The 57,671-nt window shown below is 57.1% G+C and carries 55 protein-coding genes and 2 pseudogenes (2 of these 57 only partly in view); 1 reads left to right on the forward strand and 56 read right to left on the reverse strand.

The window, feature by feature from the left end; genetic code table 11:
* The 36 genes and pseudogenes from PM3016_RS25170 to PM3016_RS25345 all read right to left on the reverse strand — a co-directional run.
* On the reverse strand, positions 1-1,023 hold the 5' portion of the coding sequence (locus PM3016_RS25170; RefSeq protein ID WP_013919473.1) for a protein-glutamate methylesterase/protein-glutamine glutaminase. 135 nt of this gene lie to the left of the window's left edge; the window shows 1,023 of its 1,158 coding nt (coding positions 1-1,023); it begins with the start codon at positions 1,021-1,023; the stop codon falls past the left edge of the window.
* A gap of 50 nt (positions 1,024-1,073) precedes the next feature.
* The gene (locus PM3016_RS25175; protein ID WP_013919474.1) at positions 1,074-1,946 is read right to left on the reverse strand and encodes a MinD/ParA family protein; all 873 of its coding nucleotides are present in this window, start codon (positions 1,944-1,946) and stop codon (positions 1,074-1,076) included.
* Positions 1,939-3,266: pseudogene (flhF, locus tag PM3016_RS25180) on the reverse strand (flagellar biosynthesis protein FlhF). The gene PM3016_RS25175 and the pseudogene flhF overlap by 8 nt, the downstream one beginning before the upstream one ends.
* On the reverse strand, positions 3,263-5,296 hold the full coding sequence (gene flhA / locus PM3016_RS25185; RefSeq protein WP_013919476.1) for a flagellar biosynthesis protein FlhA: 2,034 nt from the start codon (positions 5,294-5,296) through the stop codon (positions 3,263-3,265). The pseudogene flhF and the gene flhA overlap by 4 nt, the downstream one beginning before the upstream one ends.
* 35 nt (positions 5,297-5,331) lie before the next feature.
* A complete protein-coding gene (gene flhB / locus PM3016_RS25190; RefSeq protein ID WP_014371413.1) occupies positions 5,332-6,426 on the reverse strand; it encodes a flagellar biosynthesis protein FlhB in 1,095 nt (364 codons plus the stop codon).
* 21 nt (positions 6,427-6,447) lie between these two features.
* Positions 6,448-7,242, reverse strand: a complete 795-nt coding sequence (fliR, locus tag PM3016_RS25195) for a flagellar biosynthetic protein FliR (protein ID WP_014371414.1) — start codon at positions 7,240-7,242, stop codon at positions 6,448-6,450.
* Positions 7,243-7,254: 12 nt separating this feature from the next.
* Positions 7,255-7,524, reverse strand: coding sequence for a flagellar biosynthesis protein FliQ (gene fliQ / locus PM3016_RS25200; protein WP_013919479.1), 270 nt, complete (start codon positions 7,522-7,524; stop codon positions 7,255-7,257).
* Between the two features lie 24 nt (positions 7,525-7,548).
* Positions 7,549-8,316, reverse strand: a complete 768-nt coding sequence (gene fliP / locus PM3016_RS25205) for a flagellar type III secretion system pore protein FliP (protein ID WP_013919480.1) — start codon at positions 8,314-8,316, stop codon at positions 7,549-7,551.
* Positions 8,309-8,803: a flagellar biosynthetic protein FliO gene (locus PM3016_RS25210; RefSeq protein ID WP_014652160.1), complete on the reverse strand. Its 495-nt coding sequence runs from the start codon at positions 8,801-8,803 to the stop codon at positions 8,309-8,311. The genes fliP and PM3016_RS25210 overlap by 8 nt, the downstream gene beginning before the upstream one ends.
* A 242-nt stretch (positions 8,804-9,045) precedes the next feature.
* Positions 9,046-9,408, reverse strand: a complete 363-nt coding sequence (locus tag PM3016_RS25215; protein WP_013919482.1) for a response regulator — start codon at positions 9,406-9,408, stop codon at positions 9,046-9,048.
* 37 nt (positions 9,409-9,445) lie between these two features.
* A complete protein-coding gene (fliY, locus tag PM3016_RS25220) occupies positions 9,446-10,783 on the reverse strand; it encodes a flagellar motor switch phosphatase FliY (protein ID WP_013919483.1) in 1,338 nt (445 codons plus the stop codon).
* Positions 10,773-11,771, reverse strand: coding sequence for a flagellar motor switch protein FliM (gene fliM / locus PM3016_RS25225; protein WP_013919484.1), 999 nt, complete (start codon positions 11,769-11,771; stop codon positions 10,773-10,775). The genes fliY and fliM overlap by 11 nt, the downstream gene beginning before the upstream one ends.
* Before the next feature lie 30 nt (positions 11,772-11,801).
* Complete coding sequence (locus PM3016_RS25230; protein ID WP_013919485.1) at positions 11,802-12,278, reverse strand: flagellar basal body-associated FliL family protein; 477 nt, start codon at positions 12,276-12,278, stop codon at positions 11,802-11,804.
* Positions 12,278-12,499, reverse strand: a complete 222-nt coding sequence (locus tag PM3016_RS25235; RefSeq protein WP_013919486.1) for a flagellar FlbD family protein — start codon at positions 12,497-12,499, stop codon at positions 12,278-12,280. Before PM3016_RS25235 ends, PM3016_RS25230 begins: the two co-directional genes overlap by 1 nt.
* A gap of 94 nt (positions 12,500-12,593) precedes the next feature.
* On the reverse strand, positions 12,594-13,412 hold the full coding sequence (gene flgG / locus PM3016_RS25240; RefSeq protein ID WP_013919487.1) for a flagellar basal body rod protein FlgG: 819 nt from the start codon (positions 13,410-13,412) through the stop codon (positions 12,594-12,596).
* A 135-nt stretch (positions 13,413-13,547) separates the two neighbouring features.
* A complete protein-coding gene (locus PM3016_RS25245; RefSeq protein ID WP_014371415.1) occupies positions 13,548-13,925 on the reverse strand; it encodes a TIGR02530 family flagellar biosynthesis protein in 378 nt (125 codons plus the stop codon).
* Positions 13,922-14,344 carry a flagellar hook capping FlgD N-terminal domain-containing protein gene (locus PM3016_RS25250; protein WP_014371416.1) on the reverse strand — a complete coding sequence of 141 codons (423 nt, stop codon included), beginning with the start codon at positions 14,342-14,344 and terminating at the stop codon, positions 13,922-13,924. The genes PM3016_RS25245 and PM3016_RS25250 overlap by 4 nt, the downstream gene beginning before the upstream one ends.
* Positions 14,345-14,387: 43 nt before the next feature.
* The gene (locus tag PM3016_RS25255) at positions 14,388-15,854 is read right to left on the reverse strand and encodes a flagellar hook-length control protein FliK (RefSeq protein ID WP_014371417.1); all 1,467 of its coding nucleotides are present in this window, start codon (positions 15,852-15,854) and stop codon (positions 14,388-14,390) included.
* 20 nt (positions 15,855-15,874) lie between these two features.
* Entirely contained in the window at positions 15,875-16,795 is a 921-nt protein-coding gene (locus PM3016_RS25260; protein ID WP_014371418.1) for a MotE family protein, read from the reverse strand.
* Between the two features lie 23 nt (positions 16,796-16,818).
* Complete coding sequence (gene fliJ / locus PM3016_RS25265; RefSeq protein ID WP_013919492.1) at positions 16,819-17,265, reverse strand: flagellar export protein FliJ; 447 nt, start codon at positions 17,263-17,265, stop codon at positions 16,819-16,821.
* Positions 17,266-17,275: 10 nt separating this feature from the next.
* Positions 17,276-18,598, reverse strand: a complete 1,323-nt coding sequence (fliI, locus tag PM3016_RS25270; protein ID WP_014371419.1) for a flagellar protein export ATPase FliI — start codon at positions 18,596-18,598, stop codon at positions 17,276-17,278.
* Positions 18,598-19,425, reverse strand: coding sequence for a FliH/SctL family protein (locus PM3016_RS25275; RefSeq protein WP_013919494.1), 828 nt, complete (start codon positions 19,423-19,425; stop codon positions 18,598-18,600). Before PM3016_RS25275 ends, fliI begins: the two co-directional genes overlap by 1 nt.
* Complete coding sequence (gene fliG / locus PM3016_RS25280; RefSeq protein WP_013919495.1) at positions 19,418-20,443, reverse strand: flagellar motor switch protein FliG; 1,026 nt, start codon at positions 20,441-20,443, stop codon at positions 19,418-19,420. Before fliG ends, PM3016_RS25275 begins: the two co-directional genes overlap by 8 nt.
* A 4-nt stretch (positions 20,444-20,447) precedes the next feature.
* The gene (gene fliF / locus PM3016_RS25285) at positions 20,448-22,082 is read right to left on the reverse strand and encodes a flagellar basal-body MS-ring/collar protein FliF (RefSeq protein WP_014371421.1); all 1,635 of its coding nucleotides are present in this window, start codon (positions 22,080-22,082) and stop codon (positions 20,448-20,450) included.
* 175 nt (positions 22,083-22,257) lie between these two features.
* On the reverse strand, positions 22,258-22,563 hold the full coding sequence (gene fliE / locus PM3016_RS25290) for a flagellar hook-basal body complex protein FliE (protein WP_013919497.1): 306 nt from the start codon (positions 22,561-22,563) through the stop codon (positions 22,258-22,260).
* Positions 22,564-22,591: 28 nt separating this feature from the next.
* Complete coding sequence (gene flgC / locus PM3016_RS25295) at positions 22,592-23,047, reverse strand: flagellar basal body rod protein FlgC (RefSeq protein ID WP_013919498.1); 456 nt, start codon at positions 23,045-23,047, stop codon at positions 22,592-22,594.
* Between the two features lie 6 nt (positions 23,048-23,053).
* A complete protein-coding gene (gene flgB, locus PM3016_RS25300) occupies positions 23,054-23,455 on the reverse strand; it encodes a flagellar basal body rod protein FlgB (RefSeq protein ID WP_013919499.1) in 402 nt (133 codons plus the stop codon).
* Between the two features lie 241 nt (positions 23,456-23,696).
* Positions 23,697-24,470 (reverse strand): GTP-sensing pleiotropic transcriptional regulator CodY, encoded by a 774-nt coding sequence (codY, locus tag PM3016_RS25305; RefSeq protein ID WP_013919500.1) that lies wholly within the window; start codon positions 24,468-24,470, stop codon positions 23,697-23,699.
* A 22-nt stretch (positions 24,471-24,492) separates the two neighbouring features.
* Positions 24,493-25,899 (reverse strand): ATP-dependent protease ATPase subunit HslU, encoded by a 1,407-nt coding sequence (gene hslU / locus PM3016_RS25310; RefSeq protein ID WP_014371422.1) that lies wholly within the window; start codon positions 25,897-25,899, stop codon positions 24,493-24,495.
* Between the two features lie 63 nt (positions 25,900-25,962).
* Positions 25,963-26,508 (reverse strand): ATP-dependent protease subunit HslV, encoded by a 546-nt coding sequence (gene hslV, locus PM3016_RS25315; protein ID WP_013919502.1) that lies wholly within the window; start codon positions 26,506-26,508, stop codon positions 25,963-25,965.
* Positions 26,509-26,829: 321 nt separating this feature from the next.
* A complete protein-coding gene (gene trmFO, locus PM3016_RS25320; RefSeq protein WP_013919503.1) occupies positions 26,830-28,158 on the reverse strand; it encodes an FADH(2)-oxidizing methylenetetrahydrofolate--tRNA-(uracil(54)-C(5))-methyltransferase TrmFO in 1,329 nt (442 codons plus the stop codon).
* A gap of 147 nt (positions 28,159-28,305) precedes the next feature.
* Positions 28,306-30,411 (reverse strand): type I DNA topoisomerase, encoded by a 2,106-nt coding sequence (gene topA, locus PM3016_RS25325; RefSeq protein WP_014371423.1) that lies wholly within the window; start codon positions 30,409-30,411, stop codon positions 28,306-28,308.
* A gap of 40 nt (positions 30,412-30,451) precedes the next feature.
* On the reverse strand, positions 30,452-31,555 hold the full coding sequence (dprA, locus tag PM3016_RS25330) for a DNA-processing protein DprA (protein ID WP_014371424.1): 1,104 nt from the start codon (positions 31,553-31,555) through the stop codon (positions 30,452-30,454).
* Positions 31,556-31,924: 369 nt separating this feature from the next.
* A complete protein-coding gene (gene sucD / locus PM3016_RS25335) occupies positions 31,925-32,857 on the reverse strand; it encodes a succinate--CoA ligase subunit alpha (RefSeq protein WP_013919506.1) in 933 nt (310 codons plus the stop codon).
* Positions 32,858-32,931: 74 nt separating this feature from the next.
* Positions 32,932-34,092, reverse strand: coding sequence for an ADP-forming succinate--CoA ligase subunit beta (sucC, locus tag PM3016_RS25340; protein WP_013919507.1), 1,161 nt, complete (start codon positions 34,090-34,092; stop codon positions 32,932-32,934).
* A gap of 295 nt (positions 34,093-34,387) precedes the next feature.
* Positions 34,388-34,648 (reverse strand): hypothetical protein, encoded by a 261-nt coding sequence (locus PM3016_RS25345; RefSeq protein WP_014371425.1) that lies wholly within the window; start codon positions 34,646-34,648, stop codon positions 34,388-34,390.
* A 194-nt stretch (positions 34,649-34,842) separates the two neighbouring features.
* Here PM3016_RS25345 and PM3016_RS25350 point away from each other — a divergent pair, with 194 nt between their 5' ends.
* Positions 34,843-36,441 (forward strand): YifB family Mg chelatase-like AAA ATPase, encoded by a 1,599-nt coding sequence (locus PM3016_RS25350; protein WP_041618738.1) that lies wholly within the window; start codon positions 34,843-34,845, stop codon positions 36,439-36,441.
* Positions 36,442-36,492: 51 nt separating this feature from the next.
* Here PM3016_RS25350 and PM3016_RS25355 read toward each other — a convergent pair whose 3' ends face one another.
* The 20 genes and pseudogenes from PM3016_RS25355 to smc all read right to left on the reverse strand — a co-directional run.
* Positions 36,493-36,891: a YraN family protein gene (locus PM3016_RS25355; RefSeq protein WP_014371427.1), complete on the reverse strand. Its 399-nt coding sequence runs from the start codon at positions 36,889-36,891 to the stop codon at positions 36,493-36,495.
* Positions 36,870-37,169, reverse strand: coding sequence for an EscU/YscU/HrcU family type III secretion system export apparatus switch protein (locus tag PM3016_RS25360; RefSeq protein WP_014371428.1), 300 nt, complete (start codon positions 37,167-37,169; stop codon positions 36,870-36,872). The genes PM3016_RS25355 and PM3016_RS25360 overlap by 22 nt, the downstream gene beginning before the upstream one ends.
* On the reverse strand, positions 37,166-38,800 hold the full coding sequence (locus PM3016_RS25365; protein WP_014371429.1) for a hypothetical protein: 1,635 nt from the start codon (positions 38,798-38,800) through the stop codon (positions 37,166-37,168). Before PM3016_RS25365 ends, PM3016_RS25360 begins: the two co-directional genes overlap by 4 nt.
* 148 nt (positions 38,801-38,948) lie before the next feature.
* A complete protein-coding gene (locus PM3016_RS25370; RefSeq protein WP_014371430.1) occupies positions 38,949-39,578 on the reverse strand; it encodes a ribonuclease HII in 630 nt (209 codons plus the stop codon).
* A gap of 87 nt (positions 39,579-39,665) precedes the next feature.
* Positions 39,666-40,307 carry a YdcF family protein gene (locus PM3016_RS25375; protein ID WP_014371431.1) on the reverse strand — a complete coding sequence of 214 codons (642 nt, stop codon included), beginning with the start codon at positions 40,305-40,307 and terminating at the stop codon, positions 39,666-39,668.
* A gap of 135 nt (positions 40,308-40,442) precedes the next feature.
* Positions 40,443-41,327 (reverse strand): ribosome biogenesis GTPase YlqF, encoded by an 885-nt coding sequence (ylqF, locus tag PM3016_RS25380; RefSeq protein WP_014371432.1) that lies wholly within the window; start codon positions 41,325-41,327, stop codon positions 40,443-40,445.
* Positions 41,328-41,368: 41 nt separating this feature from the next.
* Positions 41,369-41,950, reverse strand: coding sequence for a signal peptidase I (gene lepB, locus PM3016_RS25385; protein WP_013919516.1), 582 nt, complete (start codon positions 41,948-41,950; stop codon positions 41,369-41,371).
* Between the two features lie 96 nt (positions 41,951-42,046).
* Positions 42,047-42,388 carry a 50S ribosomal protein L19 gene (rplS, locus tag PM3016_RS25390; protein ID WP_013919517.1) on the reverse strand — a complete coding sequence of 114 codons (342 nt, stop codon included), beginning with the start codon at positions 42,386-42,388 and terminating at the stop codon, positions 42,047-42,049.
* Between the two features lie 236 nt (positions 42,389-42,624).
* Entirely contained in the window at positions 42,625-43,455 is an 831-nt protein-coding gene (locus PM3016_RS25395) for a PKD domain-containing protein (RefSeq protein WP_238540323.1), read from the reverse strand.
* Positions 43,456-44,151: 696 nt separating this feature from the next.
* Entirely contained in the window at positions 44,152-45,099 is a 948-nt protein-coding gene (locus PM3016_RS40235; RefSeq protein ID WP_238540324.1) for a hypothetical protein, read from the reverse strand.
* Positions 45,100-45,222: 123 nt separating this feature from the next.
* Complete coding sequence (locus tag PM3016_RS25400) at positions 45,223-49,041, reverse strand: CARDB domain-containing protein (protein WP_238540325.1); 3,819 nt, start codon at positions 49,039-49,041, stop codon at positions 45,223-45,225.
* Between the two features lie 996 nt (positions 49,042-50,037).
* The gene (locus tag PM3016_RS25405; RefSeq protein WP_014371434.1) at positions 50,038-51,120 is read right to left on the reverse strand and encodes an S-layer homology domain-containing protein; all 1,083 of its coding nucleotides are present in this window, start codon (positions 51,118-51,120) and stop codon (positions 50,038-50,040) included.
* Between the two features lie 213 nt (positions 51,121-51,333).
* Positions 51,334-52,110 (reverse strand): tRNA (guanosine(37)-N1)-methyltransferase TrmD, encoded by a 777-nt coding sequence (gene trmD / locus PM3016_RS25410; RefSeq protein ID WP_014371435.1) that lies wholly within the window; start codon positions 52,108-52,110, stop codon positions 51,334-51,336.
* Positions 52,107-52,631, reverse strand: a complete 525-nt coding sequence (gene rimM / locus PM3016_RS25415; RefSeq protein WP_013919523.1) for a ribosome maturation factor RimM — start codon at positions 52,629-52,631, stop codon at positions 52,107-52,109. The genes trmD and rimM overlap by 4 nt, the downstream gene beginning before the upstream one ends.
* A 69-nt stretch (positions 52,632-52,700) precedes the next feature.
* Positions 52,701-52,931: a KH domain-containing protein gene (locus PM3016_RS25420; protein WP_014371436.1), complete on the reverse strand. Its 231-nt coding sequence runs from the start codon at positions 52,929-52,931 to the stop codon at positions 52,701-52,703.
* A gap of 25 nt (positions 52,932-52,956) precedes the next feature.
* Positions 52,957-53,229, reverse strand: a complete 273-nt coding sequence (gene rpsP / locus PM3016_RS25425; RefSeq protein ID WP_013919525.1) for a 30S ribosomal protein S16 — start codon at positions 53,227-53,229, stop codon at positions 52,957-52,959.
* A gap of 5 nt (positions 53,230-53,234) precedes the next feature.
* Positions 53,235-54,647: a signal recognition particle protein gene (ffh, locus tag PM3016_RS25430; RefSeq protein ID WP_014371437.1), complete on the reverse strand. Its 1,413-nt coding sequence runs from the start codon at positions 54,645-54,647 to the stop codon at positions 53,235-53,237.
* A 34-nt stretch (positions 54,648-54,681) separates the two neighbouring features.
* Positions 54,682-55,032 (reverse strand): putative DNA-binding protein, encoded by a 351-nt coding sequence (locus PM3016_RS25435; protein ID WP_041619242.1) that lies wholly within the window; start codon positions 55,030-55,032, stop codon positions 54,682-54,684.
* A 144-nt stretch (positions 55,033-55,176) separates the two neighbouring features.
* Positions 55,177-56,175, reverse strand: coding sequence for a signal recognition particle-docking protein FtsY (ftsY, locus tag PM3016_RS25440; protein WP_013919528.1), 999 nt, complete (start codon positions 56,173-56,175; stop codon positions 55,177-55,179).
* A gap of 190 nt (positions 56,176-56,365) precedes the next feature.
* Positions 56,366-57,671, reverse strand: a pseudogene (smc, locus tag PM3016_RS25445) (chromosome segregation protein SMC) (it continues 2,273 nt past the right edge of the window).

A 57,671-nucleotide genomic window follows, 5' to 3' on the forward strand; every position in this document is an offset into this window, starting at 1 on the left:
GATTGCGCCGGCCTGCTTCAGCGCCTGCATTCCCTTGGCGCCGTCCGCCCCCATACCGGTCATGATCACGATATGGCGCTTCAGCTCCTTGAGCGGCAGAAGCGACTCGAACATCGTGTCGACCGAAGGACGGTGGCCGCCGCGGGGCTCGTCTTTGGAGAGGTGGATCTTGTAAGACTGGGTGCCGTTGCGGGCTACGGTCATATGGTAGCCGCCCGGGGCCACGTAAGCGGTCCCCCGTTCGAGCACCATGCCGTTCTCCGCTTCCACCACCGTCAGCTTCGAGATCGAATCGAGGCGCTGGGCCAGCGACTTGGTAAAATTCGGAGGCATATGCTGCACGATCAGCACCGGAGCCGGATAGTGATCCGGCATATCCGAGAGCACCTGGTGCAGCGCGCGCGGCCCGCCGGTGGACGTGCCGATCGCCACCAGGTGATCGAAGGTCTGCACGCCCGCTCCGGCGGAACGGATCCGCTCCGGCGGTTTGGCCGCCGGCGTCTCTGTCCGCATAGGCGGCACCGGAGGCGCGGCGGCGGCAGGCGTTCTGGATGCAGGCGGCGCGGCCTGGGCCGCAGAGGCCGTTCGCGAGCTCCAGGATATGCCGGTTACCGGCCTCACCTTGGCTTTAACGGCCGTATGCAGCTTCTCGAGCAGCAGCGCCTTCACTTTGTGCAGATCCAGCGAGATGGATCCCGAAGGCTTGCCGACGAAGTCGAAAGCCCCCCATTCCAGGGCCCGGATCGTCTCCGCCGCCCCTTCCTGGGTCAGGGAGCTCAGCATAATCACGGGAACCGGATGGTCCTTCATAATGGCCTTGAGCGCTTCCAGCCCGTTCATCTCCGGCATCTCTATATCGAGTGTGACGGCGTGCGGCTTCAGCTTTTTGACCATCTCCACGCCTTCCCTGCCGTTCTTGGCGGCTCCGACGACCCGGAACGCCGGGTCCTCGGAGATCAGGTCGGTGATGATCTTGCGCATGAATACCGAATCGTCCACAACCAATATGTCATACGGCGGCATATTTCCACTCCCTTTGGATTGGATGCTCTGACGGCTGCCTGAGGGCAGGCTTACTGCTTCAGCATCTTCATCATTTTGCTCAGGAAGCCCTTGATGGCTCCCCTCTCCTGCTGTGCCGGGATATGACCCGCAATGAAATCGTCCGCCAAATCGTTAATGGATTTGGATGCTGCACTGTCCGGGAAGGCCACGGTGAACGGCACCTGCTTCTTGACGGCTTTGGATACCGAACTGTCATCCACCACGTAGCCGAGCGTCGGAATGTCCAGACTTAAGAATTGTTTGGCTACCATGCTGATTTTATCCGCCGTCTGCCGGCCTTCCCGCCAATCGGTCACCCGGTTCACCACGAGCTTGAACGGGATCTGGTAATTCATCGAGTTCACCATCTTGATGATCGCATACGCATCGGTGATTGATGTCGGCTCCGGTGTCGTTACGACAATCGTCTCCTGGGCCGCCACGATGAACTTCAGGGTTTCCTTGGAAAGTCCGGCGCCCGTATCGAAGATAATGACGTCCACATGGCCGTTAAGCTGCTCCACCTGGGCGGCGAAATAATCGAGCTGCTCGTCCGAGAGACGGATCAGGTCATTGAAGCCCGAGCCTCCTGCAATAAACTGCAGGTCGTTATACCCCGTATGGATGATTTCCCAGATGGTCTTCTCTCTTTTGAGCAGATGATACAAGCTGTACTTAGGGGAAACCCCCATGAGCACATCAATGTTCGCAAGACCAATATCGGCATCGAAGACGAGAACCTTAAGTCCTTTTTTCTGAAGCGCGAGAGCGAAGTTCAGCGTAAAGTTCGATTTGCCCACGCCGCCCTTGCCGCTCGTTACGGTGATGATCCGCGTCGCTCTGTCATTCGCCGTCTCTTGGGTCTTAATGAGATTCCGCAGTCCTTGTGCCTGATCATTCATGGTTGTTATCCTCCAGAATCCTGTCGATCATGCGCAGCTCATCGAGTTCTTCAATATCGTCCGGTACGTTCTGTCCATTGGCGATATAGGAGGTCTGAAGGCCGAAATCCCGGATCAGATTGACGATGGCGCCGAAGGAGTCCGTTTCGTCCATTTTGGTGAAGAGCACCTTGTCCAGCTTGAATTTGCTGAAGTTGCTCGTGATGACTTTCATATCTTTATATTTGGTGGTCAGGCTGAGTACGAGGAAGGTCTCGCTTTGTCCGCCCGACTTCAGCAGCGCGTTCAGCTCGGACACATACATTTCGTTGCGGAAATTGCGGCCGGCCGTATCCATGAAGATCAGATCTCGGTCCTTGAGGTTCTCGAAAGCCTTGCTTAGATCCAGTGGCGAGAATACCACCTCCAGCGGCACGTTCAGGATCGTCGCGTACGTCTTCAGCTGCTCTACGGCGGCAATCCGGTACGTGTCGGAGGTGATAAAGCCGACTTTGCGGTGATGCTTCAGCACCTGCTCGGCCGCCAGCTTCGCGATCGTGGTCGTCTTGCCGACGCCGGTCGGGCCGACGAAATGCGCGATACGCGAGTCCCGGCGGATAGCTTTCGTCCCCTTGGGCTGCATGAACTCTATAAGCTGCCGGCGGACCGACGCCAGAACGAACGCTTCGGTCAGCGGCTTCGGCTCATCCGCAGCCTCGGCCTCTTCGAGAACCTGACCCATGAGCTGCTTCACGAGCAGCGGGTCCACTTCCTGCTCGAGCAGGCGCTGCTCGATCGTCTCCACTGCCGGATCCGACGGAATTTGCAGCGCCTGGTGCAGGGAGAGCTTCTTCATCATCTCTTTCATCTCGCGAAGCTCGCCCAGCATGTCCTCATCCGCCGGGGCCTTCTTCGGAGCCGCTTGCGTTGGTGCAGGTGCCTGGGCAGCCGGCCCCTGCGCCGCCCGCGGAGCAGGGGCTGGGGGAGCCGGAGGCAGGACATCCGGTACGTCGGGAAACGACAGCGCCGCTTCGTGCCGTTCAGCCTGCTGCGGTGCGCTGGCACCGTAGGCGGATGCGACACTCGATCTCGGAGCGGTCGCCACAGGGGCGGCCGGCTTCGGCATCGTAGCGACGCCGGAAGGTGCAGCGGACGGAGTACCGCCGGGGGAAGCGGTATCCGTCGCTGCGATGACTTCAATCTCTTTTTTGTGAACATCCCGAGGAACCCGCCGGAGCGGATCTCCTTGGTATTGATAATGACAGCGTCTTTGCCGAGATCCGTCCGGATCTTCTGAAGCGCATCCGGCATGGAATCCACTACATAACGTTTTACTCTCATAAGTTCACAACCCCCATGCTTTGGATTTCGACATTAGGCTCAAGCTCGCTGTAGGACAATACCGGAATATCCTGCATTGTGCGCTCCAGCAGCTGCCGCAGATACATCCGGATCGTAGGCGATGTCAGCACCACCGGCTGCTGTCCGGCTTGGAGAAGCTTCGTGACCTGATCGCTGATCCGCTGGTAAATCACCTGCGTGGACGCCGGGTCCAGCGCCAGGTAGCTGCCCTGATCGGACTGCTGCACGGACTCCGCAATCTTCTTCTCGAGGCTTGGGCCGACGGTGATGACTTTCAGGGAATCGCCGGCCGCCGCAAACTGCTGGGTGATCTGTCTCGAAAGGGCCTGTCTGACGTACTCGGCCAGGATCTCGTGATCTTTGGTGTATGTGCCATAATCGGCAAGTGTCTCTAATATGGTAACCAAATCCCGCACCGATATTTTTTCACGAAGCAGTTTGACCAAAACTTTCTGTACGTCGCCGATCGACAGGACGTTCGGAATGAGGTCGTCGACCAGTGCCGGGTACGTTTCGCGCACGTTCTCGATGAGCGCCTTCGTCTCCTGACGGCCGAGCAGCTCGTGGGCGTGCTTCTTGATGATCTCGGTGAGGTGGGTCGCCACCACGGACGGAGGATCGACCACCGTATAACCGGACAGCTCGGCGCGCTCCTTCGTGGCCTCGTCGATCCACAGGGCCGGAAGCCCGAATGCCGGCTCCAGCGTGTCGATTCCCGTGATCGAATCGTCGTCGTAACCCGGGCTCATCGCCAGGTAGTGGTTCAGCAGCAGATCGCCTCTGGCCACCATGTTGCCTTTGATCTTGATTACATACTCGTTAGGCCGCAGCTGGATGTTGTCGCGGATCCGGATGACCGGAACGACCACACCAAGCTCCAGGGCGCACTGGCGGCGGATCAGAATGATCCGGTCGAGCAGGTCGCCGCCCTGCTGGGTATCGGCCAGCGGAATGAGTCCGTAGCCGAATTCGAACTCGATCGGATCCACCTGCAGCAGCGAGATGACGCTCTCGGGGCTGCGCACTTCTTCGATCTGCTGTTCTTCCTCGAGCTGCACATCCGCCATTTCCTTCTTCGCCGCATTCTTCTGCAGCTTGTTCGCCGCGAAGGCAAGCAGAGCTGCGATCGGCAGCGTCACGGTCAGGTGGATCGGGGTAAAGATACCGAGCCCGGCCACCGTACCGGCGATGATGTAGAGCAGCTTCGGATAAGCCGTCATCTGCTTCGTCAGGTCATGCGCCAGGTTCCCTTCGGAGTTGGCACGGGTTACGATGATACCTGCAGCTGTCGAAATGAGGAGCGCCGGGATCTGCGATACGAGACCGTCACCGATCGTCATTAATGAATACAGTTTTCCCGCTTCGGACAGGGACATTCCTTTCATCGTCATCCCGATGACGAGACCGCCGAGGATGTTGATGAAGAGCATGATGATGCCTGCGATCGCGTCCCCTTTCACGAACTTACTCGCACCGTCCATCGCTCCGTAGAAATCTGCTTCACGCGAGATTTTCTCACGGCGTTCCTTCGCCTGGGTTTCGTTGATGAGACCCGCATTCAGGTCGGCATCGATCGCCATCTGCTTCCCCGGCATCGCATCGAGCGTAAATCTCGCCGCCACTTCCGCTACGCGCTCGGAGCCTTTGGTGATCACGATAAACTGCACAAGCACCAGAATGATAAAGATAACGAAACCGACGACGAGGTTGCCTCCCGCCACGAACGATCCGAACGTCATGACGACGTTACCGGCATCGGCATTGGCGAGAATATTACGCGTGGTGGACACGTTGAGAGCCAGCCGGAACAAGGTGGTGATGAGCAGAAGGGCCGGGAAAATGGAGAACTCCAGCGCTTCCTTCGTGTTCATCCCGATCAAAATAATTCCGAGCGCAATGGATATATTAATAATGAGAAGGACATCAAGCAGCCAGATCGGCAGCGGCACCACCATCATCAGGATAATGCCGATCACGCCGACCAGAACCACTAGGTCTTTGGGTTTCATGGCTTTGCCCCCTTCTATTCCTTACCCGGATCGGGTTAGTTCGCCTTGCCTTTCATCTTATACACGTAAGCGAGAACTTCGGCCACTGCCTGGAACATATCGCCCGGAATCGGTTCCCCGATCTCTACCTGCGCATAGAGCGCACGGGCCAGCGGACGGTTCTCCATGATCATCACGCCGTGCTCCTTGGCTTTCTCACGGATCTTGAGGGCCATGAAATCGGTACCTTTGGCAATCACCGAAGGAGCGCCCATCTTCGACGCGTCGTACTGGATCGCCACCGCGAAGTGGGTCGGGTTCGTGATGATGACGTCCGCTTTGGGCACGTCCTGCATCATCCGCTGCATCGCCATACGGCGCTGCTTCTCGCGGATCTTCCCTTTGATATGAGGGTCACCCTCGGTCTTCTTATATTCATCCTTGATATCCTGCTTTGACATCCGCAGGGTCTTGGCGTGGTCATAACGCTGATACATATAATCGAAGAGCGCCAGCCCGATGAGAATACCGCCGATCTTGATGCCGAGCATCATCGTAACGGAGGAAGAGTAGAGTACGATCTCCTCCATCGGCAGATGCGCCAGCTGCATAATATTCGAGCGCTCGTTCATGAGCGTGTTATAGACAACGATACCGATAATGGTCATCTTCAGAACCGACTTCAGAAAATCAACCGCGGCACGGGCCGAAAAGAGCTTTTTCACGCCTTCGATCGGGTTGATCTTATTAAACTGCATCTTGAGCCCTTCTCCCGTAACCAGAAAGCCGACCTGCATATAGTTGCTCGCCACAGCGATCAGCAGAGTCGCCCCCAGGATCGGCCCGAGAATGAACATCATTTCGACCATAACTTTCTCTACAAGAACCATAACATTGTCGAGTGACAAATTCATTAGGAGGTAATCGCTAAAGATGGTACGAAAAAGTCCGATTAGATGTTCTTTCATAAATCCGCCGAACAGATAAAAGGTCAAGAAGGAGAAGAACAAGATAAAGGCGGCCGAGAGGTCCATACTTTTGGCGACCTGCCCTTTCTTTCGGGCATCCTGCTTTTTCTTCGGAGTTGCAGCTTCGGTCTTCTCTCCGGAGAACAGCTGCAGATCCAGTCTCAATCGATGCGTTGCAGCCATGCGGGTTACCCCCTCCATTCCTCAGCTTTTACCTGGCGCGGCCGTGAACAGGCCGAAGAATTTGCCCATCGAATCCAGCATCTTGCTGAACAAATCCTTGAAGATCATTTCATACCCCGGGAACAACACCACCAGAAGAATGAATCCCAGAAGCATCTTGACCGGAAGCCCGATCACGAAAATGTTGAACTGCGGCGCCACACGTGCCAGCAGACCCAGCCCGACGTCGGTGAGGAACAGCGCCACAACCAAAGGGGCCGCCATCTGAAACGATAAGGCGAACACCGTAGTGAAGGTAGTCACCATGAACTCGGACAGCTGTCCGTTGTACGCTTTAGCGAACATGTCGTTGCTGAGAGGCACCCATTCGTAGCTTCTCATGATCGCTTCAAGCAGGTAATGATGTCCGTCGAATCCCAGAAACAGCAGCAGGGCGATCATATATTTCAGGTTGCCGATGAGCGGGCTCTGGGTCCCCGTCAGCGGGTCGATCACGTTCGACATCCCGAACCCGATCGAAATATCGATGAACGATCCTGCGATCTGCAGAACCGAGATGAACATGTAGGCGATAAAACCGAGGCACAATCCGACGAGCACCTCGCGGACCAGGGTCAGGACAAAAAGGGAATCCATCGCCACAGGCGATCCCGTACCCGTGCCGACGAAGGCGATGAAGGCCACGAAGAACGAGAGGCCGATCTTCATCTGTGCCGGAACGTTCTGTGCCGAGAAGATGGGTGCAATCACGAAGAAGGACGTCACCCGGCAGAAATACAGGAGAAACCCAGGGAGATTCGCTGCGAGCCAATCCATCCTACCCACAACCTATCCGACGTATTTGTGAAGGTTACTCATGAGGTTGTACGTAAAATCCACGAGCGTGGTCATGATCCACGGACCGAAGACCAGCATGGCAAGAAGTACGATGACGATCTTAGGAACGAACGCCAGCGTCTGCTCTTGGATCTGCGTGGTCGCTTGGAAGACCGAGATGACGAGGCCTACGACCAGAGCAAGCACGAGCATGGGGGCGCTGGCCTTCAAGGTAATGTATACCGCCTCACCAGCCAACCGAATAACGAATTCCGAACTCATGCGGCCACCTCCTTGAGCGTCTGTCTATGCATTATAACTGAGCAGAAGTGACCTTACAATGAGGTACCAACCATCCACCAGTATGAACAATAATATCTTAAATGGAAGCGAAATCATGACCGGCGGCAGCATCATCATCCCCATCGCCATGAGCGTACTTGCAATGACCATATCAATGACAAGAAAGGGAATGAAGATCATAAAACCCATCTGAAAAGCCGTCTTGAGCTCACTGATGGCATAAGCCGGCACGAGTGCCGTAAGCGGCGTATCCTCCACTCCGGTCGGCGGAGCCGCCTTGGAGTAATCGAGGAAAAGCTTCAAATCTTTCTCTCTCGTATGCTTGAACATGAACCTCTTCATGGACACGGCTGCTGTATTCAGCGCCTGCGTCTGGCTCAGCTCCCCGCGCATATACGGCTGCAGGGCCGTCTGGTTCACTTCACCGAACGTTGGAGCCATGATGAAGAAGGTCAGGAAGAGCGCGAGTCCGATCAGCACCTGGTTCGGCGGCATCGCCTGCGTCCCCAGCGAGGTGCGGACGAAGCTCAGTACGATGATGATCCGGGTGAAGCTTGTCATGAGGACCAGGATCGCCGGTGCGATGCTGAGGACCGAGATGAGCAGCAGGATCATGACCGTGTTGGAACCGCCCTGCGGCGTATTGGCCGCCCCGCCGATATCGATGTCGATGCCGGGGATCGGATCGGCCGCATAAGCCTGTCCGCCTGCCAGCGGAAGCAGGACTGCGAGCGCCAGAAGCATCAACAGCAGCTGTTTCTTGTTATTCATCTTGGTTTTTCCCATGTTTATCATTCAACCGTTCTGCATTGGAATCTTGGTTCATCATCTCTTCCATCATCTGCTTGCGGCCGGCCAATCCCTGCATCTTGCTGTGGAACACCTGCTGGAATGTGGCGGTCACATCAACCTCTTCCTCTTCCACCGGATCCTTGCGAAGCTTCTTGAGCCAGTTCAGCGCCGATTCGAAGCCCGGAGCCGCGAACGTTTGATTCGTGCTCATCATCTCTGTGATGGACGCGACCTCCGCCTCATCCACGATCTTCTCGAGCAGCTGGATGTTCTCGCCTACGCCAACGATGTAAAGCGAGCTGCCGATCTCGACGATCTGGATCGATTTGTTCTGTCCGAGCGGGAGTCCTCCGAGTGAGCGGAGCGCCCTTCCGGCCATCCATGTATTTCTTTTGGCGAGAACCTTCATGATCAAGAAAAAGATGCCGATAATAATGATAAGAAAGAAGATCACCTTGAGTATCATAACGAGGGTGTCCCCTCCGCCTCCGGCTGCCGGAGCGAAAGGGTCCGCAGCCTCCGGTGCCGAAGCATCGGGGGCCGTGGGCCCTATTTCCGCTGCTGCGGAACAAACAGCAGCGGTTGCTGCTGCTGTCTGTGCTCCGAGTGTCATGATCATCAGTAGCAGTTTGGCCGTGAGTCCTCTCAACATCCCCACATCCTTTTACCCGATTGTGCTTCTGCTTCGCAGGCTCTCCGCATGCCTCATTAGCCGAGTGTTTTCTTGATCGCTTCGATAACGCGGTCAGCCTGGAACGGCTTCACGATGAAGTCCTTCGCTCCCGCCTGGATCGCGTCGATAACCATCGCCTGCTGGCCCATGGCCGAACACATGATCACTTTGGCGCCGCCGTCGAGCTTCTTGATTTCCTTGAGTGCCTGGATGCCGTCCATCTCAGGCATGGTGATGTCCATCGTCACGAGGTCCGGCTTCAGCTCTTTGAACTTCTCAAGCGCCTGCGCACCGTCGTTGGCTTCCCCTACAACTTCATAACCGTTCTTGGAGAGGATATCGCGGATCATCATTCTCATAAAAGCTGCGTCGTCAACAATCAGAATTCGGTTTGCCATAGTATGCAGTCCTCCTAGGGGATCTTAATAATGTTTTTTAGAGATTCAGTTTTTGCAGGCGGTCCATTTGGTTCACAATGTCGGTGACACGGACACCGAAGTTCTCGTCGATTACGACAACCTCGCCTTTGGCAATCAATTTATTATTAACCAGAATATCAACCGGCTCACCCGCCAATTTATCCAGTTCAATAATCGAACCTTGGGACAGCTCCAGAATGTCCTTGATGACTTTGTTCGTACGGCCGAGCTCCACCGTAACCTTCAGCGGAATATCAAGCAGCAGATTCAGGTTCGTATCGTCGGCCTGCATCATGTTCGGCGCCTGGAAGGACGTGAACTGGGCCGGCTGGACATTCACATTGCGGCCTGCCGGCATGCCGTAAGCGGCCGGCTGCGGCGGATACATCGGTGCGCCCATCGGCGGGTACATCGGCGGCTGGCCGTAGCCCGGCTGGCCGTAAGGCTGCTGCGGCATCATCGGCGGCTGCATGGAGGCTGCCGGCTGGCCGTACGCGTCGTAGCCCGGATAAGCCGGCTGCGGAGGCGCTGCGTGCGCTGCCGCCGGTGCGGCTGCGGCCGGCGCATGTGCCGGTGCCGGTGCGGCCGCCGGTGCTGCATGGGCTGCTGCCGGTGCAGGAGCCGCTGCGGCTGCCACTTCCTCGGTGGAGCCCCCGCCCATCAGGATGTTGACCATATCCTTGGCGAACGCGACCGGGAGCAGCTGCATGATGTTCGAATCGATCAGGTCGCCGATTGTCAGGCGGAAAGAAATCTTGATGAAGACATCTTCCTGCGGGATCGTGGTCATGTCCTGACCTTCCGATAAGTTTATTATGTCGACACCCGGTGGAGAAATATTTACAAAGCGATTAAAAATCGTGGACATCGACGTCGCCGAGGAGCCCATCATCTGGTTCATCGCTTCCTGGACCGCACTGACGTGGATCTCGGTCAGCTCTTCCTCTGCCACATTTGTGCCGTCTCCGCCCATCATTAGGTTCGCAATGACCTGGGCGTCGATCTTTTTGATGACTAGCAGGTTAATGCCGTCAAACCCGTCGACATAATTGACGTTGATCGCCACGTGCGGCTTCGGAAACTCCATCATGAGGTCGTCGCGGGCAATCACGGAGACCTTCGGCGTCGTGATGTCGACTTTCTTGCCGAGCAGCGTGGACAGAGCGGTTGCGGCGCTGCCGAAGGTAATGTTCCCGATCTCGCCGAGGGCATCCTGCTCCAGGGAGGTCAGATATTCTTCGGTGATCGGCGCGAAGCCGGAACCGGAGGTGCCGCCTTCATCGGATCCATTATCCGAAGACTGTTTGAGCAGAGCGTCGATCTCTTCTTGGGACAAGTAATCTTTATTCGTCATTCTCTTCCACTCCTTCGTTTACAATTTCACTGATTTGCACGGCCAGCTTCCCTTTGGCGGTTCCCGGTGTCCCGTAGAACTTCAATTTCTCTCCGATGCGGATATCGAGCGGCTGATCTACGGACTTGGTAAGGGGGATAACATCTCCGGCATTCAGATTCAGAAATTCTCCGACGGATATGGTGGAGGTTCCCAGCTCTGCAATAATCGGCAGCTTCGCTTTATGAACCCTCGACTGCAAAGCGGCCTGTTCTTCCGGTGCGCTGGTCTTCTTCTGGGAGACGAACCAGTGGTGCACGGACAATCTCGGCATGATCGGCTCGATGACCACGTGCGGGATACACAGGTTAATCATCCCTGTTGTGTCGCCGATCTTCGTGCTGAGCGAGATCAGGGCGATCGTCTCGTTCGGGGAGACGATCTGCATGAACTGCGGGTTGGTCTCCAGCGCCTCAAGTCTAGGCTCCAGATCAATGACCGTCTTCCAGGCTTCCTGCAGGCTCTCGAACGCCCGGGCGAAGATCCGCTCCATGACGATCGTCTCAATCTCCGTCAGCGCGTTAATCTTGGACGGGCTTGTTCCCGCCCCGCCCAGAAGGCGGTCCAGCATCGCGAAGGCTACGTTCGGGTGAACCTCAAGCACCATCCGTCCTTCGAGCGGCTCGGCCTCGAAGATATTGAGGATCGTCATCTTCGGAATGGAGCGGATGAACTCGTCGTAAGGCAGCTGCTCGACCTGTACGACGTTAATCTGTACGAAGGTGCGAAGCTGTGCCGAAAAGTAAGTCGTCAAGTATCTTGCAAAGTTCTCGTGGATCCGCGTCAAGCTGCGGATATGGTCTTTGGAGAAGCGGACGGCTCTTTTGAAGTCATAGGCGCGAACCTTCTTCTGCGTCTCTTCCTTCTTGAGCTCCTCCGCATCCATCTCTCCAGAGGAAAGCGCCGCGAGCAGGGCGTCAATCTCATTCTGAGAAAGCACATCAACCATGAGCGTCACCTCCTGGTAAATCAGGGTTTATTATTGAAGCACAATATCGGTAACCATAATGCGCGAGACCTTGCTGCCTTCCTCGAGCATCGGGTTCATCTTGTTCATCAGTGCCGCTCCGAGGTTATCGAAGCCTTTGCTGCCCGTTACTTCCTCGGGCTTCATATCGGCGAGGGTCTGAATCACGATCGCCTTCATCTGCGAATCCATCAGATCGAAGGCCGCTTTGCCGTCCGCGCTCTCCAGCTCGAACGCCAGGCTGACCTTGATAAACTTGCTGCCGCCGGACAGGTTGGTCAGTACATCCTTCATGACCGCGGTGTTCGCTTTAATCTCTTCCGGCTTCAGCTTCTTCTTCGGCTTCACTTGCTCTGCCGTCTGCTGCGCCTGCGCCTGGGGATCGCTCGATTTGTCCATGTAGTTCCACAGCACGAAGGCCGCCGTCAGGATCAATGTTATCGCAATAAGGATGGCTACGACCATGATGAATATTTTACTTTTAAACACTATGAACCCTCCGTATCCAGAGTTTTGATCGTGCTGCCAACGACTCCAATGGTTTGCAAAAACTGCTGTATGGAGAGGACAACATCCGAGGCTGGCTCCAGCACCATGATCTTCTTCCCGTTCACGAGAGAAATCATGGTATCCGGCGTAGCTTCGATGCTCTCGATCAGAAAAGCATTGAGATAGAACGGGTTGCCGTTCAAGCGGGTAAGCAGTACCATCCGAATGCCTCCGTTCCCGGGTCAAGCCGGGGAAAGCATCCGCCCTCCCCGTCCGCCCGTGATTAACTTCTTATTAATGAAGGAATGCTATGGATTATCTCTTCAGGTTAACGACTTCCTGCAGAATTTCATCGGAGGTCGTGATGATCCGGGAGTTGGACTGGAAGCCGCGCTGGGCGACGATCATTTCCGTAAACTCACCCGTCAGATCGACGTTCGACATCTCGAGCTGGCCGGATACGATGGAGCCTGTTCCGGTTGCCGTGTCACCGGCAATCGCAGCACCCAGATCGATCGCTTCACCGGAGTTCGGCGTCTGGCGGTACAGGTTGCCCCCGATCTTCTCGAGACCGCCCGGGTTCGTTACCTTGCCTACCGCGATGAACTGGTCGGTGGAAGCGGCCGTACCGTCCGCACCGATGCCGATGATCTCACCGTTGCTCGCGATCGTGAAGGCCGTCACCTCTTCACCGAGGGTGATCGGCTCACCGCCCGTGCCGAGGACGAACATCCCGTTGGAGTTCACCATGCGGCGCTGGGCGTCCAGCTGGAAGCTGCCGTCGCGCGTCAGGTACATATTCTCAGGCGTACCGTCCTGGGATACGGCGAAGAATCCGTCACCGTTGATCCGCAGGTCCGTGACCACGTTCGTCGTCATCGCGCTGCCCGGCGTGTGGATCGTATCGATCGCACCAACCGTTACACCGAGACCGATTTGCTTGGAGTTCACACCGCCGGACGTATCCGTCGGAGCGCTCACGCCCGCCACCGTCTGGCTCAGAATATCCTTGAACATCACGCGTCCCGCTTTGAAGCCCGTCGTGTTGACGTTGGCGATGTTGTTGCCGATGACATCCAGCTTCGTCTGGAAACCGCGCATACCGGATACACCGGAATAAAGAGATCTTAACATAGATAGATATCCTCCCATATGACGACTGTCACACCGGTAATATTTCGGGTGCAGCGCCTGTTGTAGTTTGCTCTCATGGTTGTTTCAATCGGTCCACAACCTTGGCCTCCGTATACGGTCCGGCCTAACGTTTCATCAGGAAATAATCATGGCGCTGTCAATCTGGGTGAACAGGCTGTCTTTCATCGAAGCACTGTCTATGGCGGTGACCACGGTGCGGTTCTTGATGTTCACGATCAAGGCCGCATCGCCGATGAGCATCAGCGAATCTTTGGCGCCCTTGGCCGCCGCCTTGTCGATCGCCGATGACAGCTTTACGAGCTCCTCCGGAGCCAAGATGATGCCCCGCTGGATCAGGCGCTGCTCGGCATGATGGCTGAAGCGCACGAGCTGGTTCTGCAGGACGGATTGAAAGGAAGCTCCGGCACCCGCGCCTTCAGCCGGCAGACGCCGCTGGACTCCAGGGCCGGCGGGATTCGGATAAAGACGTCCTACAGTAAAGCGGTCGGTCATGACTCACTCACCGGATTCGAAATCTGGTTTACTTTATCGAGCGAGACTTCAAGCGCGCCTACTTTGGCGAACTGCCCGCCGTTCTTCACGATGATGGAATCGACGAGACCCGTCTTGGCTTCTCCTGCGTCATCGGTCCAGGTCACGTTCTTGCCGATGAGACCGGAAGCGAAGCCGAGGGACTGACGGAGCAGCTTCATTTCACTTCCCATATTGGTCAGCTGTTCTACCGATGTGAACTGGGCCATCTGGGCGATAAACTCTTTATCCTGCAGCGGCTGGGTCGGGTCCTGATTCTTCATCTGCGTGATCAGAATCTTCAGGAATTCGTCCTTGCCGAGCGTCTTGTTCGGTGTGGTAACCTTGCTGCCGGTATAAGTCATGGCGCTGTTGGTCGATGTAATCAGGGAGTCGGACATATTGGATCACCTCCTACAGGGTATACTATCTTGTGCGGCTCAATTAGGCTATGACATCAATCATACCGCTGCCGGTGCGTGCCGGCCGGGCCGGATTCGAAGCGGGATCTTCCGCGTAGCTCTCGCCTTCCAGAGCTGCGATCCGGGCGGATGCCGCTTTCTGGTTCTGGCGCGACTGCGGCTGCTGGCCCTGTCCTTTTTCCTGGAACATGCCGGACTGGAAGCCCTGTGCACTGGAGCTCTGCGTCACTTCCAGCTTCTCCACCTGGATGCCATGGCTCTGCAGGGATTGACGGAGCTGCGCAAGCTGGCTCTCGAGCATGTCCTTGCCGGCAGCATGATCAGCCGCAAACTGGGCGATGAGCTGCCCGTTCTGCATCGTCAGCTTCACTTCCACGTGGCCGAGATGCTGAGGATACAGCGAAAGCTTCGCTTCCGTGATCCCATCCGCGCCCGTGTCCATCAAGAACGAGCTGACGACGAACTGGGTCATATCGTCCGGGAAGGTCTCCGCCGGCATTTGAAGCACCGGCACCTTGCTGACCGGCTGGCCGGACTGAAGCTGCTTCATCAGATCCTGCACGGTCACCGGCGGCTGGGTGCCAAGCTCGGCTGAAGCCGTCTCCGGGTGAAGCGGGGCAAACAGCGGTTCCTCCGCCTGTGCGGATTCGCCCTGGGCTGCCGCCGTTACCGCTGCGGCAGCCGGATGCTTCACCGCCAGCGCCTCCAGCTTGTGCAGCGGGCTTGCGGCCGGTTCGGCGGACGCCGCTTTGGCGCTTGGCGCTTCTCCTGCCGTGAGCTCCCCGTTCAGCTTCTGAAGCAGCTGCTGAATCGGCGCCGTCGGCTTTTCAGCCGCCTGAGTCTCGGCCGCCTTCGTCACCGCTGCGCTTAAGGCGTCAAGCGCTGCTTTCAGCTTCGGGTCGCCCTCCTGCTTCAAGGCCTCCTGCAGCTGCTGGAGCATGCGTGCCGCTTCAGCGGCATCCACCGCCTCCAAGCCCGTTAAGGCGGCTGCGGCCTGTTCCTGCGCTGCCGGCTGGGTCAAAGGCACAAACAGCTGGGCGTCTGCGGCTTCCATCGCCGGCAGGACCGTCAGGGTGACGGCTTCCGGGGAAGCGTCCACCGTGTTGATAGCCGGGGCAGCGGTGTCATCCGGCAGAAGCAGCTGGATCTGCTGCAGCAGCGCCTGGATCTCCGGATCGGCCAGCAGTTCGGCCACGGCCTCCGTGTCTTCTTCCTTCACGAATACCTCCAGAGCTTCGATCTTCTCCTCGTCCGCCGGCGGTTTAGCCTGCGTGTCGTCTACAGCGTCAGCCTTCTTATTTATATCGGCAGAAGGCTGTGTTTCGTTTGAGACCGGCTTGTCTTTCGGACCGGTCTCACCAAGCTTCTCTTTCAGTGCGTTCGAGAAGCTCTCCCGTGATCTCACGGCCCCTTTGACGGAAGAGCTGGAAACGGGGGATCCTCCCTGGAGCAAGTTTCTGGATGCGGCTGTGGAAGCTCCGATTTCCATTCGTTCCTACACCTCCTTTATTATTGAGCCAGCCTGGCCGAGATCAGGGCGGCGGTTTCCTTCGACTGGTCCGAAATGGCGGACAAAATCTTGGAACGGCCTGCACTGTCCATCGAGCCGAGGATGGATAAAACCTTATCCGGGTTGGTGCGCTGCAGCTCCATCAGGACGGTAGCCGCACTTTTGGGGGTCATGCTGGAAAATGTCGATCCGAGATCGTCCTTGCTGAGTTTATCGGAAGCAGCCGCCGTGTTCTCCTGCGTCGTGCTGAGCGCCTTCACGCGCTCCTGCAGGGCGGCCATCTGGGTATCCTTCACGCTGACTTGATCCTTGAGCAGGATCGAAGCTTCCGCCGCAACCTTCGGGTCCATCTTCTCGAGAACCTTGACGCGCTCGTCGGTCTTCATCTTGCTCAGTACGAGCACGCGCTCCGCCGTCGTCAGGTTCTCCATGATCGGAGCCGCCTTGCTCGGAGACATCTTGGCATAGGTGCTCGCCAGCTGCTGAATTTGCTTTTCATACTCTTCTTCGGAGGAGGCAACCGCTTTGGCCTCTTCCTGTGCGGCTTTCTGGCTCTCCAGTTCCTTGATCGCCTTCTCTTTCTCCTCCAGAGCGGCCTTCGCTTCCTGCAGCTCCGCTTCTTTGGCCTGCAGGGCGGCATCCGCCGCCGCCTTCGCTTCCTCGGCCGCCTTTTCCTCGCTCGGCACTTCCTCCTGGGTCACCGTCGTCTCCGCGGCTTCTCCCTTCGGATCGGGCACCCAGGTGGACACCACGGGAATTTTGTTCGCCGTCTTGAGCACGCTGTTCATGACATTGTAGTCAAAGATGGTGAGAAGCACACCGAGCAGCACGGCCGTAAAGACGAAAGGAATGAGGAACCAGATTAAAAATCGTTCCAGGGCTCCGTAAGAACCGGTTTGTTCGGCATCCGCCTTAGCCATGGTTTCACCTCCGGGATTTGCTGTTAATAAGTAGATGGGGCTTTATAACGGTTCGTGGCCATCTCATCCAGGCCGTCCTGCTCTTTCTTCATAAGATCGAAGGAGAAGCGCTGGTAAGCCTTTTCTTTGGCCTTCGTCCACACTTTCTCCTGCAGCATCTTGCCGGTGAGATCATCCTGCTTCGACTGTACCACGGTCCGTGCCCGCTGGATGTCGGAGTGTTTCTCTTGAATCCGGGTATCGACGTAGTCCACGTAGCTCTGCATAAGCAGCAGGTCCGATACCGAGATGGAGCGGGTGGAAGCCTCCTGAAGCTCCTCCTGAAGGGATCGCTTGGAGTACTCCAGTTCAACCAGGGAGGACTCTTCCTGCTTCATCCGGCCAATGGCTTCCGAGAGCATCCACTCGGCCTGCGTTTTTTCGTTCATTTTGAGATCTACGATTTTCTGGAATGCGTATCGGAACCGCATAGCTCAACACCTATCCCTTAGTGAATTGTTGTAATAGCTGGTCTCTGGCCTGTTCGTAAGTCAGCTTGTCGTCCGTTCGCTGCTTCGTGTAATCCCAGATGGAATGGATAGATTCAAGCGCTTCGTCAATTTCCGGATTCGATCCTCTTTGGTACGCCCCTATATTGACGAGGTCCTCCGAATCCTTATAAGTGGCTAAGAGACGTTTGAGATTCTCTGAAGCGAGCTGCTGCTCTTTCGGGACAATTTCCTTCATGACACGCGATACGCTCGCCAGCACATCGATCGCCGGGTAGTGCCCCCGGTTCGCGATTGCACGGTTGAGCACGATGTGTCCGTCCAGGATCCCCCGTACGGCATCGGCAATCGGTTCGTTCATATCGTCACCGTCGACCAAGACGGTATAAAAAGCAGTGATGGAACCCTTCGGGCCGTTACCGGAGCGCTCCAAGAGCTTCGGCAGCATGGCGAACACCGAGGGCGTATAACCCCGTGTAGCCGGCGGTTCTCCGACCGCAAGGCCCACTTCACGCTGAGCCATGGCAAATCGTGTGACGGAGTCCATCATCATCATGACGTTGAGTCCGCGGTCGCGGAAATATTCGGCGATGCTTGTTGCAATAAGCGAGGCCTTAATCCGGATCAGCGCCGGCTGGTCCGAAGTGGCCACGATCACGACCGACCGGGCCAATCCTTCGGGTCCGAGATCGCGCTCGATAAAGTCAAGCACCTCTCTGCCCCGCTCCCCGATCAAGGCGATCACGTTCACGTCTGCCGACGTGTTCCGAGCGATCATCCCCATTAAGGTACTCTTACCTACACCGGAACCTGCAAAAATACCGACACGCTGACCTTTGCCGATCGTAAGTAAACCGTCGATACAACGAACACCGACGGAAATGGGCTCAAGCACCCGTGGCCGGGTCAAAGGATTGCTGGGCGCATTGTTCGTCGAATACTGGGCCATCCTCGAAGGCAGGAACGATCCGTCCATCGGCTGGCCGAGGCCGTCGAGCACCTTGCCGAGCAGCTCGTGACCGACCTGTACGCTGAGCGGTTTGCCGGTACCGACGACATCGCAGCCGGGACCGATCGAATCCAGTTCCCCGAGCGGCATCAGGATGACTTTGTTGTTCTTGAAGCCCACAACCTCCGCCTTGAGCGGTTTATTTGATTTGTGCGGATAAATGTAGCAGAGGTCCCCGATGCTGGCATCCGGCCCTTCCGACTCGACGGTAAGACCGATGACCTGGGTGACCTTGCCGTTGACTCTGACGGGATCCATTCCCTGAAGATGCTCAATATATTTCTGCGCATTAGGGGAAGCTATCATTAAGATTCCTCACCTCGGATCGCAATTTGGCGGAGCACATTCTTGATCTCGCTGAGCTGGGTGTCAATCCGGGAATCAATGCTGCCGAAAGCCGAGCGGACCACACAGCCGTGATCCTGTACCGAGCCGTCCGGGATGATCTGAAGCTCTGCCTGCGAATCGATATGAAGCAGAAGCTCTTCGCGGGCATCCTGGATCAGCGGGAACTGCGACGGCGATACGCAGAGCGCGATCACGCCGGTATCCTTGCGCCGGGTCAGTGTCCGGCGGATGAGATCGATGGTCCACTCGGGCTCGAGTGTCAGCTGGCGGGCAATGATCTTCTCGGCGATGGAAGTGCTCAGGTCGATCAGGAACGGTTCGGACTCCTGAATGATCTGCTGCTTCAAGGCATAAGCCTGCTCCAGGATGGAGGAAGCCTCCTGCAGCATCGCGTCGTACTTCTCGCGAAGCTCCGTTTCGGCACGGGTCAAGCCTTCTTCATAGCCCTGCGTGAAGCCCTGGTCCATGGCCGCTTCGACCGTGTCCTGGTCCAGCTGGCGACGCTCGTCCCACCAGGCCTCAATCTCGGCCTGTGCCTGTTCCTTGAGCGCGAGGGCCTCTTCCATAGCGGTGCGGACCTGCTCTTCAGCGAAGGATTCCGCATCCTGAAGGATCTGCTCCTTCATCTGGAGCGCTTCGATCACTTCAGGGCTTTCGGCAGGAGATGACTTCGGGATCTCCTCTTGTTCCTTATTAAGAACACTAAGCTGGGGGTGGGACACAACCACCTTCGTGCTGCTGTCGTCCACCGGCTTGTATTGAAAGAACTTGATGACATTAGACAATGATATCATCTCCTCCGCCGCGTGCGATGATGATTTCACCGGACTCTTCGAGTCTTCTGATCGTCGCTACAATGCGGGTCTGGGCTTCTTCCACGTCACGCAGACGGACAGGGCCCATAAATTCCATTTCTTCGCGGAACGTCTCGGCCATCCGCTTGGACATGTTCTTGAAGATCGACTCGCGTACTTCTTCGCTGGCCACTTTAAGCGCAAGCTGCAGGTCTGCATTCTCGATGTCGCGGATGATACGCTGGATGGAACGGTCGTCGATGTTGACGATGTCCTCGAATACGAACATGCGCTTCTTGATCTCTTCGGCCAGTTCCGGATCCTGAATCTCGAGCGAGTCGAGAATCGTACGCTCCGTACCGCGGTCTACCCCGTTCAGGATGGAGACCACCGAAGTGATACCGCCGGCATTCGTGTAGTCCTGCGTTACCGTTGCGGACAGCTTCTGCTCCAGCACACGCTCCACCTGGGAGATGACCTCCGGTGAAGTGCTGTCCATGAGGGCGATCCGCTTGGCCACATCGGCCTGCTTCTCCTGCGGGAGCGAGGACAGGATGATCGAAGCCTGCTCCGGCTGAAGATAAGCGAGAACGAGGGCGATCGTCTGCGAGTTCTCGTTCTGGATGAAGTTCAGGATCTGACCGGGATCGGCTTTGCGGGCAAAGTCGAACGGTCTCACCTGGAGTGTAGCCGTCAGGCGGTTGATGATATCGAACGCCTTGGCCGAGCCGAGCGCCTTCTCCAGGATGTCCTTCGCATACGAGATCCCGCCCTGGGAGATGAATTCCTGTGCCATACAGATCTGATGGAATTCAGACAGAATCGCTTCCTTCTCCGCTGCATCCACCTTGCGGACATTGGCTATTTCCAACGTGAGCTGCTCGATCTCCTCATCCCTGAGGTTTTTGAAGATCTGTGCCGACACTTCCGGTCCCAAGCTGATGAGCAGGATGGCGGCTTTCTGTCTGCCGGTCAAACCCGATGTTTGTACTTTAGCCAAATCTTCCACACCTCTATTCTTCTGCTAACCATGTGCGGAGCAGGTTCACGAACTCTTCCGGCTTCTTCTTCGCCAGCTGTTCGAGCTGCTTGCGCACCTGGTTCTCATTATTGGTTTCCATATCGATCGTCGGGAACTCTACGCGTGCTGCCGCTGCGTCGTTCACGATCATTTCTTCTTCAACTGCATCAGCCTTCTTGCGCTTGCGCATCAGGAAGAATGCACCGATGGCTGCCAGCGCCAGAGCCAGACCGCCAAGGCCGCCATAGAGCAGCATCGTGTTCGTATCCGTGCCTGCCGCATTGTTCGTATTAGCGAACGCGTGTTTAACTACCGTTACCTTCTTTGCCAGATCTTCATCTGTGATCGTCTGTCCGTTGTCGGCAAGCGCCGCACGCACCACGTTCTGCAGAATCGTTCTGACTTCGGCCATCGTCTCATCGCTGAGCGAGTTCGGATCGGCCGGATCCGGCGGTTCCACACCGACGTTGATCGTCAGGTCCTTCACCACATACGGAGTCGATACAATCTCTTCCGTAATGCGGTTCACTTCATAGTTCACCGTACGCTGGAGCTCTTCCGACTCTGCATTGCCACTGTTCGCCGTACCCGTGTAACCCGGAACATCCGTCTCACCCGTACCGGCTACGCCGCCTGCCGCACCGCCATTACTGCTGGAGCTCTTCTGAATCTCCTGCGTCGAAATCTCAAGACCTTTCTGGTCCGCCTGGTTCGGTGCGGTAACGAGCTGGTTGCGGGAGCTCTTCTGGTCAAAATTCATCGTCGAGAACACACTTACGATAACCTTGTCCTTACCGAAAATCGAACCGAGCATCTGCTGTACGTTCTTCTGTACGTCGTTCTTGAACTGGTTGTTGATCTCAAACTGCTGCAGCGCCAGATTCGAAGCGCCGGCCGTCTTGTTTTGGCCTTTGGAATACTCGAGCAGATCCCCGTTCTGATCCGAGATCGTAATATTCTCAACCGGCAGTCCCTTGATACTGTGGGACACCAGATTATACAGCGTATCGACTTTCGCCTGATCGAGCTGGTAACCCGGCTTCACGTCGAGCACGACGGAGGCTGTCGCCTTCTCCTGCTCTTCCCCTGCACGGAGGAATACTTCCTTCTCCGGCATCGAGATCAGGACCTTGGAATTCGCGATCGCCTGGTTCGAGTTGATGAGCTGCTGAAGCTCTCCCTGCACGGCGTTCACATACTTCACATTGAACTCTTGGTCGGTCGTACCGAATGTGGAGCTCTCGCTGAAGGCGCCGTAGCCCACATTTCCGTTCTTGTTGAGGCCCTGGGACTCGATCGCCAGCTTCACGCTCGCTACCTCGCTCCGGGGAACCCCTATACTCTTGCCGTCCTCACTCAGCTGGTACGGAATCTTGGCTCCGTCCAGGTAGCCTTTGATCGCGGCGGCATCGCTTGGCTGCAGATTCGTATAAGCCAGCGAATATTCCGTCTTCGAGAAGTTATAACTGATCAGCCCGAGGCTCAGCAGGACAATCATCGTGGTTGCAATGATGGTCGTCTTCTGCATCTTGCTGAACTGGCTCCAATACTGTTTCGTTCTGCTCCAAGCTTGGAGTAAATTCTCGTTCACCGTTTCACCCCATTTTCCCTTAAGGATCGTAATCATCTAACCTGCATCCGCATGATGTCCTGGAAGGCTTCAATGACCTGGTTCCCTGCTTGGAACGGACTCATTAACCGGGCGAAGCTTTCATAGAAACTATAACTGAAAAGTCCGGGCCGGCCCTATGACGATCATCACACTGGCGATAATTGCAACCAGAGCCGCCGCTGCCCGCTTATTATACCTGCATCCGCATGATTTCCTGGTAAGCTTCAATCATCTTGTTTCGGACTTGAACCGTGAGCTCAAGACCGAGGGATGCTTTCTCCGTTGCGATCATCACTTGATGCACATCGGTGATGTCACCCTTGATAAACTGCGTATTGAGCTTTTCCACATTCGCTTGACCCTGATTCAGGTTCTCGATCGCGCTGCTAAGGAACTTGCCGAACTGGTTTGACACTTCCGCGGCACTCGCTGTCGTGTTCTTCGGCTGTACGGCGTTCACGACGGCTTGAGGCTGCAGGCTCAATTTATTAATCATGGCTTAGAGCTCCTTTATACTAGGTTTTTTATCTTCCGATTTCAAGCGCTTTTCCAATTAAAGATTTGGATGCGTTGAGCGCAGTGACGTTCGCCTCATACGAGCGCGTGGCGGAGATCATATCGACCATCTCTTTGGCAATATCCACATTGGGAAGCATCACAAATCCGTTCTCGTCCGCATCGGGATGGGACGGGTTATACACCTGCTTGAACGGTGTCTGGTCTTCAAGGACTTTCGTGATCCGGACGCCTTCGCCGGTCCGTGCATTCTGCGTGCCGCCCATGGCTCCCTGGAGCGTCTGGGCGAAGCTCGTCTTCGGCTCCATCGTCACCATTTTGCGCTGGTAAGGAACCCACTTGCCGTCCACCATCCGTGCGCGGGTCGAATCCGCGTTGGCGATGTTGGAGGAGATCACATCCATCCGGAAGCGCTGTGCCGTAAGCGCCGAAGCGCTGATATCAAAGCCGTTCGTCAGTTTCATCTAGCATTACCTCCCGCCAATGGCTGTTCTGAGCTTCTTGATCTCGCCGTTCACCTGCTGGACCATCACATTGTAGCGGAGCTGGTTCTTCGCCATCAGCGCCATCTCATAGTCGATGTCCACGTTGTTCAGATTGTTGTTCATCATGGTCTGGCTATCCTGCACGATCTGAGGCGTTCCTGCCGAAGAAGCCTGGCCGATCGGTATATGCTTCGCATTGGTCCGTCGTCCTACAAGACCTCCGCCGTTCATTTCCTGCTGCAGCAGTTCTTCAAAACGAACATCCGAACGCTTGAAATTCGGTGTATCGACATTCGCCACGTTATCCGCAATCACTTTCTGCCGCAGAGCTGCCGCATCCAGCGAGCGCTCCAGCAGGTTGAATCCGGGTTTATTCAGAATGTTCATGGACGCACTCCCACTTTCTCTTACGTAGTCTCCCGTAGGTATTCAACGGAGCCATTCACTTATCCTCTTTTCATTCGACATTTTTTTCACTGAACTTAATAGCACTCAAGGGAGAATTTTGTAGAATTAAAGGACCAGCCTCTATATTGCGGATTTTTGGAAAAGTTTACAATAAGAAAAAAGCCCTATATTCGCATATAGGGCGTCGAAGGCTGTTTTCTTATGTCAAATCTCACACAAATTATGACTTTACGCTTTGAATTCCGGTCATCAGCTGATCGTTCAGGACCCGGATATAGGTCCCTTTCATGCCTAAAGACCTAGTTTCGATCACGCCGGCGCTTTCCAGCTTGCGAAGCGCATTGACGATGACCGAACGGGTGATGCCTACCCGGTCGGCAATTTTGCTTGCCACGAGCAGGCCTTCGTTGCCGTCCAGCTGTTCGAAGATATGCTCCACCGCCTCCAGCTCGCTGAAGGATAAGGAACCTACGGCTACCTGGACGACGGCTTTGCCGCGGGCTTCAATCTCAATCCGCTCCGCCTTCTCGCGGAGAATCTCCATGGCGACGACCGTTGAGCCGTATTCCGCCATAATCAGATCGTCGTCGATGAACTGGCTGCCACGTTTGGTCAGGACCAAAGTCCCAAGACGTTCGCCGCCGCCGATCACCGGCACGATGGTAATATAAAAAGGCTCATGGCCCGGATGCTCTCCGAACACGTCGTAGGGGCTCCCGGCCGCGAGATTGGACGAGGTCTCATCCACCTTCAGCAGCAGCTGGTTATACTCCGACGGAAACCGGTTCTCCTGCAGTACGGACGTATGGATCAACAAATCGCCATCCTGTGATGAAAACGCGCTCCCCAGCACCTTTCCTTTCCGGCTGATCACAAAGATGTCCGCTTGCGAAATATCGCTGAGCACCGAGGCCATATCCGTAAAGGAGACCGCGTGACCCGCTTCTTTTTGCAGCAGTTTGTTCAGCCTCCGGGTCTTCATCAATAATGTCATGTTCCTGCCTCCACAATTCCAATTACAAAATATACTGGCTTAAATCCCGGTTCTGCACGATGCCCGACAGCTTCTCACGGACATACTCCGGCGAGATAACGATCTCCTCCAGCGTTATGTCCGGCGCTTCGAAGGAAAGGTCCTCAAGCAGCTTCTCGAGGATCGTATGGAGCCTGCGGGCTCCGATATTGTCCGAATTGACATTCACCTCGGCGGCGATGCGTGCGATCTCCTGGATCGCGTCGTCCGAGAACACGACCCGTATGCCTTCGGTCTCCAGCAGGGCCGTATACTGCTTTGTCAGGGCATTTTTCGGCTCTTTGAGAATGAGCACGAAATCTTCCTGGGTCAGCGAGCTGAGCTCCACCCGGATCGGGAAGCGGCCCTGCAGCTCCGGAATCAGGTCGGAAGGCTTGGCGATATGGAAGGCGCCTGCCGCTACGAACAGCACGTAATCCGTCTTCACAGGCCCGTATTTGGTCATGATCGTCGACCCTTCGACGATCGGGAGAATGTCGCGCTGCACGCCTTCTCTCGATACATCGGGTCCGCTGCCGCGGGTGGAGCTGGCAATCTTGTCAATCTCGTCGATGAAAATGATCCCGTCCTGCTCGGCCCGGCGGACCGCCTCCTGGATCACTTCATCCATGTCGAGCAGCTTCTGAGCCTCTTCGGTCAGCAGCACTTTACGGGCTTCCTTGATCGGCAGCTTCCGCTTCTTCGTCCGCTTGGGCATGAGGGAGCCGAAGAGCTCCTGCATGTTCATCCCGGCCTGCTCGCCCCCCTGGCCGGCCAGCATATCGAGCATGGATGGGGTGCTGTCTTCGACTTCAATCTCGATGACTTCGGTTTCGAGTTCGCCGCGGAGCAGCTTCTCGCGGATCTCCTTGCGTCTTGCCGCAAGACCGGCGTCCACCGCATCATCCGGCTCGCTGTAGGCTGCGCTTCCGCCCTGCTGTTGGCCGAACAGCATCTCGAGCGGGTTGCGCTGGCCGCGGTTCTTCGATGGGCTCGGTGCGAGGATAACGACGAGCCGGTCGGTGACCATTTGCTCGGCGCGGTCCTTGAGCGCCTCGGTTTTCTCGGCTTTGACCATTCGGATGGACGTCTCCACCAGGTCGCGGACCATGGACTCCACGTCGCGGCCCACATAACCGACTTCGGTGAACTTCGTCGCTTCCACTTTGACGAACGGAGCGCCGACCAGTTTGGCCAGACGGCGTGCGATTTCGGTTTTGCCGACACCGGTCGGTCCGATCATCAGAATGTTCTTAGGCACGATCTCATCGCGGAGCGATTCCTCAAGGAGGCTGCGGCGGTGACGGTTGCGAAGAGCCACAGCCACGGATTTTTTGGCCGACTTCTGGCCTACGATATATTTGTCAAGCTCGGCTACGATTTGTCTGGGGGTTAAGGCTGATGGCTTCACTCGTATGAACCTCCCTGTATAGGATGGCCTTCTGCTACCAAAACTAACATGACCTGATCTCGATTACTCGATTTCTTCTACTATAATATTGTGGTTCGTGAATACGCAAATCTCCGCAGCCATCGTCAGCGAGGCATGCGCGATCTCCCGCGCGCTCATGTCGGGAGCGTACCGGTGAAGCGCTCTCCCGGCAGCCAGCGCAAAGCTTCCGCCGGAACCGATCGCAAGGATGCCGTCATCCGGCTCGATGATCTCTCCGTTGCCGGAGAGCAGCAGGAGCCCGCTGCGGTCCATTACAATCATCATGGCTTCCAGGCGGCGCAGAACCCGGTCCTGTCTCCAGTCCTTCGTCAGCTCCACGGCTGCGCGCTGCAGGTTGCCGTGGTGCTCTTCCAGCTTCGCCTCGAACTTCTCAAACAGGGTGATGGCATCCGCCACCGAGCCTGCGAATCCGGCGATCACATTACCCCGGTATAATCTTCTGACCTTCTTCGCCTGGCTCTTCATCACCATCGAATTGCCGAAGGTGACCTGGCCGTCTCCGGCAATCGCGCCTTTGCCCTGGTGCCGGATGGCGAAGATGGTCGTCGCATGAAAGGTTTGTTCCATAGACCGGATTCTCCTCCAATTGGTCTTACGCTATGTACTGGTTCTGAAGCGAACATGACTTTCTACGCAACACATTCCCATTCGTTCCACTCAAGATAAACGGCTTCGCTGTCCTGAAAGATAGTACGCGTTTATAAGAAATATAAGATTACAGATTCGAGCCCGTGAGACATACACTCACAGGAGCACGAGCTTCGAGAGATCTACATGCTTATATTTCAAGACAGAAACTAAGCCGTGCAGCTTAGTTTCTTCTTGTGGTGCGGCTTGCAGAGCAGCCGCTTCGTATACAGACGGGACTATCGTAACATAGGTCAAGTTTTATTTACAAGTCGAATTGTCTAGGTTTTGGGAAAAATTCTGAATTTTCGCAATTGCCCGCTCCGCGATTTTCTCATTCTTGAGCTTTTTGTTGCGGATGCGCTCCTCGAGCGGCGGGAACAGCCCGAAGTTTGCGTTCATCGGCTGGAAGTGGTTGAAGTCCGCCGTGGTGATATACTGTGCCATGCTGCCAAGCGCCGTATCCGGCGGCAGGACGAAGAGCTCCTCCCCCTTCGCGTAGCGTGCAGCGTTCAGTCCGGCGATCAGACCGGAAGCAGCCGATTCCACGTACCCTTCCACCCCGGTCATCTGGCCGGCGAAGAAGAGATTATCGCGGGTGCGGAACTGGTAGGTTGGACGAAGCAGCTTCGGCGAGTTAATGAACGTATTGCGGTGCATAACCCCGTAACGGACGAACTCGGCGTTCTCGAGCCCCGGGATAAGGGAGAACACGCGCTTCTGCTCGCCCCACTTGAGATGCGTCTGGAAGCCGACCAGGTTATAGAGCGTTCCCGCCGCGTTGTCCTGGCGGAGCTGAACGACCGCATACGGCAGCTCTCCCGTGTGGGGATTGATGAGGCCGACCGGCTTCATCGGCCCGAACAGACAGGTCTGGCGGCCGCGGGAGGCCATGACCTCGATCGGCATGCAGCCCTCGAAGTAGATCTCCTTCTCGAACTCCTTGATCGGTGCGGTCTCCGCAGAGATCAGCGCTTCGTAGAAGACATTGAACTCCTCTTCGGTCATCGGACAGTTCAGGTATGCCGCCTCACCCTTATCGTAACGGGAAGCCAGATATACTTTGCTCATGTCGATGGAGTCCTTCTCCACGATCGGTGCGGCCGCATCATAGAAGTACAGGTAGTCCTCTCCGGTCAGCTCCTGCAGATGCTGCGACAGCGACGGCGAGGTCAGCGGGCCCGTAGCGACGACCGTGATGCCCTCCGGCAGCCTCTCCAGCTCCTCGTTGCGCACTTCGATCAGCGGATGATTGCGCAGCAGGGAGGTGACTTCACCCGAGAAGTTGTCCCGGTCCACGGCCAGCGCCCCGCCGGCCGGTACGGCATGCTTGTCCGCCGCGCGCAGGATCAGGGAGTTCAGAATCCGCATTTCTTCCTTTAATACGCCGACCGCGTTGGTCAGCCCGTTGGCCCGCAGCGAGTTGCTGCATACGAGCTCCGCGAATTGGTCGGAGATGTGGGCCGGCGTCTTTTTGACCGGACGCATTTCATATAGTACAACAGGCACGCCCTGGGATGCGATCTGCCATGCGGCTTCACTGCCCGCGAGTCCTGCGCCGATGACGGTTACTTTTTGCACTTCTGTCAACTTGCTTCCTCCTAAATATGCCCCTCCGCCGGACGCGGACGGTTCTGTGAATTGCGGAATACCGGGGCGGCGGTTGGCCGCACCCTTAGGGCCTTCCTGACATGACGAAGGCCCCAAAGGGAGCTCACGCTCCCCTTGGACGGCCCGTTAATCCTCCCGGTCATCTTCCTTGGCTTCTTCCTTAAAGTCGCAGGAGACGCACTGGATGAACGTCCCGGACTTGTTCCGCTTCTCGACGAGCAGCGCCCCGCATTTGGGACAGGGCTGCTCCACCGGCTTATCCCACGAGACGAACTCGCAGGCCGGATACCGGTCGCAGCCGTAGAAGATGCGCCCTTTCTTGCTGCGCCGCTCAATGATCTTCCCTTCGTGGCAGCTTGGACACGTGACGCCGGTATCCTTGACGATCGGCTTCGTGTTGCGGCAGTCCGGGAAGCCGGAGCAGGCGAGGAATTTGCCGAAGCGTCCCATTTTGTATACAAAATGGTTCCCGCACTTCTCGCAGATCTCATCGGACACTTCGTCCTGGATCTCGATCTTCTCCATTTCTTCTTCCGCGACCTCGAGCCGCTTCTCGAACGAATCATAGAATTCGCTGAGCACCCGGACCCAGTCTTCCTTGCCTTCCTCAATGTGGTCGAGTCCTTCTTCCATGTGGGCCGTGAATTCCACGTCCAGGATCTCCGGGAAGAACTCGATCATCTGCTGGATCACAAGCTCCCCGAGCTCGGTCGGCACGAACTTCTTCTCCTCGATCGCCACGTAGCCGCGCTTCTGGATCGTCTCCAGCGTCGGTGCGTACGTACTCGGACGGCCGATGCCCATCTCCTCCAGCGCTTTCACGAGCCGTGCTTCCGTATATCGCGGCGGCGGCTGGGTGAAATGCTGCTTCGGATCGATGGCCTGCGGCTTCGCTTCATCGCCCTGCTTCAGCGGAGGCAGGAACTTGTCGTCATCCGCCGCCGCATCGGCAGCCCCCTCGTCACTGCTTTCCACGTAGACCTTCATGAAGCCGTGGAACTTGATCTTGGAGCCTACCGCGCGGAACACCACCGGACCGGCGTTCAGGTCCACCGTCATCGTATCGAGGACGGCCGACGCCATCTGGGAGGCGACGAACCGCTCCCACACAAGCTTGTAGAGACGGAACTGGTCCCGGCTCAGGTGAGCCTTGATGGATTCCGGCTCCCGGAGCACGGAGCTCGGACGGATCGCTTCGTGCGCATCCTGGGCATTGGCATTCTTCTTGACGTAATTGCGCGGTTCGGCCGGATAGTAGGCTTCCCCGTATTTGCCGGTAATGTATTCCTTGGCTTCTTCCTGGGCTACAGGCGAGATGCGGGTGGAGTCCGTACGCATGTACGTGATAAGACCGACCGTTCCCTCGCTGCCCAGATCAATTCCTTCATATAACTGCTGTGCCACCGACATCGTCTTCGCCGCACGGAAGTTCAGCTTGCGCGCCGCTTCCTGCTGCAGGGAGCTCGTAATGAACGGAGGCGACGGGTTGCGCAGGCGCTCTTTCTCTTTGACTTCGCTTACAACAAAATCGGATCCGCCGAGCAGGGCCAGCACTTCATTGACCTCGGACTGGCTCTTCAGCTCTTTCTTCTCGCCGTTCACGCTGTAGAACTTGGCTTCGAAGTCGGATTTGTTCGCGGCCAGCTTCGCCGTAATCGTCCAGTACTCTTCGGGCTCGAATGCCTTGATCTCATTCTCCCGGTCGTAGATGAGTTTGACCGCAACGGACTGCACGCGTCCGGCCGATAAGCCCTTCTTGACCTTCTTCCACAGCAGCGGCGAGATCTTGTAGCCTACGAGCCGGTCCAGAATTCGGCGGGCCTGCTGGGCGTTGACGAGATCCTGGTTTATCTTGCGGGGCGTCTTGAACGCGTCCTTGACCGCCTGCTTCGTGATCTCGTTGAACACTACGCGGCAGGCGTCCTGATCGGACAGCTCGAGATAATGCGCCAGATGCCAGGCGATCGCTTCCCCTTCGCGATCCGGGTCAGCCGCCAGATAGACTTTTTTGACACGCTTGCTGGCGTCCTTCAGCTCTTTGAGCACGGAGCCCTTGCCGCGGATCGTAATATATTTCGGTTCAAAATTCTTTTTTACTTCGACCCCGATTTGACTTTTGGGCAGATCGCGTATATGACCCATCGACGCTTTTACGATATATTTGCTGCCAAGATATTTGGATATGGTTTTGGCTTTTGCGGGTGACTCCACAATGACTAGCGAATCGGCCATAGGTGTCCATCCCCTTTCGACAAAAAAATATGTATGATGATCAGGGCACAGTGTAGACGGCCCCGGGCAGCTCGGCGATTCGCCGCATCATTAGTAAATTTATCAAAACTGAATGCAAATGTCCAAACGTAAATCCGCTCCCCGCCAGGAGCTCATCCACATTCATCGGGTGATCGAGCAGCAGATCGCAGATACGCTTCTCGTCCGGTGTCAGTTCCGGCAGGGCTTTGCCCGTACCGATAATGTATGCCGAAGAAGGAAAAGATATCCGGTCTGTATACTCCTCGACGATATCCTGCGCGCTGCTGACAAGCTTTGCCCCCTGTTTCAAAAGGGACAGTGTGCCCTGACTCTTCGGTGAAGAGATCGGCCCGGGCACCGCGAACACATCGCGGGATGCTTCAAGCGCCTGGTCCGCCGTGATCAGTGATCCGCTGCGCAGGGCGGCTTCCACGACGACAACGCCCAGGCTGAGCCCGGCGATAATGCGGTTGCGCTGCGGGAACAGGCCCGGATGGGACTTCGTCCCCACCGGATATTCCGACAGCAGCAGGGCGTGGTCGGCGATCCGGTGGTAGAGCGCCTTGTTCTCCGGAGGGTATACCTCGTCAATCGCACAGCCCAGCACGGCAATCGTGCCGCCCTGCTCCTTCAGCGCCCCGATATGGGCACAGGCGTCAATCCCCCGCGCCATGCCGCTGACCACGCAGAGTCCGGCGCCCGACAGCCCCTCGCTCAGCCCTTCGGCGGCAGCCCGGCCATAAGCCGTCGGCGTGCGCGTCCCCACCATCGCGATGCAGTGACGCTTCAGCAGCGACACATCCCCGCGGGTGTACAGGACCCAGGGAGCATCCGGGAGTTCCCTCAACATCTCCGGATACTCTTCATCCCAGCGGGTGATGCACCCAATGCCTTTCTCCCGGTAGGCTTGCTCCCGCATCTCGAACGACGCTGCGCTCAATCCCGCCCACCCCTTGGATAGGGCGGAAGCGCGGGCCGGGGTCAATCCCGGGATGGTGAGGTGCGGCAGGTCCCGTGTCCTTATCTCGGTAAAATCCGAAACGTGCTGGAACACGAGGTCAATCGTTCGGGAACCTACGCCCGGCATATGATGCAGGGCGATCAAGATGTCGCGGTTGTTCATCTAGTATATATCCTCCTTTAAGTAGAAACAACTTTAGCCCCCTAAGGGGCGTCCGACGTAACCCGGATACACGGCTTCGCCCTCCCTGACGGACGATGTCGGGATTATTAAAAACATCAGATGACAGTAACGAGCAGACGGAATGATGCTCTCTGATATTCCAAGCAAAAAAAAGCCCCTCCATCCGCGCAAACACGCGAAATGAAGGGGCTTCTTGCCCACAGGTCTTGCCTATGAAATGAAGGAAAACGGCCTGCCCATCGGCAGACAGATCTCCTCTAGAGTATGAACGCAAGGCAGAGCTGCGCTGCGCAAAGCTTCCGCTACGCAGCACCTGCTGTGCTTCGCAGATGACTCATCCCGATGGAATTACTTCTTCGTGATGCACTTCTCGAGCAGACCTTTTTCTTCCAGCACGCTTACGAGCGTAGAGCCCATTTCGGAAGGTGTAGGAGCTACCTTGATGCCGCAGCGCTCCATCGTTGCCACCTTCTCCGCTGCCGTACCTTTGCCGCCGGAGATGATCGCGCCGGCATGACCCATGCGCTTTCCTGGAGGCGCCGTTTGGCCGCCGATGAAGCCTACAACCGGCTTCGTCATATTGGCTGCGATCCACTCGGCCGCTTCTTCTTCAGCGGAACCGCCGATTTCGCCGATCATGATAACTGCGTAGGTGTCCGGATCTTCATTGAACAGCTTGAGGATGTCGATGAACTCGGAGCCCTTCACCGGGTCGCCGCCGATACCCACAGCGGACGATTGGCCGATGTTGCGGGTGGTCAGCTGGTGAACTGCTTCGTACGTGAGCGTCCCGGAGCGGGATACGACGCCGACATGACCCGGTGTGTGGATATAGCCCGGCATGATGCCGATCTTACACTCGCCCGGAGTGATGACGCCTGGGCAGTTCGGCCCGATCAGACGGGTTTTCTTGCCTTCCATATAGCGGCTTACCTTCACCATGTCAAGCACCGGAATGCCTTCGGTGATGCAGATCGCCAGATCCATCTCCGCGTCTACGGCTTCCATGATCGCATCGGCAGCGAAAGCCGGCGGTACGTAGATAACCGATACGGTAGCGCCCGTGGCTTTCTTCGCTTCCACAACGGTGTTGAATACCGGAAGGGAAACCGTCTCGCCGTTCTCGAGCTGGATGTCGATGTTCGTGCCGCCCTTGCCCGGCGTAACCCCGCCGACCATTTGCGTGCCGTAGTCCAGGCCGCCCTTGGTATGGAACATGCCCACGGAACCTGTGATACCCTGTGTGATCACTTTTGTATTTTTATCAACCAAAATAGACATGTTGATTGTTCACATCCCCTGATTATTTTGAAGAGACTGCCGACAAACCCACTATCGGAAGAAACCTTCCGAAATTACTTCACGAGCGAAACGATCTTCTGCGCGCCGTCAGCCATGGAATCGGCCGCCACGATGTTGATGCCGGACTCGGCGAGGATCTTCTTGCCGAGCTCTACGTTCGTGCCTTCAAGACGCACGACGAGCGGACGGTCCAGGCCTACCTGCTTGGCCGCTTCCACCACGCCGTTGGCGATCACGTCACACTTCATGATGCCGCCGAAGATGTTGATGAAGATGCCTTTGACTTTCGGATCGGAGAGGATGATCTTGAACGCTTCGGTTACCTTCTCCGTTGTAGCGCCGCCCCCTACGTCCAGGAAGTTGGCAGGATCGCCGCCGTAGTACTTGATGATGTCCATCGTAGCCATCGCGAGACCCGCACCGTTAACCATGCAGCCGATGTTGCCGTCGAGGGCGATGTAGCTCAGGTCGAACTTGGAAGCTTCGATTTCCTTCTCGTCTTCCTCTTCGAGGTCGCGGAGCTCGAGGATGTCCTTGTGGCGGAACAGGGCGTTGGAATCGAAATTGAGCTTCGCGTCCAGTGCCATGACGCTGCCGTCGCCCGTTACAACCAGTGGGTTGATCTCGGCGATGGAGCAGTCCTTTTCAACGAATGCCGTATAGAGAGCCGTCATGAACTTCACTGCTTTGTTCACGAGTTCGGCAGGAATGTTGATGCTGTAAGCCAGCTTGCGCGCCTGGAAAGCCTGCAGGCCGATCGCCGGGTCGATCACTTCTTTGAAAATCTTCTCAGGGGAATGCTCGGCCACTTCTTCGATCTCCGTGCCGCCCTCTTCCGAAGCCATCATAACCACACGGCCGGTGCCGCGGTCAACGACGAGGCCGATGTAGTATTCCTTCTTGATATCGCACCCTTGTTCGATAAGCAAACGCTTAACTTCTTTGCCTTCCGGACCTGTCTGATGCGTGACGAGGACTTTGCCAAGGATTTCGCTGGCGTATGTACGAACTTCATCGAGGTTCTTGGCTACTTTCACGCCGCCCGCTTTACCGCGGCCGCCGGCATGAATCTGCGCTTTCACCACAACAACGGGAGTGCCGAGGGCCTTCGCCGCTTCAACGGCTTCGTCCACCGAAAATGCGACTTTACCTTCCGGTACGGCAACCCCATACTGCTTGAGCACTGCTTTGCCTTGATACTCATGGATATTCATTTAGCAAAATCCTCCTATCGGTAATGACTTGCTCTATGGAATCGGTCCCAAACGGTGAAGGAGACCTGCCCATCTACACAGTCCGCCTGCCGAAGCTTAGCTTGTCCGCAGACGCAAACCTTACTCATTGTACCACTTTTTTCTTGAGGTTTCCTTAATTTTTCTGTGAAGTTTTTGATATATCTTTTTTATTACTAACAAAAAGAAAGCTTATTCCCCCTCAAACGACAAAAAACAGCCGCGCATTCGGTCAAGGAACGCACGGCTGTCTTGCTGGGACTGCAGCGGATAAAAGTTACTGATAGGACGGGGGAAGGGGCTGTCCCGCACGGGGTTCGCGCTCGGCCTGCTTGATGAACCGCAGCTCGTTGGCGCTGAAACTGCAGACCAGACACTGAATGGTCGGCTCCGTGTCCGTCAGGGGCTCCTGCTCCCCCACTTCCGTCAAGGCCCCGGTGACGGCATCTTTCAGGAAGGGCTGCGAGATACTGGAGATGACGCTGAATTTGACCCGGTTGGACCGGCAGTTCGGACAAAAATACGGTTTTTCCTGCATCTGAACTCACCTCTGGCATCATTGTCGCCAATCCCTCAGGGAATTAAACCGGAGGCCGTCCAAAAAAGAACGGCGGCAAGCAGATTGGGGATTGCGCAGGGCGGCGAATCCGTATACAATTACGACTATCGAAATATCAGGCGGATGAGGAAGCACCTTGAGCCATGACCATCATGGGAGAGGTGTTTTTTGTTATGTACGGAAAAGTAGTCAGCGCATGTTTGCACGGGGTGGAAGGCAAGCTGGTGGAAGTGGAGGTCGATCTGAGCAACGGGCTCCCCCAGATGAGCATCGTGGGTCTGCCGGACTCGGCGATCAAGGAATCGATGGAGCGGGTGCGGGCGGCGATCAAAAACTGCGGCTTCGTCTTCCCCCTGCAGCGGATCACGGTGAATCTCGCTCCGGCGGATGTGCGCAAGGAAGGCGCCGCCTTCGACCTGGCAATCGCAGCCGGCATTCTCATGACAAGCGGCCAAATCTCCCCCGAGCTGTGCCGGGACAGGCTGATCATCGGCGAGCTGGCGCTCGACGGCTCCGTCCGCGGGGTACCCGGCGTGCTCTCCATGATGATGAGCGCCGGCGAGCAGGGCATCGGGCAGGCCCTCGTGCCGCTGGACAACGCGGAGGAAGCGGGCTGGATCGAAGGGTGCGAGACGCGATGCATCGCGAACCTGAGCGAGCTGCGCCCCTCTCCGCAGGGCGATGGAGAAATGCGATTGGACGCGGACACGGCTGCGGCGGACACGGGCCGGATCATCGGGGATGAGAGGACGGACAGACGGGCTGAGAGTGCCGCTCCCGGCCCGGCCCAGGCCCTGGTGGACTATGCGGACGTCTGCGGCCAGCTGCACGTCAAACGCGCCTTGATGATCTGTGCGGCGGGCATGCATAATATTCTGCTCATCGGGCCGCCGGGCACCGGCAAGACGATGCTGGCCAAGCGTCTTCCTTCGATTCTCCCGGCGATGAGCGAAAGCGAGTCGCTCGATGTGACGCGCATCTACAGCGCCTCCGGCAAATTTGCCGACCGCCGCCAGCTCATCCGCTCCCGTCCCTTCCGCATGCCCCACCATACGGTATCCTCCGCCGGGCTTGTCGGGGGAGGGGGCATTCCGAAGCCCGGGGAGGTCTCTCTGGCCCACCGGGGCGTCCTGTTCCTTGACGAGCTGCCGGAGTTCTCCCGCATGGCGCTTGAGGTGCTGAGGCAGCCGATGGAGGACCGGCACGTGACGATCGGCCGTGCGAAGGCGGTGTACCGCTTCCCCGCACACTTTCTCCTGGCGGCGTCGATGAACCCGTGCCCCTGCGGCTACTGGGGAGCCGAGACCGAGCATCAGGGCTGCATCTGCACCCCGCTGAAGGTAGCCCACTACCGTTCCAAAATTTCAGGGCCGCTGCTTGACCGGATCGATCTCCATATCGAGGTGCCCCGGATTGATTACAAGCATCTGGACAACTCGCTCCCCCAGCTCTCCTCCCGGGAGATGAAAGATCGGGTCGAGGCGGCCCACCGCATCCAGAAAGAGCGCTACGGCGCGGACGGCATCACTTTCAACAGTGAGCTGCAGGGCAGACTGCTGCGGGAGCACGTCAAGCTCGACGAAGCCTCCTCCCTGCTGCTCCAGCGTTCTTTTGACCTGCTCGGACTCAGCGTGCGGGCCCATGACCGGATTCTCAAGATCGCGCGCACGATCGCCGATCTCGAAGGTTCCCGGCAGGTGACGGCCGGTCACGTGGCCGAAGCGCTGCAGTACCGGCAGCTCGACAAGAAGCTCAGTCCAGGAGGCATGTAGGCCGGGCTGCTGCTTAGCAGCAGCCCAAAAAATCCGCAGCCGCTCTCCTCTTCAGAAAGCACTGCGGATATGGTCAAGGCTCAGGATCGCGCCGTCCCCCTGCGCCTCTACGGAAATAACGTCAAAGCGGATCTGGCGGTCCAGCAGGTGCTGCTGCATCAGAAAAACCTGGGAGGTGGCCGCCACCTGCCGCTGCTTGCGGGCGTCGACGGACTCGGCCGCCGTGCCGAAGCTCCGGTTCGAGGTCCGGGTGCGCACTTCGACGAAGACGACGAGCTCCCCGTCCATGAGAATGAGATCAATCTCACCGGAACGGCAGCGCCAGTTGCGGGCCAGGGGACGCATGCCCTGCCCCCGCAAATACCGCTCTGCAGCCGTTTCCCCTGCCGCACCGAGCTGTCTGCGGTTTAGCCGGCCTCCGCCTCCCGTCATGCGTTCCCCTTTTTCCATTCACTGGCCCTCCGGTCCGAACGATATACAAACGACAGCACTTCGGCCACAAGCTGATACAGCTCGGGCGGAATCTCCTGGTCGATGTCGAGCTTCGAGAGCACCTCCACCAGGGAAGGGTCCTCCTGGATCATCACGCCGCTTTCCTTTGCCTTCTCCACGATGGCCTCCGCCACGCGGCCCTTCCCTTTGGCAACGACCTTCGGCGCCCCGCCGGCTTCTTTGTCGTACTTCAGGGCGACCGCCCGTTTGACCGATGTCGGCTGCTGCTCTTTCATAAACGGATGTCCACCCCCTTGTACGGCTTACGGTTATAGAGCGACGTTCTTTGGTCCGCCGTCATCGGGCTCTGCGTAGATGACGCCGCCCCCGGGTCGCCGGCAGAAGCCGCCCCCGTACGCTCCGGATACGGGGAGACTTTCATCGAGATGAACTGGTAGCCGATCGCCTCCATTCCCTTGGCAATCTCGTCCTTGAAGGAATCCAGCAGCGTCTGCATCACCGGATCATCATTGAGGACATGGAGGCTGACAATCCGGTTCACCACCTGCACATCCACCATCGTATCGCCCAGCGACTTCATCTGGAGGTCGAACACCAGGCGGCAGTTCTCTTCGTCCAGCTTGCCGTTCTTCCCTTTGCGCGACTGAATGTGCACCGCCGCCGTCTGGTCGCCATTCGGATGAAGGAGCGGGACGAACAGCGTAATATGCGAAAACATGGCCGTCCGGTCCTGACTCAGCATGAGCTGCTGGCCGGTAATCTGCTGGACCGCCTGCTGTGCCGCCTCTTTCAGGGCCGCCGGCGCCTCACTCGACTGCGCCAGCTGCATCAGTGCGTTCTTCAGCGAATCAGCCGCTTTGGGGGCCTCGGCAGCCCCCGCAGCTCCGGGTACGGACGGCTCCAGCAGCCTGACCGCCTGCTGCTCATGCTCCACGCCCAGCGCCTTCATCAGCCGCTGCAGCATCGGGCCGCCTTCCGGCGCTCCCTGCTGCGCGTCGGCCGGTGCCGCTTGCGCTTCCGCACCAGGCACTGCCTGCGCTGCTGCGTTAGCTCCGCCTGCCGCCGCATGTGCTCCTGGGCCTGCCGCCGCACCCGCTTCGCCCGGCACCACCTGCGCTCCTGCGCCTGCCGCCGCGCCCGCTCCGCCCGGCACCGCCTGCGCTCCTGCGCTTGCCGCCGCCTGCGCTCCCGCACCCGGCTGCACCGCACCGCCTTCCGCCGCTCCGCTGAGCACAAGCCCGGCTGCACGCACCTGCTGAAGGAGATTCTTTACATTCTCAAGCAGCGCACGGCTCTGCGGAGACAAGCTTCCGCCGCCGTCCAGCTCGCTTTCCACGAGCTTCGCCAAGCCTTCTACAACCTCATGAAAGGGCTGCCCCTGCACCGCCTGCCGGATGGAGTTCACCGTATCCGGGGTCAGCGGCAGCCCTTTCTGAAACGCAATGACCGCCGAAGGCAGCACATCCTTTACCTGGGTTCCTTGAGGCATGGACTTCATCAGTTCGGCGAAAGCCTGCACGTTCTCCTTGCTGAGGGATACGCCGGCCTGATGCATACCCTGCACAAGCTGCCGGTTCGCCGCCGTATCCTCAAGCCCTATCGTTTTGAGCACTTCGCCGAGCGATGGGTCGGCGATCTGCACATTCGAGGACTGCAGCGGCTTCAGCACGACCTGCCCGCCGCTTGACTCCGGCTGCACCTGCAGCATGGTAATCTCGCCCTGCTTCAGCGGCGTTTCCAGCTGGGCACGCACCTGCACTCCGCCGATCGTAAGCACCGCCTCCGTGTCCGAGACCGACTGGGTGACCATGCCTTTGACGACCTGGCCCACCTTCAGCTCCAGGGTCTTCGGCTCCGATACCTGCGCTTCCCCCATGAGATTCCGAATCATGCCGCTAACATTCATGTGCCAACCGCCCTTTCCTGTTCCGCTGCCAAATAGAAGGAAAGCCGGCGGGGATCATCTCCCTGCCGGCTTCCAGTCCGGTACCTCTATTATCGGCAATTGGCGCCGGATTTTTCAGTAGATTACGAAAAGATGCGTGCCGCCTCTCTCAGAACAGGACGCCCTGCTCCACTTCCTCTTCTTCCCCTGTCCCGAGAAGCTTTCTCAGGAACAGACTCCGGTGCATGGCGGTAGGACCGAATTCCAGAATACGCTCGCGGTGAAACTTCGTCGCATATCCTTTGTGGTCTGCAAGCCCGTACCCCGGGAACTCCTCGTCCCACTTGAGGCACATCCGGTCCCGGGTAACCTTGGCGATAATCGACGCCGCAGCGATCGACTGGGACACCGCGTCCCCATGAATCAGCGACATCTGCTCGATCGGCACGTTCACCTGCTCCGCATCCACCAGCAGATAATCCGGCGTCACCTCAAGGCTCTTCACCGCCAGCTTCATTGCAAGGAGCGAGGCTTGGCGGATATTGATCTTCTCAATGGTTTCCACGTCGACGATCCCGACGCCGACGGCGACCGCTTCCTGACGGATGATGTCATACAGCTTGTCCCTTTTTTTGGCGCTGAGCTTCTTGGAGTCATTCACTTCTTCGAGCACGAGCCCCTGGGGCAGGATGACCGCCGCAGCCACCACGTCGCCGAACAGGCAGCCCCGTCCTACTTCATCCACGCCGGCCACCAGGCGTTTGCCTGCCGACCATACGGATTGTTCATATTCAAGCACTTCATCTCACCTGCTGCCTGTAATCCAAAACCTATATATGCTCATTATACCTCGGCCGCCAGCATCTGCCTATCCTTTTTGCGGAAGTTACGGTCCCCGGAACGGCTTGGTGATCACATAACCGACATGGAAGAAGACTTCCCTCAGCCAAAAAGGCACCTTCGTCCGCCAGCTCCGGTACACTGTCGTCGACGCAGCCGAGGCATCCGCCTCCATCCCCAGATCCGCCGCCATCCGCATCGAACGCTTCAGGTGCAGCGGGTCGCTTACGATCGTGTAGCTCCGCAGGCCCTGGGTCTTTCCCAGCTCCAGAGCGAATCTCAAGTTCTCTTCCGTGATCACCGATTTCGATTCGGTCAGGAGATCTCCTTTGGGCACTCCTATTGCCCCAGCATACCGCTCCGCGGCTTCGGACTCCGCCATCCCGGCGCCCTTTCCCGTACCACCCGTAAAGATAATCTTCCGCACCAGCCCTTGACGGTACAAATCCACCGCATGGTGGATCCGCTCCCTCAGCACGGGGGATGGCTCGCTCCCCCATACCGCTGCACCCAGCACAATCGCCGCATCCGAAGGCACCGTTTTGTGTCCCGGGTCATAGGTCCAGATCATCCAGGCCTGCGCTCCAACCCATCCAGCGGCCAGGATCATGACCGGAAACAAGATCCGGACCACCCAGCGCCTGCGGATTCGCCTTGATGCCATCCCTGCTCCCTTCGCTCCGGTCACCGCACCGTCCCCCTCTTTTCAGCTCGCCTGCGTTACTGTCTTTCTTTCCATGACGACATACGACTCAAGATAGTTACAAGGAACGGAACCCCTTTCATGCAAAAAAGCAGACCTTCTCCAAGGTCTGCTCCTTCTCTATTCGGCAGTAACCATGATATCTGCCGGTGTTTCAAGCGTAATACGGCCCAGCTTGCCTGCACGGAGTTCGCGCAAGATAGCCAGAGAAGCTTTCTCCAGATCGACGCGACCCCCGCTGACCAGCGCGCCGCGCTTGCGCCCGACGGCCTCCATCACTTTGACAATCGCGTCCGTATCCTGCGGATCCTCCGGCAGCTTATCGAGCCCGAAACGCTCCTTGAGCGCATCGCCATAGTGCTGCGTGAGGTACCGCATAGCGAACAGGGCAATCTCCTCCGGATGGAGAATCTCTTCCTTGATCGCGCCGGTAGCCGCCAGACGGAAGCCAACGGTCTGGTCCTCGAACTTCGGCCACAGAATCCCCGGCGTATCGAGCAGCTCCATCTCGGTGCCAACCTTGATCCACTGCTGGCCTTTGGTGACGCCCGGCTTGTCACCTGTTGCGGCAATCTTGCGTCCGGCCATGCGGTTGATCAGCGTCGACTTGCCGACATTCGGGATCCCGACAATCAGCGCCCGGATCGCACGGGGATTGATGCCCTTGCGAACCTGCGCCGCGATCTTCTCCTCCAGCAGGTCCTTGCTCCGGTTCATGATTTCCTTCACCGGGTTGCCGCCAACCGAGTCGATCGGTACGGCATTGAGGCCCTGCTCGGCGAAGTAAGCCACCCATTCCTTGGTCCTCTCGGGGTCCGCCAGGTCGCTCTTGTTCAGCAGCACCAGACGGGGCTTGTTCAGCAGAATCTCGTCAATCATCGGATTGCGGCTGGAGAGCGGGATACGCGCATCCAGCAGCTCGATCGCCAGATCGATGAGCTTCAGCTTGTCTTGAATTTGACGACGGGCCCGGGTCATATGACCGGGAAACCATTGAATCGTCAAAGGAGTCACCTCATCTTTCTTCCCTCAGCCTGCGCCCTTCCTTATTTGGAATGAACCAGACTGATCTTGTCGAACGGCCAGAAAATCAGATCCGCCCGGCCCACAATCTTCTCATATGGTACGAAGCCTACGCTTGGGTCACGGCTGTCCGAGGAGTTCGAACGGTTGTCGCCCATGACGAATACGCTGCCTTCCGGCACGGTCTGCTCCGGGAAATTTCGCATGTTATAGGGTCTGCCTTCTTGCTTCGCCTTATCCAGCGCTTCCTTTAAATAGGTTTCATCCACAAGCTGGTTGTTGACGTAAACCTGGTCGCCTTCGACCCGGACGGTTTCGCCGGGAAGCGCGATGACCCGCTTTATGTAGTCTTTCTCGGATGGCGCATGGAATACGAGCACTTCGCCATGCTTGGGGTCCGTAAAGCGGTATATAAATTTATTCACGATGAGCCGCTCGCCAGTCTCAAAGTTCGGCTGCATCGATGGTCCTTCCACTATAAAGGGGGCAAATACGAGCCAGCGGATAAAAAACACGAGAGCAGCGGCAATCAGCAGTGCTTTGATCCATTCCCAGGCTTCGTTTTTTACAGGGGTTGATTTGTCAACGGTTTGGTCCTGCTCCATTTGCTCTCCTGCCCTTTCCTCGAACTGAAGTTAATCGTAGGACTACCCAAAAGACAAAACGAAAAGGGGCTTGGTACCAAGCCCCTGTTGTTCGTCTTATCGAATTTCTTTGATTCTAGCTGCTTTACCGCGCAGACCGCGAAGATAGTAGAGCTTCGCGCGACGGACTTTACCACGGCGAGCCACTTCAATCTTCTCAATCTTCGGAGTGTGCAGTGGGAACGTTCTTTCAACGCCGACACCGTAAGAAATTTTTCTTACTGTGAATGTCGAGCTGATTCCGCCGCGGTGACGCTTAATAACAACGCCCTCGAACAGCTGGATACGCTCACGCGAACCCTCGATAACCTTTACGTACACTTTCAAAGTGTCGCCTGGACGGAAATTCGGCAGGTCGGTGCGCAGTTGTTCCTTTGTGATCTCCTGGATCAAATTCATGGATGACTCCCTCCTTCCACACAGGTGTTCATGCCGCTCATTCTGTAGTTCTTCGTTGTTACGTGCAGAGGACCACCGTTTTCGGACGCATGCCCTTACGGGCAATTTGTCACAACGTTGAATATCATAGCACATCCATACAGGAAATACAACTAGGTTTAGGAGAAAGAGTCCAATATTTTCATATGAATCCGAAGCTGCTCCTTCCTTCTCCGGATCGCTCCGGTTTCCTGCGTTTAATGCCGGATTTGCTGCACGATCACCTCGTACATGCTCTCCCGGACCCGTACCGGCACATCATGCGTCTGGACATAGCCGTTGGACCATTCCACCGTGAACCGGAATACGCAGGTGCTTCCATCCGGGAGCATCCGGTGATGCTCCGTATTGACCAGTTCGCCGGCATAACGCACCTCTCCTGCCGGGGCAAGAACAGCCGTTTCGCCCGTTTCCATCAGGAGAGACGTCACCCGCAGCGCTTTGGTCCTGCCCACTCCCGTATCCGTGACCCGCGCTCCAAGAACGAACGCCTCACCGGCCCAGAACACGTCCGGCGTCCGCTCGGCGTCCGCATGCTTCGCGTTCCAGGCCAGCCGGTAAGCCTCCCACTCCGGCGTATGCGTCACCTCTCCCGTCAGCTCCAGCGGCAGCGCCTCAAAGGAATACGTCTGCGTATCCACTCCTCCTCGGCCATCGCTCACCGTAAGCCTCAGGGTGTAGCTGCCCTCCGGCAGCGGACCATACGTGAAGGCCCTGTCCGACCCGGAGGGCAGACCGCTCCACTGCTGTATAATTTCGAAGCCCCCGCCCTCATAGCTGCTCTCGACCACGACGCTCAGCGGATCGAGATCAGGATCCGTGGCGGCAACCCGGAACAGCGGCGTATCGTGCTCGTAAATCGGCGTTTCAAAATAAAGCTGCCCCTCCGGCGGCCTGTTGATGATCATCCAGGCCTGCGGCGACCAGTCGGATTCCGCTCCGTACTGATTGGAATAGGTAAGGCCTTGGGTAGACTCCCTCCGCCTTTTCCCCTCCACCGCACCGTGCATGCACGTTTCCGCGCACACGGCGCTCCATCTTCTGTTGCTGCAGAAGACTTGGGGCTGTTCCTCCATACCCGTTACAGGTACTTCACCGGTCGTGCCCCTGCTCTCACAGGGATGAATGCATTTCGGCAGAAAGCCTTATAGCAACCGTCACTTCCCGGATCCCCGGTTCCATGACGTCCCCTGCTTTCCTTGTTCCCTGCCCCCTAGCTATCCGTGCCATCCTTAGGTACGTCCTCTGGGCCTGCGGGCTGGCTGCCGCCGTTTGTCCGGCAGAGCGGCTTTCCTATGGGACGATGGTACTCGCCGCCACCCGCGCCAATCTTCATTGGCCGGCATGTTCCCATGCCGCAAAGCTGTAGACCCTTTCCTTCGGCCGTTCGTCAGACCGGTTACCGGTCATTCTTACCGTAGATGGCTTTTCAGCCGTCCGGCATATCGGTCCGCCGCCGCTGCCGTGTAAGCAGCGGCTCGGCCTTCCTTCTGCCGACTTCACCTGGCTTCATACCAAGAACGGCTGAGCGCTCTTGGCATGCAGGAGTATTAACGAGACCCCGCGGGAACAACATGGCTCCCCGCCGCAGTCTTCGGAAGCAGAGTTAGGCTTTCTTCATAAGATAAACGGCTTCGCCGTCCTCTAAGGACATACGCGTTTATATTTTCGAGAAAGCCCCTGTCCTTTCCGCCGGCATCACATGGTTCCGTGGTGCCCGCACGTTATGGCAGAACAAGTCGCACATCCCATACTTTGACTCTGACTCTTAATTTTTGCCCGGCCGGCAGATCCTGCGGCACGCTCCAGCTGGCACTGGTGTCCGTGGTGTTCTGCCGCCTCCGCCCGCTGTCGAGGATCAACACGTCGTTGGCCTCATTCGTAATCTGCAGCTGATAGAACGTGAACACCGGCGCGGGATCGGGATCCGTCTGTCTCCACCTAAGCAGCGGACGCGCCGTATTCATCACGGTTGGCGCATCCTGCGTTCCGTAAGGGTATGTCATGTAAGCCGCCGGCGGCCGGTTGGTCTGCATCCAGCCGACATTCGACCAAGGCGACCAATCCGTTCCGTCGCTGACCCGCACCTGTACCTGGTATTTCTTCCCCATTGCCAGGTCCGTGTCCATCGTCCAAGACCAGCCCGTCTCATACGTATCCATGGGGCGGTTGGTGAGGCACCGGACGCAGGCCCCCGACTCGTCCTTGATCGCGATATCGTAGACGGAGAACAGGGTGTTCGGATCGGGATCCGACTGGTTCCACGTCATCGTCGGCCTCGCCCCCACGAAGGTAGGCGACGCCTGCGTACCGTTAGGATACGTCAGCGAGACGGCCGGCGGCGCGTTGGTGACCGGCATCGTGACCTCAATCGTCACCTCGTACCACTCGCTCCAGGCGCCGTATTCATCTTTGACCGCCTGACGGACGGTGTAGACCCCGCTTTCGGTCGGCCTGGTCAGCTGTCCGTTCTTCAGCACGCCGCCCGGGGTGGTATAGTTCCGTTTGCGCTCGACGACCCCCCGGGTTGCCGCATAATCGATCCCTGTTGGCTCTGTGGAGTACTGACTGCCGCCAAGCCACCGGTCAGGGTCCCGGCTCGTATCGCTCCACCATACCGTTCCGTCGGTATTGAATCCCAGCGTAAATTCCGATATCGGCCTGCGGTGCACAATGACCGTCTGGCTTTTTACGCAGAGTACTTCCGGTAGGACGCAAAAGCGGCATTCGGGTATCGGAAGGGCTCCGGCGCCGGGTCATCGGGCATCGAATAATCCACCCGGAACACGCCGACTTTATCCATCCGAAGCGTACGGGGACGTGACCGTAGAACCATGATACGCCGAGAGTCCGGAGAAGCCGTCTCCTGCGTCCAGAAATTTGTTCGGGCTTGTGTGAGTATATTTCCAGCGGGTGAGTTCCGCAATGCCCGGGTCATTTTCCCGGTCCCCATAGCTCTTCACATATTCAGCCGGCGTTCCGACGACCAGGGTGTTATGCGTCGGGTTCGTATCCCCCACATAAGCCGTTGATGTAAAATTTTTAAATGCAACGTATCTCGTCTCCGAATAGGGTCCGTACATGCCTGCCGAACCAAAGGTCGTGTCCTCCGCTTCGAGCAGCGGCACCCCGTTCACATAGCCCATGAGGCGGGAACCGTTCATTTTGAGCCTCACGTTGACGTAAGTCCCGAACTTGACCGGATACGAGGCCTCTCTCAACACCGTCCGCTTCCCGTCCACGAGCTTGACCAGCTTGGATTTCTTGTTCGACACCTCGAGGCGGTACATATTGCGGTGGTCCATCATCCGGCCCGACACCCCGTAGGAGGCAATATCGGTACCCGAATCGTAATTCAGCTTGAACGCGGCCGAGACCTCGCCGTTCATCAACGTTTCCGTCCCATTATAAAACTGCCCGTAGCTTGCAAGGTCCGCATTTTCCCGCTCGGCCTCTCCCTTGACGATCCAGGCTTGGTAGCTGTACGAACTGTCATCATCCCAGGCCACATGAACCATAATCGAGCCGTCAGCCATAAGGACCGGAGCTGCCGGAGTGCCTCCTTTGCTTTGGCCCGCGATTTTGGCGATGGGCTGCAAACTCAGGTCATATTCATACAGGACGATGTTCGAGGCATCGTTCCTTGCAAACATGATTTTGTGGTCGGCCGAGAGTGTCGTTGCATAGTGGTCACTTCCGTACACATATTCGGAATCTTCCTTGTCGTAGAGTGAAGGTCCCAAGTAGGTGCTGTACTCGCTCAACGAGCGGAGATCCAGCGTATGCAGGTAGCTGTTCTCATAACGGGATTCCTCGTTCTCCCCGGTGACATAAGCCGAGTAATAGACCGCCCGGTCATCCGCAAACCCGGCGATCATCCTTTCGCTGTCCGCAATATTCCGGATCAGGGCTCCGGTTGCGTTATCATAGAGCCCTTTGCCCACAACAAGTTTGGCGTTATCGCCCGAGATATAGCGGATCACCCCGTTGTAGATCGAAGGCACCCAGTAAGGCGCCGTACTGTAGACTGAGGGGATCGACCAGATTACGGCGCCGCCGGGCGTTTTTTTTTGCAGGTCGCACACATTCTCGTACTTGGCTTCGCTGTAGTAGCAGTTGTAGCTGTATACATTTCCCGCAAAGTCTGTGCCATAAATCCTCGGTGTCCCGCCGTACAGGTCCGTGTCCACCACCGTGACTGCATTTACCGTTCCCCCATAGGTCACTTGGGGCAGCGCCCCGACTTGGTACAAGGGCTTCGGAGCAGGCTCGGTCCAAATGCTTGAAGGTGGAGGAGTCGGAGGCCGGTCCGGATTCGGTTCGGAGAATTTGACGTACTCCTTAAAGTAATACAGATATTTCGGTTTGGCCGGCATCGTGCTGCCGTCCATCCGGGAAGAGGTCTCGATATCCCCCAAGCTGTACACGTAAGTGTAGTAGTTATAGCCCCCGGAAGAACCGGTATGCCGGTCGCTGGCAACGAACTTGACACGCCCGAGTTCATAATTCACCGTCGCCTTGTAGTTGTTATTCCAGTAGCCCGAACCGTCCGTCATGACTCCGTATTGAGGCATGTAGGCGGTCGATGTGCTGTTCGTGTTCACCCAGGTGTTCCCGGAATTTCCTACGAAGACGTCCGGCTTTACCATATTCCCGGCGCCGCGGCAGTAGTCCCAGCTCTGGGGACAGCTCCACTGCAGCACCCGCTGCGTTATGCTGCGGTTCAGTATCGAGATGCCCTGGCTGTTCACCGCCGCCGTCTCCAGTGCCCCTTCCTGGGCATGGTACAGATATTCCTTGCCTTTTTCGGCCCTTGACACGGAGGAGGTTTTCCAGGCTGCGTCGAGCAGCGCGGCGGCATCAAAGCTCTTCGAGGTCATCTCCGGCGGCTGAAAGTCCGAGCCCTGCACATAAAAATCGACCTCCGGCGCTTCGTTCACGATCTCGAACGTGAAGGAGCCTCTGGCGTCCTTTTTGTACCCCAGCGCTTCCTTCATATAAATCTCGATACTGCACTTCCCTACCCTGGCCGGGTTATAAGTAAAACTGCCCGAAGCATCCGGCGTTATGCCGGTCCAGGCCTCATCCGCATACGAACCGTTATTATTGCTGTCGCACGCCAGCTTCACCTGGTGCGTCTCGATCGGATCTTGATCCGGGCTGTACGAGGTATCCTTGAAGTACATCGTGCTGCCCCGCACACCATACTCCGGGTTATCCAGCTGCACTACCGGTGGCAGATCCGGCTGAACGACCAGCGTATCCCGGGCCGGCTGCAGGGACATCATGCCGTCATGGTCCTTGACCTCCAGCGTGATAGGCACGGGCCCGGCGGTCGGATAAAGGCTCATCTTGCCGGTCCACAAGCATTCGGAGATTTTTCCGTTCTTCTTGGGGCTGTAGCTCTTGGCGCAGGAAATGTCGGGCGTAAACGTTCTGCCCTCCACCACCTTGGGAGGCAGCGTGATGATGGGCACCGGGTTCGGGGCCACAACCTCCAGCCTTGCGGTCTTGGGGCTTCCCTGCCCTCTCGCTCCCCGGGTATCGGTCGCTGTCACCTGAATCTCGTGCGTTCCGAGCAGATCAGCGGTAACCGGACCAAAGTGCGGGTCATATTCCCACCAGCCCTTATCTTCCGCGACGCTGCGGAGCCATTCGCTCGATGATCCTTTGAAATCGAAGTAATAGATGATGCCGTCGTCTTCCGGATCATACGGCGTCTTTGGGACCGTCGTGGGGTCATGGATGATCCCGAGATCCACCCGGTCTCCCAGCACCACCCGCTGTACGGGAGGGTATTCGTAGGTGTTGCCACCGTCAAAGAACCCCGGTTCGTACACCGGACCTTCGTTGCCATCCGCAGGGAGCACCACTTCGAAGCTCTTGGGTCCTGATGTGACCTCCGTCCCGCAGGTGGACTTCACCTTCATCGTAACATCGACCCGCCCCGCTCCCATCCCCTTCGGATAAGGCGGACCGTTGAAGCCCTGCGCATTGCCCTGCGTAGTCGTGAACGTGTGAGAGAGGCTTCCCTGTACATACGTCCATGTCACGGCGGCGAGTGAACAGCCTTCCCCGCCGGTGATGGAGATGTCGGGCTGAAACGTATTGTCTTCCCCGTACGGCAGCGTCGGAGTAATGAGGATCTTGAAATCGGCGGTGACGACCTCAGGCCCGCCCGGCGCCGGCCCCCCACCGCAGGAAGCCACGGCAGTGAACCGCTCGGTTAATGCGTTATTCGAGCGGTTTTTGTCATCCGTAACGGCTTGATCCGAGTCCACCACCAGTGTAAAATCGACCGGAGCCGTATGCGTAAACTTATAGGTGAACGTCCCGGTGAGCAGGACTCCGTTACGAGCCCCTCCCGAAACCGTCTCCGTTTTCAGCACCGTTGTCCCGTTGGCCCGAAGCTGAACCTTAAACGGCGTCGTCGTGCTGTCCCCATCGTTGCGGTAAGCGTACTTAAAGGTAACCGTATCGTTCACTGCTATGCAGGCCGTGTCGGTTTGGAGAGAGACCGTCGACAGATCAGGCGTCGTAGGAACGCCGTAGGTAATGTCGATGTAGCCTTCGTAGACGTAGGTTTTGGCTTTCCATAGGGTGTCGACGTGCATAAAGTAGTTTCGGTCTTCGCCGTAGGGTTTGGAGCCGGGCTCTACTGTATAATCGATACCTTCTACAAGCTCCCCATTTAGAAGCCTTCTAACTTTAACAAGTCCAGTACCTAGTATTGGATTACCACTAGTATCTGTGCCTGGGCCCCAAGAATAGGCTTCTGGTAAGGGATCTCCTAAAACAGAACCGACTCGATCAGTAGCCTTACCCCATCCATAAATTTCTACCGATGATGGTGCTAGGTTTCCAGAAGTAAACATTTCTCCTGGGGGTGTTTTAATCGTATCTTGTGGTTTGGTGGTATAGAAAGAAGCTGGCGCGGTAAGGTTGTATGCCGCAGATACCGCATAACCTTCTTTTCCATAATCCGGGGACGACACCTGATTAGGATTGTTATACGAATACCTGAGATCATATCCGCCTTTATCCGTAATGTAATTAAATGCACTACTTGCAGACGATCTAAAATTACCCGTTGTAGGTATAATTCCAGGAAATGTTGTAATTCCAGCCACTTCTGTTGAAGGTGCCGCTTTAAACTGAATTGGTTCTATCGTAGTTAACGCATTATGTTCCCACTTCAAACCGTTTGGTAATCTGTACATATGGTGCCCCGGGTTGGTAGACATTCTTCCGAATACTTCTAGCTCTTTTCCCGTTATACCATTCAACTTTACATTAGTACTATTTTTAACTACACACTTAGAGGCTTGCTCAATCCCATTCAATACGATCTTACAGCCTTCAAGTACTCCCGTCATATATCTTGAAACGTCTATATTCTCAATTGTTTTATTTGCATCGGGGATACTTACCTTCAGCGAGGAACCTATAATCGTTCCCGTATTAAAGTCAATATATAAGCGTTTCGTAGAACTTGCAGCTAAAGCTTCTAGTGAATATAAAAAAGGCGAAACTAGCTCAAGTGTAAAAAATAACAGAAGCACAACACTTAGGTGCCTATTAGTTCTCCTTTTCAGTTTCTTTACACCTCTCTAGTAGAACACAATTCGAGTTCCATCAGTTCTCTGAAGAAAGTAGGTAAGGCTTTTGCTTTTAACCGCCGCAGCTTCATCCTCAGATATTAAAGTAAGAAGGACGTCTTCATATACTCCATCCTCTTCCAATGAAAAAAACATTAATGACTTATCGCTAATAAGAGCCTTTCCCATTCCAATGGTGTATCCTTGAGCTATATAAAACTTACCCGCTCCTTCTCCCCCACCTTTTACCGTATAGGTCATTGGCATTAAGACTACATAGGAATCTTTATACCAATTTGTATCAAGTTTATTCTTGTATTTCTTTTCCCTAAGACTTTTCACTATCGGATCATTCGTATTATTCATGTCTACTACCATGAAACTTTTAATATTTACATCCACGTTGCTGTTCAGGTAAGTCGTATAAGGAAACTGAATCAGCAGCGGCTTCCCAAACACACTCTCAAAATTGCTCCCACTGTTCGCCAATTCACTATTACGAACCGCCAGCGCATCCACCGGCAGCGTCTCCCCCGCCTTGACCTTTAGCACCCGCTCGATCACCGTGATCGTCTGCGCCCGGGTCGTCGTCTTCTCGGGTGCCAGCTCTCCGCCGGCAAGACCCTGGATCAGCCCCAGCTTGACGGCTTGGGTCATGGCCGCGTTGTCCTCGAGCTGCACCTTCGGATCCGCGTACTCCTTCTTCGCCATCCGAACGGCCAGCTTGGCTATCTCGGCCCGGGTCATGTTCCCCCCCATCTCCTGAAAATCCCGGTCCCGCAGCACACCCTCGCCTTTCAGTGCGTTTACATACGGGTCGTACCAGCTGGCTCCCGCAGCCCCAGGCTTCACATTAGCGGCCACAGTTAGCAGCTTGATAAACTCCGCACGGCTGACCGGCTTCTCCGGCCGAAAGGTCCCATCCTCGTAGCCGTCCACATAACGCTTCGCCACCGCTCCCTTGATCTGGGGCTCGGCCCAGTGTCCACCGATGTCCGTCAGCGACACCACGGCAGCCGGTGTATTCGCCGCCGCTTCGGTACAACCGGTACCTAGCAGCGAGACTAATGTTGTCAGTACAATCCATGGTTTCATCAAATTATCCTCTCCCTCATGCGTAATACTCTTCCTTTTATCGACAAAATTACCCATATCCTGAAGCATTTGTAACATATTAAGAACAGAAAAGTTCCCAGGAACGCAAAAAACCGCTTTATCGTACGACCTCCCGGTCCATACGGTAAAGCGGTTCTTCCGCAACCAACAGCATATAGGTATAAAGTAACATATTGTGCCAAAGCACGCAACCTAGTTTTTTCCATCCGCAGACGGTGCTTCCTTAGACTCCAGCGATGCCCGCCATTCGTCGAACCACTTGCGCTCTTTCGGCGTAAGCTCCACGTTCTCCAGCAGGTCCGGCCGCTTGGCCCAGGTCCGCATGAGAGACTGCCTGCGCCGCCACTCGTCCACATTCTTGTGGTGGCCGGAGATCAGCACGTCGGGCACTTCCCAATCGCGGAACTTCGCTGGCCGTGTGTAGTGCGGGTACTCCAGCAGGCCGGTGGAAAACGAATCCGTGACCGCGGACATCTCGTTGCCCAGTACGCCCGGCAGCAGCCGAACGACACTGTCGATCACAACCATCGCCGGCAGCTCACCGCCCGTCAGCACATAATCGCCGATCGACAGCTCGTCGGTGACCAGATGCTCGCGGATCCGCTCGTCATAGCCCTCGTAATGGCCGCAGATGAAGATGAGATGCTCCTCCTCGGCGAACGATTCCGCCAGCTTTTGGTTGAAGTTCTGTCCCTGCGGACACATCAGGATGACCCGCGGCTTTCGGTCGGACGTCAGCCCTTCCGTAATGCCCTCGACCGCCGAAAAAATTGGCTCCGGCTTCAGCACCATTCCTCCGCCGCCGCCATAAGGGTAGTCGTCCACGGTGTTGTGCTTGTTGTTCGCATAATCACGGAAGTTGACCGTGTTCAGACTCACGATCCCTTTGTCGCGGGCCTTGCCGAGAATACTGGAAGAGAAGACCCCGTCAAACATCGCAGGAAACAGCGTCAGGACGTCGATTCTCATAGATCCAGCAGACCTTCCATGATATGAACGGTGACTTTCTTGGCCTCAATATCTACGTTCAGCACGACCTCGTCAATGTAAGGCAGCAGCAGCGGCTTGCCCTTCGGGCGCTTCACGACCCACACGTCGTTGGCCCCCGGCGACAGGATCTCGGAGATCGTTCCCAGCTCTTCGCCTTCATCGGTTACGACGGTACAGCCGAGAATCTCATGGTGATAAAACTCGTCCTCCGGCAGCTCCGACAAATACTGCTCTTCCACCTTCAGCAGCCAGCCCTTGTATTTCTCGACCTCGTTAATATTCGTAAACCCTTTGAACCGGACGATATACATCGTCTTGTGGTCGCGGGCGGATTCCACAATCTGGGGCAGCACCGTCCCCTTCTCGGGATCGACGAACAGCAGCTTGCTGCCCGGAGCAAAGCGCTCCTCGGGAAAATCCGTTTCCGGCACGATCTTCAGCTCGCCGCGGATGCCGTGCGTATTGACGATTTTGCCGACGGTGTACAACTTCTCGCTCATATGGGTCCCTCCCCGGCCGGATCATAATAAAAGAGAGCTAGGAGCAGCTCCTAACTCTCATACTTTCCATTACGAAACGATTTCAACCGAAACGCGTTTCGACTCCTTCACTGCAGCGGATGTGACCACGGTCCGAAGCGCCTTGGCAATACGCCCCTGCTTCCCGATCACCTTACCGACATCGTCGGGGTGAACGCTCAGCTCGTACGTAATGCTTCGTTCATCTTCGGTCCGGTTCACGCGTACTTCATCCGGATGATCTACCAATCGCTTCGCGATTACTGTCACAAGATCCTTCATCGGTACCCTCCGTATCCATTACGGATTACTTCTGCAGTTTCGATTCGTGAAACTTCGTCAGGATGCCAGCTTTGCTGAACAGGCTGCGAACCGTATCGGAAGCTTGTGCACCGGATTGAAGCCACTTCAGTGCTTTTTCTTCATCAATATTTACAGCGGCTGGTTGTGCAACCGGATTGTAAGTACCAATTTCTTCGATGAAGCGACCATCACGCGGGGAACGGGAGTCCGATACCACGACGCGGTAGAAAGGAGCTTTGTGAGCGCCCATACGCTTAAGACGAATGCGAGTTGCCATTGATTTCACCTCCTCATCAGAGTAAGATCTTCGGTTCTATATATTAGAACGGGAATTTCATACCCGCGGCCGAGCTTTTTCATCTGCTGCTTCATCTGCTTGTTGCCCTTCGGGCCCATCATGCTGGAGAACTGCTTCATCATCTTCCGCATGTCGTCGAACTGCTTGATGAAGCGGTTGACGTCCTGTACGGAATTGCCGCTGCCCGCCGCCAGACGCTTGCGCCGGCTTGGAGAGAGCAGGTCGGGATTCGCCCGTTCTTCCTTCGTCATGGACTTCACGATCGCCGCGATGCGCTGCATCTGGCGGTCGTCCACCTTGAGGTCCTTCATGCCCTTCATCTTGCCGGCACCCGGCAGCATGTCGAGAATCTGGTCCAGCGGACCGAGCTTCTTCACCTGCTCCATCTGGTCGAGGAAGTCATCGAAGGTGAACTCGGCGGTGCGGAGCTTGCGCTCCATCTCCTTCGCCTTATCGGCGTCGATGCCGGCCTGCGCCTTCTCGATCAGGGTGAGCATGTCCCCCATGCCGAGAATCCGCGAAGCCATCCGCTCCGGATGGAACGGCTCGAGCGCGTCCATCTTCTCGCCCGTGGCCGCGAACTTGATCGGGCAGCCGGTAACCGCCTTGACCGAGATCGCCGCACCGCCGCGCGTATCGCCGTCGAGCTTCGTCAGCACGACACCGGTCAGTGGCAGCTGCTTGTGGAAGTTCTCCGCCACGTTCACGGCATCTTGACCCGTCATGGCATCGACGACGAGCAGGATCTCGTGCGGCGTAACCGCCTCGACGATCTGCTTCAGCTCTTCCATGAGGTTCTCGTCGATATGCAGGCGGCCTGCGGTATCGATGATGAGATAGTCGTTATTGTGATCCTTCGCATGCTGCAGCGCCTGCTTCGCAATCTCGACCGGGCTGACTTGGTCACCCAGCGAGAAGACCGGCACCTTGAGCTGCTCGCCGATCACCTGCAGCTGCTTGATCGCCGCCGGCCGGTAAATGTCGGCCGCCGCGACCAGCGGACGGTGATTCTGCTGCAGGAGCATCTTCGCGAGCTTACCGGTGGACGTCGTCTTACCGGCACCCTGCAGACCCGCCATCATAATGACGGTCGGCGGCTTATTCGCACGGGCGAGCTTGCTCTGCGATCCGCCCATGAGCTCCGTCAGCTCTTTGTTTACGATGTCGACAACGACCATCGCCGGGGTAAAGCTCTGGAGCACTTCCTGGCCGATGGCCCGCTCCTTCACTTTGGCTATGAATTCCTTGACGACCTTAAAGTTCACATCCGCTTCCAGAAGTGCGAGACGCACTTCGCGCAGGGCTTCGTTCACGTCGTCTTCGGTGAGCTTGCCCTTGCCTCTCAGCTTGCTGAACACATTCTGGAGCCGGCTGGCCAATCCTTCAAATGCAGCCACAGGTCGTCACCACCTTACAGGATGTTGTTATGTGTTAGTCGAGCTCATTCAGGCGCCCGATCAAGGAGACCGCTTCAAGCTTCCGCTCCCCCGGCAGGCCGTCGCACAATCCCGTGAGCTTCTCCAGGAGGAGAGCCCGCTGCTCATGCTTCAGAGCCAGTCCCAGCTTCGCTTCATAATCTTCAAGCACGGCCTCGGCGCGTTTGATATGTTCATATATCGCCTGGCGGGAGATCCCGAATTCGGTTGAAATCTCGCCGAGCGAGTAATCGTCGTGAAAGTAAAGCCTCATAAAGATCTGCTGCTTCTCTGTCAGCAGCTTCTCGTAGAAATCGAACAGGAGATTGATCCGGTTCGTCTTCAGAAGGACGCCGTCCTCGGTCACCGTGCTCACCCCCGTTAAGGTAAAACACTTTACAGCGTGAACAACAGAGACTATCATACCCAATCCGAAAGAAGATGTCAAGCTTTTCTCCTTGTCAGGATTTCAGGCCCACCAGCAGACGCCCTTCCCGGGCGAAAATCCGCATTACACCTGCTCTTCCGCCTTGTCCGCCTCGCCGATCCATTTGCTGAAGAGAGCATGCACGAACTGGTCCGAGTCGAACGGCTGCAGGTCGTCCATCTTCTCCCCGAGGCCGACGAACTTCACCGGCAGCTTCAGCTCCTGGCGGATCGCCACGACGATCCCGCCCTTGGCCGTGCCGTCGAGCTTCGAGAGCACGAGGCCCGTGAGGCCCGACTTCTCGTCGAACAGCTTCGCCTGCGACAGCGCGTTCTGGCCTGTCGTGGCGTCCAGCACGAGCAGCACCTCATGCGGCGCATCCGGAATCTCGCGCGTAATGACGCGGTAGATCTTGTTGAGCTCCTCCATCAGGTTGACCTTGTTCTGCAGGCGCCCGGCCGTATCGCACAGGAGCACGTCCGCTCCGCGGGATTTGGCCGCCTTCAGCGCGTCGAACATGACCGCCGCCGGGTCCGAGCCCGCCTGCTGCTTGATCACGTCCACGCCCGCCCGGCGTCCCCACTCCTCGAGCTGCTCGATCGCTCCGGCACGGAACGTATCGCCCGCCGCCAGGATGACCTTCTTGCCCTCGTTCTTCAGGCGGTGCGCCAGCTTGCCGATGGTCGTCGTCTTGCCCACGCCGTTGACGCCGACGAACAGAATGACCGTCGGACCGGAGTCGGCCATCTTCAGACTCACCTGCTCGTCGCCTTTGAGGAGGGCAATCAGCATCTCGGAGAGCACGGGCTGCAGCTCGCTAGGATTCTCGATCTTCCGCTTGCGCACTTCGCTGCGGAGATCTTCCACCAGCTTCATGACCGTATTGACGCCCACATCGGCGCCGATCAGGATTTCCTCCAGCTCTTCGTAGAACTCCTCATCGATTTTTTTGCGCCGGGAGAACAGATCGTCCACCCGTTCGACGAACACGTCGCGGGTCTTCGAGAGGCCTTCCTTGAATTTGTTGGTCACCGCTTCGGTTTTGGCAGTGATGGATTCTTTCAGCTTCTTAAAAAAACTCACGGGGCACCTACCTACCTTTATCGAATGTTCATGCTTCCATTGTCCACTATGAGAGGGGGGTGTGTCAAAAAGGCCCCGCCGCCGAGGCTCCCCGCTCCCGGTAAGGCCCGTACAGCCGGAAACGGACCCCGCCGCCCCAAAGGGGCGATGAGGTCCATTCAACTGAAGATCATACCCTTGACTCGGCTTGTCAGCCCGCTTCCATGATCGCCTCGTCCTCTTCGAGCCGGACGGAGACGAGCTTGGATACGCCGCCTTCCTCCATCGTGACGCCGTAGAGCACGTCCGCCTCCTCCATCGTTCCCTTGCGGTGCGTAACGACGATGAACTGCGTCTGCTCCGAGAACTCGCGGAGATACTCCGCGAAGCGCGAGACGTTCGCTTCGTCCAGCGCCGCCTCGACCTCGTCGAGCACGCAGAACGGCACCGGCTTCACGCGGATGATCGAGAAGAGCAGCGCGATCGCGGTCAGCGCCCGCTCGCCGCCGGAGAGCAGCTGCAGGTTCTGCAGCTTCTTGCCCGGCGGCTGGGCGACGATCTCAATCCCCGTATCGAGCAGGTTCTCCGGCTCGGAGAGGATCAGGTCGGCCCGGCCGCCTCCGAACAGCTTCGCGAAGACGACGACGAAGTGCGAGCGGATCGCATCGAAGGTCGTGCGGAACCGCTTGCCCATCTCCTCGTCCATCTCGCGGATGACGAGGTACAGGGCGGTCTTCGCCTCCACGAGATCGTTCTTCTGCTCCGCGAGGAACTGGTAGCGCTCGTTGACGCGCTGGAATTCTTCGACGGCACCCAGGTTGACGTCGCCGAGAATCGCGATCTCCCGCTTGAGATCGCGCACCTTGTTCTGCGTGCCGAGCACGTCCTCCGGCACCGGGTACTTGACCTTGGCCCGCTCGTAGCTCAGCTCGTAGTCCTCGGAGAGCTTCTTGAGCAGGTTCTCGAGCTCGACGTCGAGGCGGTTGACCCGCACCTCGGTCTGGTGCAGCTGCTCCTCGACCTGGCGCAGCTGCGTGCGCTGCTCGCGCGTCTTGTTCTCTTCGGCTTCGAGCTTCGCGCTCCACTTGGCCCGCTCCGCCCGCTTCAGATCGAGCTGCTCGGAACACTGGTCCCGCTTCAGCTTCAGATCGTTGAGCTGCTGCGTCTGCTCCACCGATTCCTGCTCATGGCTGCTCATGTCGCGGTCGAGCTGCCTCAGCTGGTTGCGGTTGCCCTGCAGCTCGCTGTGCAGCGCCTGCAGCTCCAGCTTCATCCGGCTCTCCTGCGCCTGCAGCGACTGCTTCTCCTGCGCCTGGGAGGCGACCTGCACCTTCAGGTCGGTGAGCTGCGTCTGCAGCTCCTCCTTCGCGGATTCGCTTGCCTTGCGGCGCACCTCTGCATCGCGGATCGCCTGCTGCAGCTCCGCTTCCCGGCGCTGCAGCCGCTCGAGCGCAGCTTTCGCCTCCTGCCCGCGCCGCTCGAGATCGCGGCGCTCCTCGGTCAGCGAGTCGCCGTCC

Origin of the sequence: Paenibacillus mucilaginosus 3016 (assembly GCF_000250655.1) — a bacterium.
GTDB classification, from domain to species: Bacteria; Bacillota; Bacilli; order Paenibacillales; family NBRC-103111; genus Paenibacillus_G; species Paenibacillus_G mucilaginosus.

Coding starts and splice junctions, on each gene's coding strand:
- PM3016_RS25235 (WP_013919486.1), bottom strand. CDS start 12,499: ATGGTACTGCTTACCCGCTTGAACGGCAACCCGTTCTATCTCAATGCT.
- PM3016_RS25245 (WP_014371415.1), bottom strand. CDS start 13,925: ATGACCGACCGCTTTACTGTAGGACGTCTTTATCCGAATCCCGCCGGC.
- hslV (WP_013919502.1), bottom strand. CDS start 26,508: ATGGAACAAACCTTTCATGCGACGACCATCTTCGCCATCCGGCACCAG.
- sucD (WP_013919506.1), bottom strand. CDS start 32,857: ATGTCTATTTTGGTTGATAAAAATACAAAAGTGATCACACAGGGTATC.
- flgC (WP_013919498.1), bottom strand. CDS start 23,047: ATGAAACTGACGAACGGCTTTGATATCAGCGCTTCGGCGCTTACGGCA.
- fliY (WP_013919483.1), bottom strand. CDS start 10,783: ATGACGAATAAAGATTACTTGTCCCAAGAAGAGATCGACGCTCTGCTC.
- codY (WP_013919500.1), bottom strand. CDS start 24,470: ATGACATTATTGATGAAGACCCGGAGGCTGAACAAACTGCTGCAAAAA.
- PM3016_RS25350 (WP_041618738.1), top strand. CDS start 34,843: ATGTACGGAAAAGTAGTCAGCGCATGTTTGCACGGGGTGGAAGGCAAG.
- fliQ (WP_013919479.1), bottom strand. CDS start 7,524: ATGAGTTCGGAATTCGTTATTCGGTTGGCTGGTGAGGCGGTATACATT.
- PM3016_RS25420 (WP_014371436.1), bottom strand. CDS start 52,931: ATGAAGGATCTTGTGACAGTAATCGCGAAGCGATTGGTAGATCATCCG.
- PM3016_RS25365 (WP_014371429.1), bottom strand. CDS start 38,800: ATGAATGTTAGCGGCATGATTCGGAATCTCATGGGGGAAGCGCAGGTA.
- PM3016_RS25175 (WP_013919474.1), bottom strand. CDS start 1,946: ATGAATGATCAGGCACAAGGACTGCGGAATCTCATTAAGACCCAAGAG.
- PM3016_RS25255 (WP_014371417.1), bottom strand. CDS start 15,854: ATGGAAATCGGAGCTTCCACAGCCGCATCCAGAAACTTGCTCCAGGGA.
- fliF (WP_014371421.1), bottom strand. CDS start 22,082: ATGATTACGATCCTTAAGGGAAAATGGGGTGAAACGGTGAACGAGAAT.
- PM3016_RS25345 (WP_014371425.1), bottom strand. CDS start 34,648: ATGCAGGAAAAACCGTATTTTTGTCCGAACTGCCGGTCCAACCGGGTC.
- sucC (WP_013919507.1), bottom strand. CDS start 34,092: ATGAATATCCATGAGTATCAAGGCAAAGCAGTGCTCAAGCAGTATGGG.
- PM3016_RS25215 (WP_013919482.1), bottom strand. CDS start 9,408: ATGGCAAACCGAATTCTGATTGTTGACGACGCAGCTTTTATGAGAATG.
- PM3016_RS25405 (WP_014371434.1), bottom strand. CDS start 51,120: ATGAAACCATGGATTGTACTGACAACATTAGTCTCGCTGCTAGGTACC.
- dprA (WP_014371424.1), bottom strand. CDS start 31,555: ATGAACAACCGCGACATCTTGATCGCCCTGCATCATATGCCGGGCGTA.
- fliM (WP_013919484.1), bottom strand. CDS start 11,771: ATGGTTGATGTGCTTTCTCAGAATGAGATTGACGCCCTGCTCGCGGCG.
- PM3016_RS25250 (WP_014371416.1), bottom strand. CDS start 14,344: ATGTCCGACTCCCTGATTACATCGACCAACAGCGCCATGACTTATACC.
- topA (WP_014371423.1), bottom strand. CDS start 30,411: ATGGCCGATTCGCTAGTCATTGTGGAGTCACCCGCAAAAGCCAAAACC.
- rpsP (WP_013919525.1), bottom strand. CDS start 53,229: ATGGCAACTCGCATTCGTCTTAAGCGTATGGGCGCTCACAAAGCTCCT.
- fliJ (WP_013919492.1), bottom strand. CDS start 17,265: ATGCGGTTCCGATACGCATTCCAGAAAATCGTAGATCTCAAAATGAAC.
- trmD (WP_014371435.1), bottom strand. CDS start 52,110: ATGAGAATCGACGTCCTGACGCTGTTTCCTGCGATGTTTGACGGGGTC.
- PM3016_RS25260 (WP_014371418.1), bottom strand. CDS start 16,795: ATGGCTAAGGCGGATGCCGAACAAACCGGTTCTTACGGAGCCCTGGAA.
- fliI (WP_014371419.1), bottom strand. CDS start 18,598: ATGATAGCTTCCCCTAATGCGCAGAAATATATTGAGCATCTTCAGGGA.
- flgB (WP_013919499.1), bottom strand. CDS start 23,455: ATGAACATTCTGAATAAACCCGGATTCAACCTGCTGGAGCGCTCGCTG.
- fliR (WP_014371414.1), bottom strand. CDS start 7,242: ATGGATTGGCTCGCAGCGAATCTCCCTGGGTTTCTCCTGTATTTCTGC.
- flhB (WP_014371413.1), bottom strand. CDS start 6,426: ATGGCTGCAACGCATCGATTGAGACTGGATCTGCAGCTGTTCTCCGGA.
- fliP (WP_013919480.1), bottom strand. CDS start 8,316: ATGAATAACAAGAAACAGCTGCTGTTGATGCTTCTGGCGCTCGCAGTC.
- rimM (WP_013919523.1), bottom strand. CDS start 52,631: ATGAGCGAGAAGTTGTACACCGTCGGCAAAATCGTCAATACGCACGGC.
- PM3016_RS25400 (WP_238540325.1), bottom strand. CDS start 49,041: ATGCACGTCGACACCCTATGGAAAGCCAAAACCTACGTCTACGAAGGC.
- rplS (WP_013919517.1), bottom strand. CDS start 42,388: ATGAATTTGATCCAGGAGATCACAAAGGAACAACTGCGCACCGACCTG.
- PM3016_RS25210 (WP_014652160.1), bottom strand. CDS start 8,803: ATGATACTCAAGGTGATCTTCTTTCTTATCATTATTATCGGCATCTTT.
- PM3016_RS25355 (WP_014371427.1), bottom strand. CDS start 36,891: ATGGAAAAAGGGGAACGCATGACGGGAGGCGGAGGCCGGCTAAACCGC.
- flhA (WP_013919476.1), bottom strand. CDS start 5,296: ATGAAACCCAAAGACCTAGTGGTTCTGGTCGGCGTGATCGGCATTATC.
- flgG (WP_013919487.1), bottom strand. CDS start 13,412: ATGTTAAGATCTCTTTATTCCGGTGTATCCGGTATGCGCGGTTTCCAG.
- PM3016_RS25360 (WP_014371428.1), bottom strand. CDS start 37,169: ATGAAAGAGCAGCAGCCGACATCGGTCAAACGGGCGGTCGCCCTGAAG.
- lepB (WP_013919516.1), bottom strand. CDS start 41,950: ATGGAGCAGGACCAAACCGTTGACAAATCAACCCCTGTAAAAAACGAA.
- fliE (WP_013919497.1), bottom strand. CDS start 22,563: ATGATTAATAAATTGAGCCTGCAGCCTCAAGCCGTCGTGAACGCCGTA.